Raw genomic sequence first — 57,671 nt, forward strand, 5'->3', positions numbered from 1 at the left:
AGGCACGGCGGGCATGCAAGCATCGTGGGTAGGCGGCAGAGCGCAGCACCCGCAGAGCGCAGCTATCGCGGCACAGGAGGAGCGAACACCGTGGCGTCGGACCCACAAGGCGGCCAGCGCAACACCGACAGCGACAACAACGGCACCAAGCCCAGCGACACCAAGCCCAGCGACACCAAAGCCAGCGGCACCAAGCCCAGTGGCAGCGGCACGGGCAGCAGCATGGGCCCCATCGAGGACCGCAAGCCGGCCTCCGACGAGGCACACAGCGCCTTCACGCCGCCGCTCGGCGTGCCGTACCCGCCGCTGCCCGAGGACGAGCACCCCACCTCCGAGTTCGCCCTGCCCGCGGGCCTGCGCCCGGAGCCGCCCGCCGAGCAGGAGGGCTCCGCGTTCACACCGCCGGCCGGCACCACCACGGGCCAGACCCCGCTCCCCACCCCGGCGGGCGCCACCGCCATGGGCCTGGCCTTCACCCCGCCGCACGGCATCCCCACCGTCAGCCTCACCAAGGAGGCGCCGTGGCAGGACCGGATGCGCACGATGCTGCGGATGCCGGTCGGGGAGCGGCCGGTCCCCGAGCGCCGGGAGCGCGGCGACGAGGACACCGGCCCGGCCGTCCCCCGCGTCCTCGACCTGACCCTGCGCATCGGCGAGATCCTGCTCGCCGGCGGTGAGGGCGCCGAGGACGTCGAGGCGGCGATGTTCGGCGTGGCGCACGCCTACGGGCTGGAGCGGGTCGAGCCGACCGTCACCTTCACCCTGCTGTCGATCTCGTACCAGCCGTCGCTGGTCGACGACCCGGTGACGGCCAGCCGGACGGTGCGGCGGCGCGGGGTGGACTACAACCGGCTGTCCGCGGTGTTCCGGCTGGTCGACGAGATCACCTCCGAGGGGATCACCCTGGAGGAGGCGTACCGCGGGCTGGCCGAGATCCGCCGTAACCGGCACCCGTACCCGAGCTGGGCGCTGACGGTGGCCTCCGGGCTGCTGTCCGGTGCGGCGTCGATGCTGGTCGGTGGCGGGTCGCTGGTGTTCCTGGCGGCGGCGGTGGGTTCGATGCTCGGTGACCGGCTGGCGTGGCTGGCGTCCGGGCGGGGGCTGCCGGAGTTCTACCAGTTCGTGGTGGCCGCGATGCCGCCGGCCGCGGTGGGCCTGGCCTTCGGGCTGGCGCACTCCAGCGTGCAGGCGTCCGCGGTGATCACCGGTGGGCTGTTCGCGCTGATCCCGGGGCGGGCGCTGGTCGCCGGGGTGCACGACGGGCTGACCGGCTACTACATCACCGCCGCGGCCCGGCTGCTGGAGGTCGGCTATCTGATCGTCGGCATCGTCGTCGGCGTGCTGAGCGTGCTGTACATCGGGTTGCAGGTGAATCCGGGCCTGAAGCGGCTCAATCCGGAGCAGGCGCTGGGCTCGTACAACGCGCCGCTGGTGCAGACGTTCGCGGCCATGCTGCTGGCGCTGGCGTTCTGCGTCCTGCTCCAGCAGGAACGTCACACCGTGGCGTTCGCGACGCTGAACGGCGGGGTGGCGTGGGTGGTGTACGGCGCGCTCGCCAACGTGGCGGGGATCAACCCGGTGCCGGCCACCGCGATCGCGGCCGGTCTGGTGGGCCTGTTCGGGCAGCTGCTGTCGCGGTACCGGTACGCGTCCGCGCTGCCGTACGTGACCGCCGCGATCGGCCCGCTGCTGCCCGGTAGTGCCACGTACTTCGGGCTGCTCAACTTCGCCCAGGGGCATCTGCCGCAGGGGCTGACGTCGCTGGTGCAGGCGGCCTCGCTGGCGCTGGCCATCGCGGTGGGGGTCAACCTCGGTTCCGAGGTCGCGCGGCTGTTCCTGCGGGCGCCCGGGTTGCTGGAGGCGGGCGCCGGCCGCCGCGCGGCCAAGCGGACCCGCGGGTTCTAGCGGGCGGCCCCGTCCCGCGCTCCGCCGGGAGACCCCTGGGGGGAGACACCCCCCTGGGGTGTCTCCCTGGTCAGGCCGCGGCCTTGGCCGTCAGCGCGGGCTTCGCGCCGTCGGTGAGCGCGCGCCGTGCGCTGTGGGTGAGGGCGGGCTTCTCGCTCTGCGCGAGGACGTAGAGGAGTGCCGGGTGGGTGGCGCCGAAGGCGAGCACGAAGCGGTTGAGGCCCATGAACTGCCCGATGCCGAGGTGGAAGAGCGTCATCGAGCCGAGCCATGCCTTGGCGGCGGGCTTCGGCAGCACGAAGACCAGCGGGAAGCCGACCTCCGCGGCGACCGTTCCCCAGGTGATGAGCTTGCCGAGCAGGGGGTACTTGTGGACGAGCTGGAAGATGCGCGGGTCGCCGTAGTTGTGCGTACGGATGACTCCGCTGAACGCCTCGCCGCTGAGCCACACCGGGGACACGAGCTTGACCACGCCGGACGCGACGTACGAGATGGTGGTCTCCAGGGCCAGTGCGCGCATGGCCACGTCGCGGGCCTTCTCGCCGTCCTTGAAGGTGCCGGTCGAGGCGAGGACGACGTTGATCACCTGCTGGAGCTGGTCGGCACCGTCCCCACCGAACGGGGTGTGCAGCCGTCCGGCCGCGCCCGTCACCGCCAGCACGGCGCTGCCGGCCGCGCGTACCCCGCGCTTGTGGCCCCAGACCAGCGTGGCGGCAGAAGCACCCGCCTGCACCCCGTACAGGGCGACCGCGGCCTTCTTGGAGCTGAGGGCGCGGGTCAGCCGGGGAAATCGCTTGGCGAACTTGGGGCGCATGCTTGCCAGCTGGCCGCTCAGCAATTCACCGTCTTCGAACTTACGCGTCTGGCTCAGCATTTCCAGTGCGGAGACCAGCGTACCCAGCGAAGCCACTCGGCGTGCCGTGACCTCGGGCGGAGCGTCGAGGAACATGGATGGGTGCTCCTGTTGATGTGATGCGAGTACGGTGGAATGGGAAGCGGCGGCACGGTATGCGTATCGGGCGTACCGTGCCGCCGCGTCTTTCATCAGCCGGGACTAACGGTGCCGGTCAGCACCATCTGCCGGTCGGCTCAGCCGTGTTGGTCGGCTCAGCCGTGCTGGACGTTGTGCGTGACCTGGTTGAGCGCGATGGCGGTCGCGCAGGTGACCGCGATGCCGGCGGAGACGGCCTCGGGGGTCGCCACGGTGGCCAGCGGGGTCATCATGGTCGGCGCAGCGTCGGAGCCGATACGGCCCGGCTTCACGTCCACCAGGTTGGTGTTGGCGAATTCAGCCACAACAGACATTGCGATCCTCTTTCTCTCAGAAATCTCAGAGCGAGTTCTCCAGCCGTTCGGCGGGAGGACGCGAACTCACGCGGTGCAGGGCTTCCGAGTGAGCTCGCAGCTTCCGGCCGAGGGGGTTGATCGGCTCGCTAGGCCGCCAGGGGAAAGGCGGCCGGTTCGGGGGCGGTGTCCTCGGCCAGTGGGAATTCCAGGGAGACGAAGACGGGTTCGATCTCCCGGTCCCCGGGGGCCTTGAGGAACGACTGCATCAGCATGAACTGGCTGTGCGAGGCGCCTTCGGCGTGCGGCAGATGGCGCTGGATGTAGCGGGAGAGCAGCCGGTAGCCGGACCCCAGTGTGACGAGGTGCAGCTCCGGTCCGAAGGCGACCGAGCGGCCGATGGTGTCCTGGCTCGCGTCGAACAGGGCCTTCGGGGAACGGTTCCGCGCGTTCCAGGCCAGGGCGTACCACGGCCGGTCGCGGGTGATGGTGATCTCCTCCCACTCGCCGGGCACACCGTCGATGATGTCCCGGTAGAGCAGGTGGTTGTCCTTGACTCCGGGGTTGGGCCCGAAGAAGCGCCAGTTGGGGACCGGAAGCCCCCACCGCCCGCGCCGCAGGAGGTTGTCGAAGCGGTTCTCGGGCAGCTGTCCCGCCGCCGTCGCCACCAGCCAGGCGGCGAGCGACGCCGTGACGGCGACCGTCTTCACGCGTTCCGTGTTCACCTTCACGATCACGCCAGCTCCTCTTCCCGTTCCGTGGTACGCCCGGTGGCCGGGCGGTCCTCGGCGGACTTCTGCCGCTCGGGGCCGGTGCGCCCGGAGGGCGGTTCGCCGGCGATCACCTCCGCCACCTGCCGGGCGTGATCCGGCACGGCGAGGACGGACTCGTGGTCGGAGCCGTCGATGAAGTGGTGCCGGGACCGCTTCGAGATGGCTGCCAGCCTGGCCTGGACCGCGTGGTGGGTGGCGTTGTCACCCACGTTGTTCTCCGCCGTGACGACGGTCAACGGGCAGTCCAGATCGGTGAGTTCCGGGAACGTCATGGCGTCCCGGTACTCCTGGCGGGCGGTGGCCCACGCACGGGGGTGCGTCATGAACGCCGTGTAACTCCGGTTGAGCTCCGGGCGGTACTGCTTGTTCACGTTCTTCGCCGGGCGGAAGGCCGACAGGCCCGCCCAGGCGTACACCTGCTCCATCACCAGCGACTGGCGGGCCCACCGGTCGACGTTGGTACGGCGGGAGTGGCGCAGGCTGATCACTTCGGTGGCGTCGATCATGACCACCGCGGTCACACCCTCCAGCGCGCCCGGGTGGCGCGAGGCGTAGGCCGCGACGAAGTATCCGCCCAGGGAGTGGCCCGCCAGGACCACCGGGAGGTTGGGGACGTAGGTGTCGCGCAGTTCCTGCAGCAGTGCGAAGTGCCGCGTGAGGCCGTATTGCGTGGACGGGGTGCTGAGCCCGTAACCGGGACGGTTGAACCGCACATAACCCATGTCCTCGGGAAGTGCGTCGCACACCCAGTCCCAGTATTCGTGGGGTGCACCCAGGCCGTTGTCGAGCACAACGGCGCGCCGTGCCTGCGGAGGAATGTGGACGTCGACCTCGACGAAGCTGCCGTCCGGCCTCTCGTGCAGCAGGTAGCGGCGCGCACGTTCGCGCCTACCGGTGAATCGCGTTATTGCGCCGGTCAGAAGGCTCGCGCCGGCCAGACCGGCAATGCCGACGGCGAATTGGCGCTCCAGAGACGCCACATTCCCCTCCCCCGTGATTCGAAGTGGCTGTTACCGAGAAACCTAACACGCGGTTCCCGGATAAAATAACGAGTTAATTGACCCGCTGTGCGGGATGGGTCTTCCCGCGGGGCAGCGGAACACGGACTCCGGCGGTTCTCGTGTGCTTCCGGAGTTCCATGTACAGCTCGCCTATCGTGGCCTTCAGGTTCGCGATCTCTTGGGTGAGTTCAGCTGTCCGGGAGGCATTTTCAGAAGTCTTGCCACTCTCACCGGCGAGGCCATTACGGGCCCCCTCAATAAACTGCCGGCGCCAGTTCGAGACGGACTGCTCGGAGACTCCTGCCTCTCGAGCTGCTTCGGCTGCGGTCAGTTCGCCGGTCACCACTCTCAGTACCAGAGCGAATTTCTTGTCTGCCGGCAATATCGGAGGACGTCCCACGTGCGATCCTCTTTCGTCATCCGTTTTTCTGGGTGCTGCCCTCAGTGCTTGACGTAACAGCAGATGAACATCGGGGCGCGTTCGCTGTAGGGACTTCCGTCCCAGTGCGCGAGGTGGGATTCGGGCGTGAGCCCGGCCGCTCTGGCGTAGCCGTCGATGTCCTCGGGCGTGGTGAGCCGGGTGAGTTCGGAGCCGACCCGGGTGGTCCCGTCGGCCTGGTACAGGATGTGCGAGCAGTGCCACAGACCGCCCTCCAGCAGGGTGGAGTGGGTCTGCACGCCGGTGCCGGGCTCCGGGTGGGGCAGGAAGTAGGTGGTGCGGGTGAGGCCTTCGTGCAGGGCCAGGATCGGCGGCTTGTTGTGCGTCTCGATGACGAGCCGGCCGCCGGGGGCGACGAGGTCGGCCGCGCGTTGGACGGCCTGCTGCTGGTCCTCGGGCGTGGTGAGGCACGAAAGCGTCGCGCACACGCAGTACACCAGCGCGTAGCGGGATTCCGAGGTGTAGGTGCGGATGTCGCCGTGCACCGGAGTGACGTCCCCGGCGCCGTCGTTCAGTTTGGCGCGGAGCATGTCCAGCATCTCCGGCGAGGAGTCCACGCCCGTTATGTGGCCGACCTTCCCGGAGAGCGGGAGGGCAATGCGGCCGGTGCCGACGCCGAACTCAAGGGTTCCCCCCTCGGGATCGGGATGGAGGGCCGCCAGCCCCTCGACGGCGGCGGTGGTAATGGCGTCGTCCGGGATCAGTCGGTCGTACCAACCCTCGAACTGCCGCCCGTAGCCTATGTCCTGGACCCCGTTTTCCACCCGAGCTTCCCCTCTCTTTTGCCCCCACTGTCGATGCCCGGGGAACGTCAAGAAGACGAAGAGCGAGGCAAGGCGTGACACGCCACCGATGGGCGGCCGGGCGGAAGAACCGCAGCCGTCTGCATGGTTGGTCAGACCAGCAGCTGATGCCGATCCCCTGATGACGTCTCAACGAAGTGTGGGGGGAGTAACTTTACAACGAACAATATCAGCCACGTCTGCGGGCTGGCAATCGATTATCTGGCTCAATCCCCATGCCCGCAGGGGCCGTTGGGGGTGGTTGACGATGAAACAGATGAGTGTTCCTGCATTAGTGCGCAGGGCCGAATTGGTGCTGTGTCGGTGAGAGTGACACGTCGGCTGCGTTGCGTATACCGAAGCAATGCCGGAGCGCGGAGAGCGCCGCGAAATAGCCGGACATGCCGTGCACACCGGGCCCCGGCGGGGTGGCCGAGGAACACAGGAAGACGCCGGGCAGCGGCGTGCGGTAGGGATCGAAGCGCGGGACGGGCCGGGCGATGCTCTGGTACAGCGTCATCGCGCCGGTGCCGATGTCCCCGCCCACGTAATTGGGGTTGTAGGCCTCGTACGACGCGGCGGGCACGGAGCGGTGCGCGAGGACGGTGTCCCCGAAACCCGGGGCGTAGCGCTCGATGCGGGCCCGCACCAGCTCGAACGGGTCGGTGGGATCGCCGTTCGGTACGTGCGCGTACGCCCACACCGGGCGCTTCCCGGGCAGCGCGCGTCCCGGATCGGTCGCCGCCGGGTCCACGACGAGGACGAAGGGCTCCCGGGTGCGGATCCTGCGGGCGGTCGCCGTCTCCTGCCGGACGATGTCGGCGCGGGTGCCGCCCAGATGCACCGAGCCGGCCCGGCCGACCGCGGGATCGGCCCAGGGGATCGGCTCGGAGACCAGGAAGTCGACCTTGGCCGCGCCCGGGCCGTACCGGAACCGCGCCAGGCCGCGCGCGTAGGAGCGGGGCAGCCGGTCGCCGGCGAGCGCCAGCACGCTCTTGGGGCTGGTGTCGAGCAACACGGCCCGGGCACCGCCGAGTTGGGCGAGGTCCGTCACCTCGTGCCCGGTGTGGAAGACGCCGCCGTGCGCGGTGATGTCCGCGACCAGCACCTCGGCGATGCGGACGCTGCCGCCGCGGGGCAGCGGCCAGCCCGAGCCGTGCGCGAGGTGGCCCAGCAGCACGGCCACCGCGCCGCCCGCCGGGCTCGGCAGCCGGCCGACCGCGTGGGCGGCGACCCCGGTGAGCAGGGCGGCCGCCTCCTCACCGCGGAAGTACCGCGCGCCGAGCGCGGTGCCGTGCACCGCCACCCGGGCCGCCAGCAGCAGGGCCGCCGCGGGGTCCCGCGGCAGCCGCCGTTGCCCGTTCATGATCAGGCCGACGATGCCGTCGCTGTGCTCCAGCAGGGGCGCCATCAGCCGCCGCCAGCGCGGGCCGTCGGCGCCCAGGTGCGCGCAGGTCTCGGCCAGCGACCGGTACGCCAGGGCCGCGCGGCCCCCGTCGAGCGGATGGGCGTAGGCGATCTCGGGCTGCAGCAGCTCGACGCCGCGCTCCGCCAGGCCGAACGCCCGGAAGAACGGCGAGGCGGCGGCCATGGGGTGCACGGCGGAGCAGAGGTCGTGCAGCACGCCGCTGTCGAAGAGGGGAGCGGTGCGCAGCCCGCCGCCGATGGTGTCGGCCCGCTCGTACAGCGCCACCCGCAGGCCGGCGCGGGCCAGGACCACCCCGGCCGCGAGTCCGTTGGGCCCGGTGCCCACGATGGCCACGTCGGCGCCGTTCACCACTGGTCCTCGACCCTGATCGGACGGAGCTGGATCGTCTGCTCGTTGAGGGTGGCCGGCGGCAGCCCGCCGAAGGCCAGGGAGAGGGAGAGCGTGGTCTCCGTGTCGCGGGGGGCCGTGTGGTCCGGGTACCGGGCCGGGGCCTGGGCGGGGACGCGGACGCCGGAGTCGGCGTGCAGCTGGGAGCCGGCCAGCCGCCGGTAGAGCGTGTCGCGGGCCATCAGGTCCTGGTGCCGGCCGGTGGCCCGGACCCGGCCGTCCTCCATCACCACGATCTGCTCGGCGTCGATCACCGTGGAGATCCGGTGGGCGATGGCGATGACCGCGCAGTGCCGGGAGACCCGCTGCAGTACGTCGCGGAAGTCCCGCTCGGAGTCGGAGTCCAGGTGGGAGGTGGCCTCGTCCAGCAGCATCACCGCCGGCTTCTGCAGCAACGTCCGTGCGATGCACAGGCGTTGGCGCTGACCGCCGGACAACCCCGAGCCCTGGTCGCCGAGTTCGGTGTCGAGGCCCTGCGGGAGATTGGCCACCACCTTGCTGAGGCCGGCCATCGCCACCGCCTGCTGGATGTCGTCCTCGCCGGCGTCGGGGCTGGCGTAGGTCAGGTTCTCCCGGACAGTGCCGCGCAGCGCCGCACTGTCCTGCTGGACGTAGCCGACCAGCCCGCGCAGCGAGTCGAGCGGCAGCGCCTCGATGTTGCGGCCGCCGACCAGGATGCTGCCGCCGGTCGCCGGATAGAAGCGTTCGATCAGCTGGAACAGGGTGGTCTTGCCCGCGCCGGACGGCCCGACGACGGCGGTCAGGCCGCGTGCCGGGACGCTGAGCGAGACGCCGTGCAGGACCTGCGTCCGCTCGCCCTGGTCCCCCCGCTCGTAGCCGAAGCGGACGTCGCGGAACTCGACCGCGGCCCGGCCGTGGGCCGGCAGGACCAGCGGCGCGGAAGGCCCGGCGGCCACCGTCCCGCCGCCCTCCTGGGGCAGGTCGGCCAGCTCGTCGACCTTCTGGATGGCCGCCCGGCCCTGCACGAACTGGCCCACCGCCATGAAGAACATCACCAGCGGGGACACCAGCTGGAACAGGTACATGATGAACGTGGTCAGCGCGGCCATGGTCATCTCGCCGCGGGCCACCCAGGCCATGCCGACCCCGACGACGACGGCCAGCGCGCCCTGCGTGCCGACGTTCATGGACGGCGTCAGCAGGGCGCCGTAGGCGGTGCCCCGGATGCCCGACCGGCGGGCCTTCCCGGCCAGCGTGCCGATGCGGTCGGCCTCCCGGGACTCGGCGCGGGACGCCTTGACCGTGGGCAGGGCGGAGAGTGCGCGCTGGACGGCGGTGCCGAACGCGCCGATGTCGTCGCGGTTCTCCAGTGCCACCTTGCGCAGCTTCCGGGCGAGCGCCAGCGAGAGGACGCTGGCCGCGCCGAGGCAGGCCAGCGTGATCGCCATCAGACCCGCGTCGATGCAGAACATCAGCACCACGCCGCCCAGCACCGTCACACCACTGGTGATCAACTGGGTCAGGCTCTGCGAAAGGGCGATCTTCACCAGTGAGGTATCGGTGACCGTGCGGGTGAAGATATCGCCCTGCGGCCGTTTCCCGAATGCCGTGAGATCGGCGCGCAGCAGACGTTCGGTCAGCAGCCGGCGGACGTCGAAGACGATGTTCTCCCCGGCCCGGCCGATGACGTAGGCCTGGAGCGAGGAAAGGACCGCACCGGCACAGAAAAGGGCGACGAGCTGGGTGATCGGCGCGGCCAGCGATTCGCCGCGGCCGGCCGCTTCGATCAGCCGGCCGATGGAGACCGGCTGGGTGAGTGAGGCGGCCACCCCCGCCAGGCCCAGCGCGATGCCCGCGACCAGCAGGGCCGTGTGCTGTCTGAAGACCGTGGCGACCAGGCCGGCGCCGCGTCCGGTCCTGCCCCTCTGGCTTGCGCGGCCCACGCGATGTGCCATGAGTGCTCCCCCCGCTTTGACGACGGTCGCGCCGTGCGCGACCAGTGAGAACCGCCTTGCCTATTGGGGTGCTCTCGTCAAGATGGCGAAGCTAGCATCGCCGCCCGCTGTCAAGTTATTGGTTAATTGGCCGCCCGGTGGGCGGTCCGTGGAATAGGCGGGAGATCTGCGTGGGGGCCGTAAGTTAATTTATCTGCCGCTTATTTTGGCGATGATCGCGAAGCGGCCGGCCGGCGCAGGAAAACTTTACCCATTCCTTCCCGCTTTTTACCGCAGAACGGGAATTTCCCCGGCCGCCGGCGTGTTTTCGCACCGCGGCGCGGACCCGGCACGGGGCGCGCACCGAACGGACGACGGGCGGCACCCGGATGGATGCCGCCCGTTCGCGTACGAAAATCACCGGGCGCGCATCCGCGCCCGGGCCTTCGGATCAGTGCCCGCCGTGCGCCTCGGCGCGCTTGTACGAGGCCTCGATCTCGGCCTCGGCGTCCGCACGGCCGACCCAGTTGGCGCCCTCGACGGACTTGCCCGGCTCCAGGTCCTTGTAGACCTCGAAGAAGTGCTGGATCTCCAGGCGGTCGAACTCCGACACGTGGTGGATGTCACGCAGGTGCTCCACGCGCGGGTCGGACGCCGGGACGCACAGCAGCTTGTCGTCGCCGCCGGCCTCGTCCGTCATCCGGAACATGCCGATGGCGCGGCACTTGATGAGGCAGCCGGGGAAGGTCGGCTCATCCAGGATGACCAGGGCGTCCAGCGGGTCGCCGTCCTCGCCCAGGGTGTTCTCGACAAAGCCGTAGTCCGCCGGGTAGCTGGTCGAGGTGAAGAGTCGACGGTCCAGGCGGATCCGACCGGTCTCGTGGTCCACCTCGTACTTGTTCCGCGAACCCTTCGGGATCTCGATGGTGACGTCGAACTCCACGGGTGGCTCCTCCATGATCAACACATACGTCTGGTGATTAAGTGTCCCCCACGCAGGTGTGTGGTGGCGAAAGGGGCTGGTCCGAGGTGCCGGAGACCAGGAAATGGCAGGTCAGATGGCAGTCGGCGCAGCGTTCGGCGCAGCGCACCGCGCGGACGGCGGCCGACGCGGCCGGGCGCTCGGCCCGTGCGGCGGCCGGCACCGTACGGCAGGCCTGGCAGGACACCCCGCGGCACACCCAGCAGACCTGGCGGCTGACGGCGGTCTCCGCAGCCACTGGCCTGACGGTCGCGCTCGTCGCGGTGGCGGCGGCCGGCCCGTGGGACTCCGGTCAGCGTACGGCCGAGCGCGCCGAGGCGGCGGTGGTCGACGGATCCAGTGGCGAGCATCACGCCGCGGAACCCGACCGTCCGGCGCCCAGCGCCGCGCCCGTGCTGCCCGCACTCGGCGTCCGCACCGCCGCGGGCGCCGGCCGGGGCGCGGCACCGGTACCGACCGGCGCCGGGCTCGCCGACGCCCTCGCGCCGCTGCTCAAGGACCCGGCGCTGGGCCCGCTGCGCACCGCCTCCGTGGTGGACGTCGCGGCCGGTCGCGAGGTCTTCGGGTCCGGCCAGGGCAAGACCGCCATCCCGGCCTCCACGGTCAAGCTCGCCACCGCTGTCGCCGCACTGTCCGCCCGCGGCCCGGAGCACCGCATCGACACCTCCGTCGTCACGGCCGGCAAGGACCGCATCGTCCTCGTCGGCGGCGGCGACCCCACGCTCACCGTCCGCGCCCCGCAGCCCGGCACCGCCGAGCAGCCCGCGAACCTCCGCACCCTGGCCGACGCCACCGCCCGCGCGCTCAAGCAGCGGCACCTCACCACGGTGCACCTCGGGTACGACGCCTCCGCCTACTCGGGGCCGGTCGAACACCCCATCGGCCCCAACGAGAACCTCGCCCCGGTCACGGCGCTGATGACCGACGAGGCCCGCCTCGACGACAGCGACCACGGCCCGGCGCCCCGCGACGCCGACCCCGCAGGCTCCACCGCCCGTACCTTCGCCGAGCTCCTCCACGAGCGCGGCATCACTGTCGACGGCACCCCGGACGGCACCAAGGCCCCCGCCCACGCCGAGCGGCTGGCCGCCGTCCACTCCCTCCCTCTCTCCTCCCTCGTGGAGCGGATGCTCACCTACAGCGACAACGACATCGCCGAGGCGCTGGCCCGGCAGGCCGCGCTCGGCTCCGGCCGGCCGGCCAGCTTCGCCGGCGCCGCCGAGGCCGTCCACCACGCCCTCGCCCGCCAGCATCTGCCGCTGGCCGGCGCGGTCTTCAAGGACGGCAGCGGCCTGGACCGCGACGACAAGGTGTCCGCCGCGCTGCTCTCCCGCCTCCTGCTGCAGGCCGCCGCGCCCGACCACCCGGCCCTGCGGTCCGTGGTCACCGGCCTCCCGGTGGCGGCCTTCACCGGCACCCTCAGCAACCGCTACACGGGCCAGAGCGCGGGCGCCGGCGCGGTCCGCGCCAAAACGGGCACGCTCACCGGCGTCAACACCCTCGCCGGCACGGTCGTCGACGCCGACGGCCGCCTGCTGGTCTTCTCCTTCATGACCACCGGTACGACGGATGCGCCGGGCGCGCAGCGGGCGCTGGACAACTTGGCCTCCGCGGTGGCGAATTGCGGGTGCCGCTGACTTCCCACGTACCTGTCTGCGGCGCCGCGGTTGTTGCGCTTTGCGGCGCCCCGCACGTACCCGTCTGTCCCGCCGCGGTGGTTTCTCGCCGTTGCGCCTGCGGCGGGCTGGGTTTGTGGTGGGTGCGGTGACGGGCCTGCGGGGCCGGTGTTTGGGACTGCTGTCGCTTTACGTCCCAAACACCACGTACAACCAGGACGACGACACCCACCCCCACCGGCCTTCCAACCCCCCACTCACGGGAGGGGACAGACCGGAGGACGAAGTCTGTAGGGCTGTCACCGCACCCGACAAACAAACGCCCGCCGCCAGGCGCAACGGCGAGACGCCCCGCGACGGGAAAGACAGCCACGTGCGGGGCGCCGCAAAGCGCAACGGCGACCAAGCCCCGCGGCGGGACAGACGGGTACGTACGCGGCGCCGCAAAGCGCGCAACGGCGAGCTCCGCGGCGGGACAGACGGGTACGTGGGAGGCGCCGCAAAGCGCAACGGCTACCCGGGGCCGTCGCGCCCACGTACCGTGAAGTCATGACGAGCATCGGTGGAACCGAGATGGTCGACTGGAACCTCGCGGTCGCGACCGCGACCCGGTTCGTGCGGCCGGGCCCAGAGGTCAGCCGGGACGAGGCGCGGGCGATCGTCGCCGAGCTGCGCAAGCACGCCAAGGCGTCCGAGGCGCATGTGCGGGCGTTCACGCGGCTGGCGCAGCCGGACGCGCAGGGTGAGGTGCCGCACGACACGCCCGTCCTGGTCGTGGACCGGCCAGGCTGGGTCAAGGCGAACGTCGCCGGCTTCCGGGCCGTGCTCAAACCGCTGCTCGCCAAGATGGAGGACCGTCGCTCGACGGTCCCCGGTGGCGCGGTGCTGGGCGCGGTCGGCGGCAAGGTGACCGGCGTGGAGCTGGGGATGCTGCTGTCGTTCCTGGCGTCGCGGGTGCTCGGCCAGTACGAGACGTTCGCGCCGCCCAGCCGGGACCTGCCGGCCGGCGAGCAGGGCGGCCGGCTGCTGCTGGTCGCGCCGAACATCGTCCACGTGGAGCGCGAGCTCGAAGTGGAACCGCACGACTTCCGGTTGTGGGTGTGCCTGCACGAGGAGACGCACCGCACCCAGTTCACGGCCGTGCCGTGGCTGCGCGACCACATCGAGGGCGAGATCCAGTCGTTCCTCGGGGAGACCGACATCGATCCGGGCACCCTCCTGGAGCGGCTGCGGGAGGCCGCCCAGTCGCTGGCCGGTGCCCGGCCGGAGGGCGAGGAGGAAGAGGACGGCGGCCGGTCGATCGTCGATCTCGTCCAGACGCCGGCCCAGCGCGAGATCCTGGCGCGGCTGACTGCCGTGATGTCGCTCCTGGAGGGGCACGCGGACTACGTGATGGACGGGGTGGGGCCGGACGTGGTGCCGTCGGTCGCCGAGATCCGGGAGAAGTTCCAGAAGCGGCGGGCCAGCGGTGCCGGGCGGCTCGACCAGGCGCTGCGTAAACTGCTCGGCCTGGACGCCAAGCTGCGGCAGTACCGCGACGGGGAGCGGTTCGTCCGCGCGGTCGTCGACGAGGTCGGGATGGACGGTTTCAACCGGGTCTGGACGTCGCCGAACACCCTCCCCACCAAACAGGAGATCGCCAAACCGGCGGACTGGGTCGCGCGGGTGCACCGGAAGGCGGACGGGGCACCGTAGGCGAACGTTGTGAGCTGGGCACACCGCGTGGCAGTAGAGCGCCCCTTCAATCACCCGTCCGAGGGACCGTTACCGATGGATAGGCGTGCAATGCTCGGGGAACCGCTCGCCTCTGTCACCATCTAGGCACTCTGTGTGACGAAAAGCCCTCACCGGCCGAGGCACCCCCAGCTGAACGATTGGAAACGGACATGGGTCCCCATCCAGCGGTCGCCGCGATACGCCTGGCGGTCCGCCGCGTACTCCACGACGTGCTCACCCACCACAGCGCACAGGACCGGCACGGGCCCCCGCTCGTGCTCGTCGCATGCTCCGGCGGCGCCGACTCGATGGCGCTCGCCTCCGCCCTCGCCTTCGAGGCGCCCAAGCTCGGCGTCCGGGCCGGGGGCGTGACCATCGACCACGGCCTCCAGGAAGGCTCCGATCTGCGCGCCGCCGAGGTCGCGCTGCGGCTGCGGGCCCTGCGCCTCGACCCGGTCGAGGTCGTCGCCGTCACCGTCGGCCGGGAGGGCGGTCCGGAAGCCGCCGCCCGTGACGCCCGCTACGCCGCTCTGGACGCCACCGCCGAGCGCCACGGCGCCACCGCCGTCCTGCTCGGCCACACCCGCGACGACCAGGCCGAGACGGTGCTGCTCGGCCTCGCCCGCGGCTCCGGGACCCGTTCGCTCTCCGGTATGGCCGCCACCAGTGGCACCGGCGGCCGCTACCGCCGCCCCTTCCTGGACGTCGACCGCCAGACCGCCCGCAAGGCCTGCCTGATCCAGTCGCTGCCCGTCTGGGACGACCCGCACAACTCCGACCCCGCGTACACCCGCTCCCGGCTGCGCCACGAGGGCCTGCCCGCCCTGGAGAAGGCGCTGGGCAAGGGCGTCGTCGAGGCGCTGGCCCGGACCGCCCAGCTCTCCCGTGACGACGCCGACGCCCTGGACGCCTGGGCGGCCGACGCCGAGGGCACGGTCCTCGACGACACCGGCGGCCTCGACGTCGCGGCCCTGTACGCGCTGCCCCCCGCGGTCCGCCGCCGGGTGCTGCGCCGGGCCGTGATCGGCGCCGGTTCCCCCGCCGGTTCGCTCTTCGCCCGCCACATCGAGGAAGTGGACCGGCTGATCACCGCCTGGCGGGGCCAGGGCGCCATCAACCTCCCCGGGCGGGTCGGTGTTCGGCGGCAGGGTGGCAGACTTGTCATCCGGCAGGGCTGAGCCGCAGACGCTGCCTTGCATCTGAAGCCTCACGGCTGACGTGAACACCGAACCGAGCGAGAGTGGCACGGGTGGACGACAAGGACATGGGCTCCGACCTTCAGTCGGTACTCATCAGCAAGGAAGAGATCGACGCGAAGCTGGCCGAGCTGGCGGCCAAGATCGACGCGGAGTACGCGGGCAAGGACCTGCTCATCGTCGGAGTCCTCAAGGGCGCGGTGATGGTGATGGCGGATCTGGCGCGCGCGCTGTCCACCCCTGTCACGATGGACTGGATGGCCGTGTCGTCGTACGGCGCGGGCACCCAGTCCTCCGGCGTGGTCCGCATCCTCAAGGACCTCGACACCGACATCAAGGGCAAGCACGTCCTGATCGTCGAGGACATCATCGACTCCGGCCTGACGCTGTCGTGGCTGCTGTCGAACCTCGGCTCGCGCGAGCCGGCCTCGCTGGAGGTCGTCACGCTGCTGCGCAAGCCGGAGGCGGCCAAGGTCGCCATCGAGGTGAAGTGGATCGGCTTCGACATCCCCAACGAATTCGTCGTGGGGTACGGCCTGGACTACGCCGAGAAGTACCGGAACCTTCCGTTCGTCGGCACCCTCGCGCCCGAGGTCTACGGCGGCTGAGGGCGCCCGCGCGCCCGTCCGGCCGGGGTGGCCGGACGGGTCCGGCGCAGTTGCCGCGGCCCTTCGGGAACCCTTCGCGGCCGCCCGCCGTTGGAGCAGGGAGAGCCAAATCCCCGGCTGCATGTTCTCTGTCGGCGCAGGCGCCGGGTGACAATGCTGGGGTACCGTCCGAAGGCAGTTGTTTTTCGGGCCAGTAATACACCGTACGCACGACCAGCCCTCAGAGGGCGTTGTGCCTCACTGTGGCAGGAGGGACGGGGCCGCCTACGGCTCCGTATGGATGGACGTGAAGCGATACTTCCGTGGGCCGGTCATGTGGATCGTGCTGGCCGTCCTCGCCGTGGTCGTGTTGATGCAGGTCGTCGGCTCGTCCGGCGGCTACAAGACGGTGGACACCGGTCAGGTCGTCAAGGCGATCGCTGACAACAAGGTGAAGTCCGCCGAGCTCACCACCGGCGACGAGAACAAAATCAAGGTCGAGCTGTCGGGCTCCAACAAGGTCGACGGCTCCAACAAGATCCAGGCGAGCTACATCGGCGACCAGGGCGTCGATCTGGCGAAGAACCTGCAGGCCAAGTACCAGACCGGCGAGATCAAGGACGGGTACACCGTCTCCCCGTCGAAGACGAACCCGTTCGTCAGTCTGCTGATGACGCTGCTTCCCTTCATTCTGATTCCGATCGCCTTCCTGTTCCTGATGAACCAGATGCAGGGCGGCGGCTCCCGGGTGATGAACTTCGGGAAGTCGAAGGCGAAGCTGCTCACCAAGGACACCCCCAAGACGACCTTCGCGGACGTCGCGGGGTCGGACGAGGCCGTCGAGGAGCTCCACGAGATCAAGGAGTTCCTGCAGGAACCGGCCAAGTTCCAGGCGGTCGGCGCCAAGATCCCCAAGGGCGTGCTGCTGTACGGCCCGCCCGGAACGGGCAAGACGCTGCTCGCGCGCGCCGTGGCCGGCGAGGCGGGCGTCCCGTTCTACTCGATCTCCGGCTCCGACTTCGTCGAGATGTTCGTCGGTGTCGGTGCCTCCCGGGTCCGTGACCTCTTCGAGCAGGCCAAGGCGAACGCCCCGGCGATCGTCTTCGTCGACGAGATCGACGCCGTCGGCCGGCACCGCGGTGCGGGGCTCGGCGGTGGCCACGACGAGCGTGAGCAGACCCTGAACCAGCTCCTCGTCGAGATGGACGGCTTCGACGTCAAGGGCGGCGTGATCCTGATCGCCGCGACGAACCGTCCGGACATCCTCGACCCGGCGCTGCTGCGCCCCGGCCGCTTCGACCGGCAGATTGCCGTCGACCGTCCGGACCTGCAGGGCCGTCTGGAGATCCTCAAGGTCCACCAGAAGGGCAAGCCGGTCGCCCCGGACGTCGACCTCTCGGCCGTCGCCAAGCGCACCCCCGGCTTCACCGGTGCCGATCTGTCGAACGTCCTCAACGAGGCCGCGCTGCTGACGGCCCGGAGCGACGAGAAGCTGATCAACAACCACTTCCTGGACGAGGCGATCGACCGCGTCGTGGCGGGCCCGCAGAAGCGGACCCGGATCATGTCCGAGAAGGAGAAGAAGATCACCGCGTACCACGAGGGCGGACACGCCCTGGTCGCGGCGGCCTCCCCGAACTCCGACCCGGTCCACAAGATCACGATCCTGTCCCGCGGCCGGGCCCTGGGTTACACCATGGTCCTGCCCGACGAGGACAAGTACTCCACGACCCGCAACGAGATGCTCGACCAGCTGGCGTACATGCTGGGCGGCCGCGCGGCGGAGGAGCTGGTCTTCCACGACCCGACCACCGGTGCCGCCAACGACATCGAGAAGGCCACCGCCACGGCCCGCGCGATGGTCACGCAGTACGGCATGACCGAGCGGCTCGGCGCGATCAAGTTCGGCACCGACAACTCCGAGCCCTTCCTGGGCCGTGAGATGGGTCACCAGCGCGACTACTCCGAAGAGGTCGCCGCGCTGGTCGACGAAGAGGTCAAGAAGCTGATCGAGACCGCGCACAACGAGGCGTGGGAGATCCTGGTCGAGAACCGCGACATCCTCGACAACCTCGTGCTGACGCTCCTGGAGAAGGAGACCCTCGGCAAGGAGGAGATCGCGGAGCTGTTCAAGCACGTGGTCAAGCGCCCGGCCCGCCCGGCGTGGACCGGCTCCTCGCGGCGTACGCCGTCGACCCGCCCGCCGGTGCTCTCGCCCAAGGAGCTGGCCCCGGCCAACGGCTCCGTGACGGCGGCCACCGTCTCCACGGAGAAGAAGGTGGAGAGCTCGGAGGAGCCGCACCCGGAGAGCTGACCAGGGGCTCCACGGGCCCTGGAATACATGCCGTGCCCCCCAGGTTTAGCCTGGGGGGCGCGGCATTTCCGCCGATTGACACCGCGTTCGAGCGGGCGCAGAAGGAACGAGGCACACATGACGGACCCTGTGACGCTGGACGTCGACGGCACGATCGGTACGTTCGACGAGAAGCGGGCCGAGAACGCCGTCCGTGAGTTGCTGATCGCGGTGGGCGAGGACCCGGACCGCGAGGGTCTGCTGGAGACGCCGGCTCGGGTGGCACGGGCGTACAAGGAGATCTTCGCCGGGCTGTGGCAGAAGCCGGAGGACGTGCTGACGACCACGTTCGACCTGGGCCACGACGAGATGGTGCTGGTCAAGGACATCGAGCTGGTGTCGAGCTGTGAGCACCACCTCGTGCCGTTCGTCGGTGTGGCGCACGTCGGCTACATCCCGTCCTCCGACGGCAAGATCACCGGGCTGTCGAAGCTGGCCCGCCTGGTGGACGTGTTCGCCCGGCGCCCGCAGGTGCAGGAGCGGCTGACCACGCAGATCGCGGACTCGCTGATGGAGATCCTGGAGCCGCGCGGCGTGATCGTCGTCATCGAGTGCGAGCACATGTGCATGACCATGCGCGGGGTGCGGAAGCCGGGCGCGAAGACGACGACCTCGGCCGTCCGCGGTCAGCTGCGCGATGCGGCGACCCGGGCCGAGGCGATGAGCCTGATATTGGCGCGCTGACGCCCGCGGGACGGCGACGGGGCGGCACACCGGCCGTCCCGCCGCACAAAGGCTCCTCCGAAGGGCCCGGCGCTGGGAGTCACGCCTTGAGGTGGTTGCCCAGCCATTCGAGGGCCGCGGGGATCTCGCGGCGCCAGGTGTTGAAGTTGTGGCCGCCGCTGTCGAGGATGATCGACGAGACGCGGGTGGGCGACTTCGTCTGCTCGATGAAGCGGAGCGTCTGCTTGTAGTTGGCCTCGCCCTGCTTGCTGCTGGTGACCAGGAGGTTCACCGGCGGGGCGGGCAGGTGGCGCTGACGCCACAGCAGGTTGTTCTCGCGCTCCAGCCGCATGTCGCCGGCGAAGAGGTCGCCGGTGGTGGCGTCCAGCGGGGCCTTGTAGGCGCCGGAGAGGGCCACCGCGGTGGAGTACGCGTCGGGGTGGCGCATGGTCATCTTCAGCGCGCAGTAGCCGCCGGTGGAGTCGCCGATGACGCCCCAGCTCTTCGCCTCACGCCCTATTCGGTAGTGCTCGGTGATGTCCGCGCGCAGGTCGTTGGTGAAGAAGCTCTCGGTCTGCGGGCCGTTCGGTATGTCCACGCACTCGGTGTCCCGCGGCGGCGCGACGGTCGGCCGCATCATCACCAGGACCGTCGGCCGCATCCGGTGCTCCTTGAGCAGGCCGTGCTGGGTCTGCGGGAAATGCAGCTTCTTGTAGAGGGCCTCGGCGGTGCCCGGGTAGCCGGTGAGGACCAGTGCCGCCGGGAATTTCTTCTTCGCGTATTTCTTCTGGAAGTACTGCGGGGGCAGATAGACGAACGCCGGGCTGGCGATCTTGGAATGCTCGCCGCGGATGAGCACCTTGTCGATACGGCCGGCCGACGAGGGCCGGGAGCCGTTCTGGACGCTGATGCGTTCGGTGCCCAGCATCTGCAGCTTGGTGCCGTTCGGGCCGGTCTGGTAGTTCGTCACCACGCCCGGTTCCTGCTCCTGGCCGAAGAGGTCGGCCCAGGAGGCGTAGAAGCCGAAGGAGTTGTTGGCGAACAGGCCGACCGCGGCGAAGAGGGAGAGCTGGGTCGCCAGCAAAAGCCCGACCCGGCCCAGGACGGTGCGCCAGTTCCCCTTGGACAGGCGCGGCCAGAGCCAAACGGTGAGGATGAACAGTGCTACCGCGACGAGGACGGCAAGAAGCAGCACTTTCTTGCTGGTGAGACCCATGTGGTGCTTTCTTCCGGGCGGCCGGGTCATCCGTACCGCTGATGGAACCCCGAGCCCTGAAACGCCGTCATACAGGGCGCAAAAGTCCAGATGCTGCGACTAGGCTCGCACGTCTTCTCGACCGGGGCGACGGGAAAGTGATGTCTGACAGGCTAGATGGCGAAAAGTCGGAGAAGGTTGCGTGGCGAACGCCACGCTGGCTCCGCGGCCCACGGCCCGAAGCGGTGCCCGGGCTCATCGGCACCGCCGGCGCGGCCGTCGGCCTGTTGAACCTGGTCGCCGGAGTGTTCCCGCGCTTCCGGCACAGCCGGATGCACGCCCTGGCCGAAGTGCTGCCGGGCGCGGTCAGTCCGCTGGCGGCCGCCGCCTCCATCGTCGTCGGCATCCTGCTGCTCCTTCTGGCGCACGGCCTCAAACGGCGTAAGCGGCGGGCCTGGGGAGCGGCGGTGGCGCTGCTCCCGGTGGGGATCGCCGCCCAGCTCGTGTACCGCCACTCCGTTTTCGGCGCGGTGCTCTCGACCGCGCTGCTGGGCTACCTGGTGTGGCACCGGAAGGAATTCGCGGCCCTGCCCGATCCGCGCAGCCGCTGGAAGGCGCTGGCCAACTTCGTGGTCCTGGGCGGCGCGAGCTTCGCCATCGGCATGGTGATCGTCAGCTCCCACCCGGGCAAGATCGTCGGGTCGCCGTCCTTCCTGCAGCGCGCCGAGCACGTGCTGTTCGGCCTCTTCGGCTTCGAGGGCCCGATCGGCTACACCCACCAGGTGGACTACACCGTCGGCTACTCCCTCGGCGCGCTGGGCCTGCTGACCGTCGCCACCACCGCCTACCTCGCCTTCCGCCCCGAGCACCCGGCGGCCCGGCTGACCGACGAGGACGAGCAGCAGCTGCGCGAGCTGCTGGCCCGGCACGGCGGCCGGGACTCGCTCGGCTACTTCGCGCTGCGCCGCGACAAGGGCGCGGTCTTCTCCGCGTCCGGCAAGGCCGCGGTCTGCTACCGGGTGATCTCCGGCGTGATGCTCGCCAGCGGTGACCCGATAGGCGACGTGGAGGCGTGGCCGGGCGCCATCGAGCGCTTCATGGAGGAGGCGCGGGCGCACTCGTGGACGCCGGCGGTGCACGGTTGCAGCGAGACCGGCGGCCAGGTGTGGACCCGTGAGACCGGCATGGACGCGCTGGAGCTGGGCGACGAGGCGATCGTCGACGTCGCTGACTTCACGCTGTCCGGCCGTGCGATGCGCAATGTGCGCCAGATGGTCAAGCGCATCGAGCGCAACGGGTACACCACCAAGGTGCGCAGGGTGCGTGACCTGGAACCGGAGGAACTGGAGCACGTACAGAGGGCCGCCGACGCCTGGCGTGACACCGACGAGGAGCGTGGCTTCTCCATGGCGCTGGGCCGCATCGACGCGGTCAAGGACGGCGACGCGGTGATCGCGACCGCGCATCTGGCCCCGGGGGAGGGCGAGGAGCCCGGCCCGTTCGGCGACCTGAAGGCGTTGCAGTACTTCGTGCCCTGGGGCCCGGACGGCATCTCGCTGGAGCGGATGCGGCGCGACCGCAGCGCCGACCCCGGCATGAACGAGCTGCTGATCGTCGCCGCCCTGCAAGCCGCGCCGGACCTGAAGATCAAGCAGCTCTCGCTGAACTTCGCGGTCTTCCGCTCCTACCTGGAGCGCGGCGAGAAGCTGGGCGCGGGGCCGGTGATGCGCATCACCCGCGGGACGCTGCTCTTCCTGTCCCGCTGGTACCAGATCGAGTCGCTCTACAAGTTCAACGACAAGTTCCGCCCGCGCTGGGAGCCGCGCTTCGTGGTCTTCCGCACCACCCGGGACATCCCGCGCATCGGTCTCGCCACCATGCAGGCCGAGGGCTATCTGGAGCTGCCGCGCGTACTGCGCCGCAGGAAGGCCGCGGAGCCGCGGCCGTGCGCACATACGGTGGAGCCGGTCCGGGCCGCGGACGCGGTCGAGCAGGCGGCCTGACGGACACCTGGACGGCGGCGCGGCCGGGGCCGGCCCGGGACACCCGGTGTACGGCCCCCGGCCGTACACCCCAGGCGGCGGTCGCAATCCGGCCGGTCGGCACACGGCCTACGCTGGTCCCATGAGTACCTTGCGTGGCCAGGTGGCCGGACTGCCGGACTGGGACCGCTGCGCGGTGATGGGCGTCGTGAACGTGACGCCCGATTCGTTCTCCGACGGCGGTGAGTGGTTCGACACCGAACTCGCCGTCAAACACGGCCTGGACCTGGTGGCACAGGGTGCCGACCTGGTGGACGTGGGCGGCGAGTCGACCCGTCCGGGCGCGGCGCGGGTGGACGAGGCCGAGGAGCTGCGGCGGGTCGTCCCGGTCGTACGGGAGCTGTCCGCGGCCGGCGCCGTGGTGTCCGTCGACACCATGCGCGCCTCGGTCGCCGAACAGGCGGTGCAGGCGGGGGCGCGGCTGGTCAACGACGTCAGCGGCGGTGCCGCCGACCCGGCGATGGTGCCGGTGGTGGCCGCGCACCACGTGCCGTTCGTCGTGATGCACTGGCGCGGCCAGTCCATCGACATGAACAACCGGGCCGTCTACGGCGACGTGGTCGCCGAGGTCGTCGACGAGCTCGGGCGGGCCATGGAGCGCGCGGTGGCCGGAGGCATCGACCCGGAGCGGATCGTCATCGACCCCGGTCTGGGCTTCGCCAAGCAGGCGGAGCACGACCTGGCCCTGATCGCCCGTCTGGAGCGGCTGCGGGCGCTGGGCCGGCCGCTGCTGGTGGCGGCATCGAGGAAACGGTTCCTGGGCAGGGTGCTGGCGGGGGACGACGGAGCGGCCCCGCCGCCGGCCCGGGAGCGGGACGCGGCGACGGCGGCGGTATCGGCGATGGTGGCGCGAGAGGGGGCCTGGGCGGTGCGGGTGCACGAGGTCAGGGCGAGCGCGGACGCGGTACGGGTGGCCCGTGCCGTGGAGGGCGCGGCGGCCGCGGCCGCCGGAACGGACCCGGCGGACGGTACGACGAAGCGGACGTCGAAGACGACGGGAGCGGTGTGAGCGGCTTGGGCCCACGGACGGACATCGAGCTGGTCGAGCAGGCGAACACGACCCTGTACGAGACCATCGAGCGCGGCGATCACGAGGCGCTGTCCGAGCTGTGGCTGGACGGTCAGGTGAGCGTGGTGCACCCCGGGTGGCCGGTGCTCCGCGGGCGCGGCGAGGTGCTCCGTTCGTACGCCCTGATCATGGCGAACACCGAGTACATCCAGTTCTTCCTGACCGACGTCGAGATCGACGTCGTCGGGGACACCGCTCTGGTGACCTGCACCGAGAACATCCTCAGCGGCGGGCCGGCCGAGGACGACGGGTCGGTGGGGCCGCTGATCGGCCAATTGGTCGTGGCGACGAACGTCTTCCGGCGCACGGACGACGGCTGGCGGGTGTGGTCGCACCACGGGTCGCCGGTGCTGGCGGACCGCGAGGACGACGAGGACGAGGACGACGAGGGGGAGCCGGACGCGGGCGCGGTGTGAACGGGACGTGCCGGGGACATGGCCGGTGCGTGTCGGGGGTGTGCCCGGGATCGGCCCGGTGTGTGAGCCTTGCCATGGCCGTCCGGACTTGCGCCGATGGCCCGGTTCTGTGCCGGCGTCAGCGGCGGGCGTCAGCCATATGGGCGAGGGCGCACCCGTTCGAGCCAAGTGCGGGACGGGTAGGGGTGGGGCGCGGACCAGGGGGTATGAGGCGCGCGGACGATCTCCCGGCCCGCTCGATGCGGCACGCCTAGCAGCAGGACGGGGTCTTGTCCATAGCCCCCGTGGGCGAGGACTGTCGGTGCTCGAAGGTAGATTCGATGGCGGGGCAGTGTTGCCGGATCGCTCCGGCGCCTGCCCGGAACCGACGAACAGTGGCGCCAGAGGTGCCGTGGACCAGTGGGAGTGATTCGCGTGGATCGTGTCGCGCTGCGTGGGCTGAAGGCCCGAGGCCACCACGGGGTGTTCCCGCGGGAGCGCGAAGAAGGCCAGACCTTCATCGTGGACCTGGTGCTCGGTCTGGACACCCGTCAGGCGGCCGCCTCCGACGATCTCGCGAAGACCGTGCACTACGGCGTCGTGGCCGAGGAGGTGGTGGCCGTCGTGGAGGGCGAGCCCGTCGACCTCATCGAGACCCTGGCGGAGCGCATCGCCGACCAGTGCCTCAAGCACGAGGGCGTGCAGGAAGTGGAGGTGGTGGTGCACAAGCCGGACGCGCCGATCACCGTCCCCTTCGACGACGTGACCATCACCATCACTCGGAGTCGAGTACATGAACACCAGCAGTGACCCGACCGTACAGCCGGTGCCCGCCTCCGTCGTGGAGCAGGTGGACGCCGCCGATGTGACGCTCTCCAACCCCAAGCACGCCGTGATCTCCCTCGGCAGCAACCTCGGCAACCGCCTGGAGACCCTGCAGGGTGCCGTGGACGCCCTGGAGGACACCCCGGGTCTGCGGGTCAAAGCGGTCTCCCCGGTGTACGAGACCGAGCCGTGGGGCGTCGCGCCGGGCAGCCAGCCGTCGTACTTCAACGCCGTGGTGCTGATCAAGACGACCCTGCCGCCGGACTCCCTCCTGGAGCGCGGGCACGCCATCGAGGAGGCGTTCAAGCGGGTCCGCGACGAGCGCTGGGGGCCGCGCACCATCGACGTCGACATCGTGGCCTATCAGGGCATCGTCTCCGACGACCCGCGGCTGACGCTGCCGCACCCGCGCGCCCATGAGCGGGCCTTCGTCCTGGTGCCGTGGCACGACATCGACCCGGAGGCGGAGGTTCCCGGGCGCGGTGCGGTGGCCGAGCTCCTCTCGGTGGTCGGCCGCACGGGCGTGCTGCCGCGCGCGGACCTGGAACTCCGGCTGCCGGAGTAGTCGTTGGACCCGAGGAGTCGTGGGACCGGCGCGGTCGTGGGACCGGGTGACGGCCATGGCGACGGCGGCGGTACGGCGACGAGGACGGCCGCGGTGGCGGTAAGGGGCAGGACGGTGCGAGGGGCGATCGCTCGGTGAAACAGCTACACATCAAGGTGCTCGTCGGGCTGTTCCTGGCAGCCGGGGTGCTGGCCTGGGGCGGCGCCCGGCTGTGGGACTCCTTCGGCACGCTCCCGAGCGTGCCGGTGGCCGCGCCGATCGTGCTGGCGTTCCTTGCCGCCGTGCTCGCGGGCACCGCCTTCGAGCTGCGCGGCCGGCTGCGGGCCCAGCGGGAGCGGCGGCCCGGCGCCAAGGGCGTCGATCCGCTGCTGGCCGCCCGTGCGGTGGTCTTCGGCCAGGCGAGCGCCCTGGTGGCGTCGCTGGTGGCCGGGCTGTACGGCGGTGTCGGCGTCTTCCTGCTGACCGCCGGACTCGAGGTGGACCCCCGCCGGGACCAGGCGATCTACGCCGGTCTGTCGGTGCTCGCCGGCGCGGCCGTGGTGGTCGCCGCGATCTTCCTGGAGCGGGTCTGCAAGCTGCCGGACGACGAGGGCGACGGCGGGGCCGACGCGCGGGCCTGACCCGCACAGTGACACCGGGCGGGGCCCGGCCTGCGACAGCGAGACGCTGCGCGGGCCGGGCCCCGCGGCATTGGGGGCGGGTCCGGCGGCGCGGGGGCAGGGCAGGCCTGGCGGCGTAGGGGGGCGGGCCTGGCGGCGTTGCGGGCGGGCCCGGCGCATCTGGCGCCTCGCGTACGGCCCGTGCTGCCGCCGCCTGCCGCCCGTACGCCGTCTGCCGTCGGCCGTGAACGGGGTGTTGCGGGTGGATGGCGATACCGGCCGGTGGGCGGCGGGACCGGTGCGATTGTCAGTGGTCGGGTCTAGGGTCGGTCGCAATGACATCGAAAAGATGAGCGAACGGGTTGCGCCACGGCAGAGGTGCCGCACGGTGTGCTCCGGGGTGGCGTGGTCGGGCGGGGACCGGCGGGGGAGGTGACGGAGATGAGCGGCCGGACGGGCGGGGCGAATTGCCTGGAGGCGAACGACTGGGTGTGCGGTGAGTATCTGCGCACCCGCAGCCAGGAGTTGCTGGACGCCACGGTCCAGCACCTCGGCATCACCGCCGTGTCCGTCGCCCTCGGCCTGCTGCTCGCCTTCCCGCTGGCGCTGGTGGCGCGGAGCCGGCGGGGCGCGGCGGGGCCGGTCCTGGGGCTGACGACGGTGCTGTACACGATCCCTTCGCTGGCGATGTTCGCGCTGCTCACACCGGTCTTCGGGGTCTCGGCGGCGGTGGTCGTGACGGGCCTGGTGCTGTATTCGCTGACGATCCTGGTGCGCAACATCCTCGCCGGTCTGCAGGCGGTTCCCGCCGGGGTGCGGGAGGCCGCCCGCGGCATGGGGTACGGCCCGGTGCGGCTGCTGTTCGGCGTGGAACTCCCGCTGGCGATACCCGCGTTGGTGGCCGGGCTGCGGATCGCCACGGTCTCGACGGTGGCGATGACGACCGTCGGCTCCGTCGTCGGTTACGGCGGTCTGGGCAATCTCATCGCCAGCGGAATGGCCGGTTTCTTCAAGGCCGAGGTGCTGACGGCCTCGGTGCTGTGCGTGCTGCTGGCGCTGGTCGCGGACGTCCTGCTGATGGTTCTGCAGCGGCTGCTGACACCGTGGACGCGGGCCGGGGCCCGGCCCGGGGTATGGGGCAGGGCGGCGGCGCGGGCGCGCGGCCGGACCCGTGCGGCGAAGGCGTGGGCTGAGCGATGGGAGTGATCGCGGGGGCCTGGCAGTGGCTGACGACGGCCGCCAACTGGGCGGGTGAGAAGGGCGTGACGCACCGCCTGGCCGAGCACGTCCGGCTCAGCGCGGTGTGCCTGGCCCTGGCCTGCCTGATCGCCCTGCCCGTGGCGCTCTGGCTGGGACACCTCGGCAAGGGCGGTGCGCTGGCGGTCAATCTGGCCAACATCGGGCGGGCGGTGCCGACGTACGCGGTCCTGGTGCTGCTGACGCTCAGCCCGCTGGGCCGGCACGGCGACTGGCCGACGGTCCTCGCGCTGGTGCTGTTCGCGGTGCCGCCGCTGCTGACCAACGCCTATCTCGGGATGCGGGAGGCGGACCGCGATGTGGTCGAGGCCGCGCGCGGGATGGGCATGTCCGGGCCGCAGGTGCTGTTCCGGGTCGAGATACCGCTCGCCTACCCGCTGATCATGACGGGCCTGCGGTCGGCCACGGTCCAGGTGGTGGCGACCGCGACGCTGGCGGCGCTCGCCGGCGGCGGGGGCCTGGGCCGGATCATCACCGCCGGCTTCGGCAACTACGACACCGCGCAGGTCGTCGCCGGCGCGCTGCTGGTGGCCGTCCTCGCCCTGGCCGTGGAGGGCGTCCTCGTCCTCGCCGAGCGGCTCCTCGACCCGATGCGGGGTGGCCGGCGGACCCTGCGGCCCGCCCCGGCCCGCACAGAGCTGATACCGGCGGACTGACGGGCTTACGGACTGACGGGCTGATGGGCTGATGGGCTGGCGGACTGATGGGCCGGCAGGCCGGCGGGCCGGCGGACTTACGGACTGAACTGACGGACGGGCTGAAGGGGCATCCACATGGCATCGACGAGAAGCAACACGGCACGCACGGAGTGCACGGCTCGCACGGGACACACGGTGCGCACGGCCCGCTCGGCCCGCACGGTGCGCACCGCGGTGGTCGCGGGCACGGTGCTGGCGGTGGCGGCCGGGCTGGCCGCGTGCGGCGGCCCGACCCTGGAGGAGAAGGGCGGCGGCGACGGCAAGGGCGGAACGCGCGGCGAGCTCGTCATCGGCTCGGCGGGTTTCACCGAGTCCAAGGTGCTCGCCGAGATCTATTCCCGGCTCCTGCGGGACGCCGGTTACCGCACCCGAGTTCAGACCCTCGCCAATCGTGAGCTGTATGAACCCGCCCTGGAGAAGGGCCAGATCGACGTCGTTCCCGAATATGCCTCCACGCTCGCCGAATTCCTCAACGCGAAGAAGAACGGCAGCAAGGCGAAGCCGGTCGCTTCCGCCGACATCGGCAAGACGGTCGCGGCACTGAAGAAGCTCGCCGGGCCGCGCGGACTGAAGGTGCTGCCGGCGGGCCGTGCGACGGACCAGAACGCCTTCGCGGTGAGCAAGGAATTCGCCGCGCAGCACAAGCTCTCCACCCTCTCCGACCTCGGAGAATCGAAGCAGAAGATCAAACTCGCCTCGGGTGAGGAGTGCGAGACCCGGGTGTTCTGCAAGCCGGGCCTGGAGAAGACGTACGGCATCGACATCACGGGGCTGGACCCCAAGGGAGTCGGGACGCCACAGGCCAAGCAGGCCGTCAAGGACGGCACCGATCAGCTGGTGCTCACCACGACCACGGACGCCACGCTCGACAGCTTCGGACTGGTGCTCCTCAAGGACGACAAGCGGCTGCAGAACGCCGACAATGTGCTGCCGGTGGTGAATGCCGAGAGCGCCGGGGACAAGCGGATCGAGAGCGCACTTGCGAAGCTCACCCGCACCCTGACCACCGAAGACTTGATCAACTTGAACCGCAAGGTGGATGCCGAGCGGCTCAAGCCCGCGGATGTCGCCCAGTCATATGTGGAGTCGAAGGGACTGGTCAGGAAGTAACCAGCCGGAAACGGATTTGTGGGCCGGGCCCCATAGATCCCGCACGCACGGTAAGTTTCTGGCCATGCCACGAGGACGCCACCGCCATTCCCCACCCCTCCACCGGCTGCTTCCTCCCACGACGGTCGCCGGTGTGTCCCTTGTCTGCGCCGCGGGCCCGTGGTTTGTCGGCGATGATCTGGTCCAACGCGTGCTCGCCGCGGGCGCGGCGGCCGCGGCCGTCACCGGTGCCGTCCTGCTGAGGAGCTGGGACCGCAAGGCCGGCCGACGGGTCGCCGAACTCACCCGTGCCCGGGTGCGCGACGAGTGGCGCACCGAGGAGCGGATAGCCGAGCTCGAAACCGACCTCGAGGAGTCCCGCGAGCTCCGCACCGCCCTCGACACCAAGCTGCGCGCCAAGCGCGCCGAACTGGCCCGGCTGCGCAGCGAACACGCCGAGCTGCTCCGCCGTTACGCCACCGCCGAGACCGAGCGGGCCAGCGCACTGGAGGGCCGCCGGCTGCTCGCCATCGAGGCGTCCGCCCCGGCCCGGGCACTCCCGGCCGCCGCCGGCGCCTCCCGGGCCCCCGGGTCCGCAGGAGCGGCCGTGCCCACCGCCGCTGACGCCCCGGCACCGGACCGCCGGGCACGGGTGGACCGTCAGGCGTCGGATCGTCAGGCGTCGGGCCGTCAGGCATCGGCGGACCGTGAGGCCTCGGGCCGGCCGTCGTCGGACCGGCCGGTGCCGGCCCCGACCGCGTCGGCGTACGCGCAGGCCGACCAGGCGCTCCGTCAACTGGCGCGCAACGCCGCCCGGCAGCGCGCCGCCGCCGAGCGGCCCGCGCAGCCCGCACCGGGCGGCCACACCGCACCGGGCGGCCACACCGGCCAGGACGGGGACACCAGCCGGGGGAACGGCCAGGCGGCCGCCGCACAGCGCACGGGCGGCGCCTTCCCCGCCCGTACGGCCACCGCCGCCGGACCCGCGCTCCGCCCGGTCCCGTCCGCCGCCGCGGTCGCCCCGCCCCGTCCCACCGCCTCGCGCACCGTGGGCGGCTTCGACTTCTTCGGCAACGCGACCGCGCCCGGCCCCCGTCAGCTGCCCGCGCCGCTGGAGGACGACCTGGCGGACGTCGTCGGCGACGAGGCCCTCGCCGAGCACTCGGCCCGGACGGCGGCCCGCACGGCCCTCCCCGGGGCCCGTACGGACGCGGGGGGCGCGCCGGAGGCCGGTGCCGCGCCGACCGCCGGTGAGCGGGCTGCGGGCGACGAGCAGGACGCGGCGGAGCCGCAGTCCGGGGCGCCCGCCGAGGGTGCGCGGGACGGCGTTCCGACCGCGGACGGCGAGACGACCAGCGGTGCCGGCGAGGTCATCGACCTGACCGCCCACGACGAGACCGAGCAGCTCGACCTCGGCGCCCTGCGGACCGCCATTTCCTGACCGCCGTTTTCCCACTCGGCTCGGCGGGGCTCCCGACCGCCCGCCCCCGCTCTGCATTCGGCCCCGAAGCCCGACCGGCTCCGGGGCCGAGTGGTTTTCGGGGATAAGCGGTTTCGCGGGCGCGGGAGCTGACAGACATGCCAGCGCTGTCCACAGGCTGTGGACAGCGCTGGCGCTCTGCCCGCCGACGCTCTGCCCGTCGACGCTCTGCTTCTCGGCTCTGCTTCTCGGCGTTCTTCTTGCCGTCGCCCTACTTGTCGATGTCGCCGACGACGAAGAACATCGAGCCGAGGATCGCGACCATGTCGGCGACCAGCGTCCCCGGCAGCAGCTCCACCAGCGCCTGGATGTTGTTGTACGACGCGGAGCGCAGCTTCAGGCGGTACGGCGTCTTGTCGCCCTTGGAGACGAGGTAGTAGCCGTTGATGCCGAGCGGGTTCTCGGTCCAGGCGTACGTCGCGCCCTCGGGCGCCTTCAGCACCTTCGGCAGACGCTGGTTGATCGGCCCCGGCGGCAGCTCCGCGATCCGGTCCAGGCAGACGTCGGCGAGATCCAGGGCGTTGTGGCTCTGCTCCAGCAGGCACTCGAAGCGGGCCAGGCAGTCGCCCTCCTCACGGGTGACCACCTTGAGCGTGGACGCCAGCTCCCCGTACGCCAGGTACGGCTCGTCGCGCCGCAGGTCGAAGTCGACGCCCGAGGCGCGGGCGATCGGCCCGGAAACGCCGTACGCGTGCACCGTCTCCGGGGCGAGCACCCCGACGCCCCGCGTCCGGCCGCGGAAGATCTCGTTGCCCAGGACCAGGTTGTCGAAGACGTCCATACGGGAGCGCACATCCGCCACGGCCTGCCGGGCCCGGCCCAGCCAGCCGGCCGGCAGGTCCTCCTTGAGGCCGCCGACGCGGTTGAACATGTAGTGCATCCGGCCGCCGGAGATCTCCTCCATGACGGTCTGGAGCTCCTCGCGCTCACGGAACGCGTGGAAGACGGGGGTGATACCGCCCAGTTCGAGGGGGTACGAGCCGAGGAACATCAGATGGTTCAGCACGCGGTTCAGCTCGGCCAGCAGCGTCCGCGTCCACACCGCGCGCTCGGGCACCTCCATGCCCAGCATCCGCTCGACGGCCAGCACCACACCCAGCTCGTTGGAGAACGCCGACAGCCAGTCGTGCCTGTTGGCGAGCATGATGATCTGGCGGTAGTCGCGGGCCTCGAAGAGCTTCTCGGCACCCCGGTGCATGTATCCGATCACCGGCTCGGCGTGCTGGATCCGCTCGCCGTCCAGGACGAGGCGCAACCGCAGCACACCGTGCGTGGAGGGATGCTGCGGGCCGATGTTCAGCACCATGTCGGTGCTTTCCGCCGCGCCGCCGATGCCGACCGTCGTCTCCGTCATGGGAACAGTTTCGCAGCCCGCCACCCCGGGGGACGCCCTGGGCCTGCGCCGTCCCACCCCTTGGAACGCCGGCGGGGAACGTCGGCGAGAAGCCCCGCCCTCACGGCTTGAGCAGGCCCGCGCACTCCCCGCCCACCGGCTCCACGAGCCAGCCGAAGCCGCCGAGACCCGCCGGATCGGTCAGTTCCGCCGCCGCGCCGGCCGTACCCAGGGCCCGGATGTACGCGGCCGGGTCGGTGGACGCCAGGGAGAGCGGCGGACGGCGGCCGTCCACCCCCAGGGCGCGCAGCGCCTCCCGCTGGGTCAGCAGCTCGGCCGACGGCCCCGCGCAGGCGTCCAGCGCCACATGCGCCGTGATGTCACAGCTGCCGTCCGGGACGGGGCGCACCTCGCGGCCGTCGCGGAAGCCGGTGAGGGTGCCGAAGAGCGGGCGGTCCTGGCGCGCATGCGCGTAGTCGGCGGCGACCGCGAGCCCGGCGCGCAGCGTACGGACGGCCCGCGCCCACGCCTCGTCCCGAGGGCGCCCGATCTCCGCGCGGAGCCCGGGGGAGGGCGCGGCACGGACGGTGGGAGCGGCACGGACGGTGGGAGCGGCGGACGGGGCCGGCGGCGACCACCAGCGCCGCAGCCACTCCGCGTCCGCGCCGTCGACCGGCTCGCCCAGCCGCTCCGTGCCGTCCGCACGGACCAGCACCCGGCGGGCCACCCCGTCCCCGTCCGTCTCGACGACGTCCACCGGCACGTTGTCGAGCCACTCGTTCGCGAACAGCAGCCCGGTGACCGAGCCCGGTGCCGGCAGCTCGCCCAGCCAGTCGATCCGCGGATCCAGCCCCCCGGGGCGCGCGGCCCGCTCGACGGCGTACGGGTGAAGCCGGGCGGCCACCTCGTCCGGCAGCGCGGCCAGCACCCCCGTCAGCAGCTCACCGCGGCCCGCGCCCACATCGACCAGCGCCAGCTCCTCCGGATGGCCCAGCGCGCCGTCCACCCGGCGCAGAAGGGCCGCGACGGCACCGGCGTACAGCGGGGAAACATGCACCGACGTGCGGAAATGGCCGGCCGGGCCGGGGCCACCGGGCCGGGTGTAGAAGCCGTCGTCCGCCCCGTACAGCGCCCGCTCGGTCGCGTCCCGCCAGCCGCACCACTCATTCGTCACCACCCCACGGTACGGGCGAGGCCGCCGGGTCAACCCACGGGTTGATGTGCAGGCCGTCCCCCGGTCCGACACATTTGGTGCATGGAGTCTCCACCTTGGGGAGTAGAGCTGACGTAGAGGATCGCCCCTCCGGTTGACTCGTACACCTATCCGCTCTGCCTACGCTGGGTGACGTGCAGCGCCTCTATGACTTCCTCCGCAGGCACCCGACGGGAGTGGACACCTTCTGGGCCGTCCTTCTCCTCGGGTTCACCAGCCTGTGGATCGTCGGCGACGTCAGCGGCATGCGCCAGCTCGCCGCCGCGATCTTCACGGTCGGCCTCTGCCTCGTCGTGGCGCTGCGCCGCAAGGCCCCGGTGAAGATGCTGCTGCTGACGGCCGCCATCGGCGTCGGCCAATTGATCTTCGACATCCCGCCCAATATCGGCAACTTCGCGATGTTCGTGATCACGTACACCGTCGCATCCGGCACCTCCACCGCCCGCTGGGCCGCCCGCTGCGCCCTCGCCGGCGCCCTCGTCGGCCCGGCCCTGTCCCTGGTGCGCTTCGGGGAGGGACCCGAGAACCGGCAGTTGTGGGAAAGCCTGTTCTTCACGGCGCTGCTCACCGTCCCCTTCGTGCTGGCCTGGGTCCTCGGCGACTCCGTGCGCACCCGCCGCGCCTACTGGGCCCAGCTGGAGGAGAAGGCCGCCCGGCTGGAGAAGGAGCGCGAGGCCCAGGCCCGTATCGCGGTCGCCGCCGAGCGCGCCCGGATCGCCCGCGAACTGCACGACGTCGTCGCCCACAACGTCTCCGTCATGGTCGTCCAGGCCGACGGCGCCGCCTACGTCCTCGACGCCGCGCCCGAACAGACCCGGCAGGCCCTGGAAACGATCTCCGGCACGGGCCGCCAGGCACTGGCCGAGATGCGCCGCCTGCTGGGCGTGCTGCGCACCGGCGAACAGGCCGAAGGCGGCGAATACGTCCCCCAGCCCGGCGTCGAACAGCTCACCGACCTCATCGACCAGGTCCGCGGTGCCGGACTGCCCGTCGACTTCCGGGTGGAGGGCGAGCCGCGCCCGCTGCCCAGCAGCGTCGAACTGACCGCGTACCGCATCGTCCAAGAAGCGCTCACCAACAGCCGCAAACACGGCGGGCCCGACGTCGCCGCCACCGTCCGCCTCAGCTACCGGGACGACGACCTCGAACTGCTCGTCGAGGACGACGGCCGCGGTGCGCAGCACGAGCTCTACGAATCGGGCGGGGCGGATGGCCTCGGCCACGGTTTGATCGGCATGCGGGAACGGGTCGGTATGGTCGGCGGCACCCTGATAGCCGGCCCGCGCCCGGGCGGCGGGTTCCGCGTCAGCGCCGTACTCCCCCTGAAACCGGGCCGGTGAGGCATGTGATGCGCTGAGCCGAGCAGGTCCTCCTGCGGCGGCCCGCTCGACCCACGGCCCCGCTCGACCCCCTGCACCCCTCGCGACCCACTCGACCCACCGCGCCCTGCTCGACCCGCTCCACCCGATCGCCCTGCTCCACCGATCGACCCTCTCCATCCGCTCCACCCGCTCCACCCGCCACATCCGCTCCACCCGCTCCGCCATCAGCCCACGAAGGGACCCCTGACCCATGACCATCCGCGTGATGCTCGTCGACGACCAGGTGCTGCTGCGCACCGGGTTCCGGATGGTGCTGGCCGCCCAGCCGGACATGGAGGTCGTCGCGGAGGCGGGGAACGGCGCCGAGGCGCTGGAGGTGCTGCGCTCCACCAAGGTCGATGTGATCCTCATGGACGTCCGGATGCCGCATCTGGACGGGGTCGAGGCCACCCGTCGGATCTGCGAGGGCGGCCAGAAGGAGGACGCCCCCAAGGTGCTCATCCTGACCACCTTCGACCTGGACGAGTACGCCTTCTCCGCACTGAAGGCCGGGGCCAGCGGATTCATGCTCAAGGACGTGCCGCCCGGCGAACTGCTCGCGGCGATCCGCGCGGTGCAGAGCGGCGACGCCGTCGTCGCACCGTCCACCACCCGCCGGCTCCTCGACCGCTTCACGCCCATGCTGCCTGCCACCTCCGGCGAGTCCGGTCGCCCCGAGCTGGAGCGGCTCACGGACCGCGAGCGCGAGGTGCTGCTGCTGGTCGCCCAGGGGCTGTCCAACGGCGAGATCGCGGCCCGGCTGGTGCTGTCCGAGGCGACGGTCAAGACGCACGTGGGCCGCATCCTGACGAAGCTGAGCCTCCGCGACCGGGTCCAGGCAGTGGTGCTGGCATACGAGACGGGGCTGGTGCGGGCCGGCGGAGCGGGGGCATAGGGCCGGCGGGCACGTAGGGCATCCAGTCCGGTACGTCCTCCAGCGCAGGGCGTATTGCGCTGCAGCACGCCCGTCAGCGCAGTCAGGGCAGTCAGCGCAGTACGCCCTCCAGGAAGTCGCTGCCCAGCCGGGCGACCACCTGGAGGTCCAGCTGGTGCAGCACGTAGCGCCCACGGCGCCGCGTCTGGATCAGCCCGGCCTTCTTCAACGTCGTGATGTGCCGCGACACCTCCGGTGAGGTGATGCCGTACGCGTTCGCCAGCTCCCCCGTCGTATGCGGCCCCCGCGCCAGCGTGCGGCACAGCCGCATCCGCATCGGATGCCCCAGCGCCTCCAGCCGCTGCTGGGTGAGTTCCAGCGTGGCCGGCGCCGGCAACTCCGGGCTGGCGACGGGGTACTGCAGCACCGGACGCCAGCCCGGGGCGTGACTGACCAGCAGATGCGGCCAGCCGAACGACGTCGGCAGGAACGTGACGCCGGGATCGCCGGGGCTCGCGAACGCCGTCGTACGGCCCCTGGCCAACTTGTCCACCATGATGCGGACGCCGCCGCTCCCGTCCTGCGCCTCGTCCAGCGACAGCGCGATCGAGGTCGCGGGCAACGTCTCGGCCAGGCCCTTGCGCCGCAGCAGTTCGGTCTTGTGCCGGGCATCGGCTGCCAACTGGATGCCCACCCGGCGCCAGATGTCCCCGAAGAACGCGTCCTCGCAGTCCTCCAGCAGGCGACGCAGCCAGACCCGCAGCCCGTCGGGGTCGGTGAGCATCCGGTCGGTGAAGGCCGCCTGCCGCGGACCGCGCGCGGCGGCCATCTCCCGTACCCGGGCCCGTTCTTCCGCATCGACCAGTGGGGACGGCGTGGCCCGGGTGTAGGTCGCCGAGCAGGAGATCTCGAACGCGGCGGCCACGAACCGCTCGTCGTCGATCTTGTCCAGCTCGTCCAGTTCCTCGGCCAGCGTCGATGCGGGGTGGGCCGGCAGCAGGATGTCGGAACGGGAGGACCGCCACAGGAAGTCCGCCTCGCACAGCCGGTCGGCGAGGTCGGTCTTCAGGGCCGCGTTGGTGGCGGTGACCCAGCCGTGCAGCCCGGGGTGGTGCCCCGGCTCCGACAGCGCGTGCAGCGCGGCGCCCAACTCCGCGAGGGGAGAGGGGGCGAAGACGATGCGCTCCGGGGGCAGCCCGGTGATGTCGATGACGTTGGCCATGGGCCCATCATGCGCGAGCCCACGACCTGCACGGTCGTCGATTGACGGCTCCCGTCAATCGATGTGCCGCGGGCGGACCGTCCGTTCCAGAGTGGCGGCATGAACGTGAACCAGCAGCACCTTCTCGACGCCTACCGGGCCGCCCGACGAGGCGAGACCGCCCCGCCCCTCCCCGGCACCCACACCGTGCGCACCGTGCGCGACATCCGCTGGTGGCGACGCCTCCGGAGGGCGACGCGGGGAAGCTCGGATGCGGCGCGCGGAAGCTGGGGTGTGGCGCGCGGAAGCTCGGGTGCGGCGCCGGGCACCTCGGGTGTGGGGCGGGCCTTGGGGGGCTCCCCCGGCGTTTCCCCCGCCTCCCCCCCGAACCAGCCGCGGAACAGCGCCGTCCTGCTCTCCTCCGCCTGCCGTATGACGGCCTCGTCCAGAACCTCGGAGGGGTACGGCAGCCACACCTGGAACTGATGGGTGTGCGGCACCTCCGGGTGGACCCTGAACCACGGCACGCCGGCCGCCGTCAGGCCTTCGCGCAGCGCCTGCGCGATCACCTTGGCGTGGGCGACGTACTCCGGCATCCGGGGGAGTTCGCGGTCCAGGCCCGCCAGGGCGGCCAGTGCGGCGGGCCACTGCTGGAACAGCTGGCCGCCGTAGCGGTGGCGCCAGGCACGTGCCTCTGCGACGAAGTCCTCGGAACCGGCGAGTGCGGCGCCCGATATGCCGTCCAGCGACTTGTAGTAGGAGACGTAGACGCTGTCCGCGAGCGAGGTGATCTCGGGGAGGGTGCGGCCGAGGTGCGGGCCGCACTCCCACAGCCGGGCGCCGTCGAAGTGCACCACCGCGTCCCGGTCCCGGGCGGCCGCCACCACCGCGGTCAGCTCGTCCCACTCCGGCAGCACGAAACCGGCGTCGCGCAGGGGGAGTTCCAGGGCCAGGGTTCCGAACGGCTCCTGGAGGCCGTGGATCTCCTCGGCGGTCGGCAGCCGGGGCGCGCTGGTCGGATGGACCATTCGCAGCCCGCTGACCACCGCGTACGCGTCCCGTTCGTGCATCTCCAGGTGGGAGAGCGGGTGGCCGGCGACCGTCGCGTTGCCGGTACGCCCCGCCCAGCAGCGCAGCGCCACCTGCTGGGCCATCGTGCCGGTCGGGAAGACGGCGGCGGCCTCCGTGCCGAGTGCCTCGGCGGTGCGGCGTTCCAGCTCGCCTACTATCCCGTCGTCGTTGGCGTAGACGTCGGTCATCTTGTCCAGGTCGTAGGCGGTGGGGGCGTCGGCCACCAGGCGGTCCAGCCGTTCGCGGACCGTTTCCGGCCGTGGGGCCGGCGAGAGCGACCGCTCCACCCGGCGCAGTGCGGCGATCCGCCGCGCTCGCCGGGAGCTGTCGCTCCCGGCGTCGCTCGCGCCGTGGCCGTGCTGCTCCCCCTCGCTGCCCTCGTCGCTGTCCTTCGTGATTCCTGTCATCCCCGTCATCCCCCTGGTCCTTCGTGAGCCTGTCTTCGGCCGTGAGCCTGCCCTCAGGCTGCCCGCGGTCCGCCCGTCTGCCGTTCGGCGACGGTCCCGTTTCGCCCGCGCGGTGGGTTGCCGTGCGGTGGATTGCCGTCGGGACTGATTCGCCCGTGCGGTGGGTCGCCGTCGGGACTGATCATGACGCAGCTGGGCGCAACCCGCGAGCCCTGTGGAAAACCCTGTGGATAACTCGGGTGAGAGATCCGCGTCTCACCCTCCGTACAGCTCTGAAGTCCCCCGGAAACACTCGCGTAGCATGGCGAGGAATCGTCCGGTACCCCCTGAGGACTGGAACGGAAGGCCATCGCCACGTGAACGCACATCCGCCCACCGAGGCCCAGGACCGCCCCGCCCGGCTGACCGTCGGGGTCGTCGGCGCCGGCCGGGTCGGCCCCGCCCTGGCCGCGTCGCTGCAGCTCGCCGGGCACCGCCCGGTCGCCGTGTCGGGGGTCTCCGACGCCTCCGTGCGGCGGGCGGCCGAGTTGCTGCCGGACGTCCCGCTGGTCACCCCGGCCGAGGTGCTCGCCCGCGCCGAGCTGGTTCTGCTGACCGTCCCCGACGACGCCCTCGCGGACCTGGTGAGCGGCCTCGCGGAGACCGGCGCCGTACGGCCGGGACAGCTGCTGGTGCACACCTCCGGGCGCTTCGGGACGGCGGTGCTGGACCCGGCCACCCGGGCCGGGGCGCTGCCGCTGGCGCTGCACCCCGCGATGACGTTCACCGGCACCTCCGTGGACGTCCAGCGGCTGGCCGGCTGCTCGTTCGGGGTGACCGCGCCCGAGGAGCTGCGGATGGCCGCGGAGGCGCTGGTCATCGAGATGGGCGGGGAGCCCGAATGGATCGCGGAAGCGGATCGTCCGCTCTATCACGCGGCGCTGGCCATCGGCGCGAACCACCTGGTCACCCTGGTTGCCCAGTCGCTGGAGCTGCTGCGTGACGTGGGCGTGCAGGCCCCGGACCGGATGCTGGGCCCGCTGCTCGGCGCCGCCCTCGACAACGCGCTGCGTTCCGGCGACGCCGCACTGACCGGCCCGGTGGCGCGCGGGGACGCGGGCACCGTCGCCGCCCACGTCGCCGAACTGCGCCGGCACGCCCCCCAGAACGTCGCCGGATACCTCGCCATGGCCCGGGCGACCGCGGACCGGGCGCTGGCCCACGGTCTGCTGAAGCCGGAGCTGGCCGAGGACCTCCTCGGCGTGCTCGCCGGTGCCGCCCCCGACTCCCCGCCCGCCACAGGCCCGAACGGCCCGGGCCCCGACAGCCCCGGCCAGGACGGCCTCGGTCCGAACGATCCGGGCCAGGACGGTCACGGCCCCGAGGGAGACGAGCGATGACCCTCCTCCACACCTCCGCCGCGCTCCGTGACCTGCCGCGCCGTAGTGGCGCGCGGGCCGTCGTCATGACCATGGGAGCGCTGCACGAGGGCCATGCGACCCTCGTCCGCGCCGCCCGCCGGCGGGCCGGGGCGCAGGGCCAGGTCGTCGTCACCGTCTTCGTCAATCCGCTGCAGTTCGGGGCCGGTGAGGACCTGGACCGCTATCCGCGCACCCTGGACGCGGACGTCGAGCTGGCCCTGGCGGCCGGTGCGGACGCGGTCTTCGCGCCGTCCGTCGACGAGGTCTATCCGGGCGGTGAACCGCAGGTCCGGATCACCGCCGGGCCCATGGGGACGCGCCTGGAGGGGGCCAGCAGGCCCGGGCACTTCGACGGCGTGCTGACCGTCGTCGCCAAGCTGCTCCACCTGACCGCGCCCGACCTCGCGTTCTTCGGCGAGAAGGACGCCCAGCAGCTCGCCGTCATCACCCGGATGGCCGCCGACCTCAACTTCCCCGTCGAGATCATCGGCGTCCCCACGGTGCGCGAGGAGGACGGCCTTGCCCTCTCCAGCCGCAACCGCTATCTGTCCGCCCCGGAGCGGCGCACCGCGCTGGCGCTGTCCGCGGCCCTGTTCGCGGCCCGCGACCGGCTCACCGCCGAGGAGGCGCTGCGCGCCCGGGCCGCCTGCACGGCCCACGCGGCCCAGGACCGTTCGGCGGCGCTGGCCGCCCTCGGGGAGGACCGGGCGGCCGCCGATGCGCACGCCGTCGCGTACGCCGCCGCGGTCCCCCGGCACGCGCCGTCCGTCGCCCGCGCCGCCGCCCGCGCCGTCCTGGAGGACGCCGCCCGGCTCGACCCGCCCCTGGTGCTCGACTATCTGGCGCTGGTCGACCCGTCCGACTTCACGGAGATCTCCGACGGGTACGTGGGCGAGGCGATCCTGGCGGTGGCCGCCAAGGTCGGCACCACGCGCCTCATCGACAACCTCCGCCTCACCTTCGGCACGGAGTCGCCGGCCTCCGGCGCCGCTTCCGGTTACCGCGACGACGTGACGCCCGTACACCAGGAAGCCCCGGCGCCCGCCTCCGCCGCCCGCGAGCGATCCGCGCCCGCGACCGCCGTACCGCCCACCCCACCCACCGGCCCCCTCGGAGCGACCCGATGACCGTGCCCGCCACCGGAACAGCCACCGGCCCCGTACCCGGCACCGGCATACGCCTGAAGGCCCCCGCCCCCGGCTGGGCCATCGAGGCCGACGTCGTCGTCGTGGGCTCCGGCGTGGCCGGGCTGACCGCCGCCCTGCGCTGCGCCGCGGCCGGCCGGCGGACCGTCGTGGTCACCAAGGCCCGCCTCGACGACGGCTCCACCCGTTGGGCGCAGGGCGGTATCGCCGCGGCCCTGGGCGACGGCGACACCCCCGAGCAGCACCTGGACGACACCCTCGTCGCGGGCGCCGGACTCTGCGACGAGGCGGCCGTACGCACCCTGGTGACCGAGGGCCCGGACGCCGTCCACCGGCTGATCGCGGCCGGTGCCCGCTTCGACACCACCCCGGGCGGCGACGAGATAGCGCTCACCCGGGAGGGCGGCCACCACCGGCGCCGGATAGCGCACGCCGGTGGCGACGCCACCGGGGCCGAGATCTCCCGCGCCCTGGTCGAGGCGGTCCGCGCCGCCGGACTGCGCACCATCGAGAACGCCCTGGTCCTGGACCTCCTCACGGACGAGGCGGGTCGCACCTCCGGCGTGACCCTGCACGTCATGGGGGAGGGCCAGCACGACGGCGTGGGAGCCGTGCACGCCCCGGCGGTGGTCCTCGCCACCGGGGGCATGGGGCAGGTCTTCTCGGCCACCACCAACCCGCCCGTGTCCACCGGCGACGGCGTCGCCCTCGCGCTGCGCGCCGGCGCCGAGGTGTCCGACCTCGAATTCGTGCAGTTCCATCCCACCGTCCTGTATCTGGGGCCGGATGCGGAGGGCCAGCAGCCGCTGATCTCCGAGGCCGTACGGGGCGAGGGCGCGCATCTCGTCGACGCCGACGGCACCCGTTTCATGGTCGGGCAGCACGAGCTCGCCGAACTGGCGCCGCGGGACATCGTCGCCAAGGCGATCCTGCGCCGGTCGCTCGAACAGGGCGTCGAGCACATGTATTTGGACGGCCGGCACTTCGGCGCCCCGATGTGGGAGAGCCGTTTCCCGACCATCCTCGCCGCCTGCCGCAGCCACGGCATCGACCCGGTCACCGAACCTGTACCGGTCGCCCCGGCCGCGCACTACGCCTCCGGCGGCGTCCGCACCGACCTGCACGGCCGCACCACCGTGCCCGGCCTCTACGCCTGCGGTGAGGTCGCCTGCACGGGCGTCCACGGAGCCAACCGGCTCGCCTCCAACTCCCTTCTGGAGGGCCTGGTCTTCGCCGAGCGGATCGCCGCCGACATCGCCGGGGGCGGCCCCGCGCCGCGTCCCGCGGACGGTCCCGCCCCGGTGGCCGCCGGTGCGCCGGCCGCGTCCCGGACCACCCTCCCGCTGCTGGCTCCCGAGACGCGCACGGCCGTCCAGCGGATCATGACCGCCGGCGCCGGCGTGCTGCGCAGCGCCGAGAGCCTCGCCCGCGCCGCCGCCGAACTCGACCGCATCCACCGGGAGGCCACCGAGGCGGCCGCCGCGGAGGGCGGCGCCCCGGAGGCCGCGCAGAAGGCCCCCGAGCCCGGTGTGGAGGCCTGGGAGGCCACCAACCTGCTGTGCGTCGCCCGGGTGCTGGTCGCCGCCGCCCGGCGCCGCGAGGAGACCCGCGGCTGCCATTGGCGCGAGGACCACCCCGACCGCGACGATGCCTCCTGGCGCCGGCACTTCCGCATCACCCTGGACGCGGACCGCGCGCTGACCGTCCGTACGACCGAGGACGCCGGCTTCCCGCCGGCCCTCCCGTAACCCGCCGGGCCCGCCCGCCCCAAGACCTTCACCGACCACCCCATCCCGAAGACGGAGCCCATCCCGTGAGCAGCACCCCCGACGACCTCCCCCTCCTCCAGATCGGCAGGCCCAGCGGCGGCGCCCCCACCGGTGGCTGCGGCGACGCCTGCGGCTGTGGCGGCGGTGACGACGCCTCGTACGAGCTCGACCCGCTGACCTGCGGGCTCGACCCCGACCTGGCCGCCCTCCTGGTGGCCGCCGGTCTCGACCCCGTACAGGTCGAGGACATCGCGCACCTCGCCGTCGAGGAGGACCTCGACCAGGGCGTGGACGTCACGACCGTCGCCACCGTCCCCGAGGACGCCGTCGCCACCGGCGACTTCACCGCCCGCGAGTCCGGCACGGTCGCCGGTCTGCGGATCGCCGAAGCGGTGCTGTCCATCGTGTGCACCGACGAGTTCGCGGTCGAACGGCACGTCGAGGACGGCGACCGGGTCGAGGCCGGCACCAAGCTGCTGAGCGTCACCACCCGCACCCGCGACCTGCTCACCGCCGAGCGCAGCGCGCTCAACATCCTGTGCCGGCTCTCCGGTATCGCGACCACCACCCGGGCCTGGGCGGACGTCCTCGAAGGGACGAAGGCCAAGGTCCGCGACACCCGTAAGACGACGCCGGGCCTGCGCGCCCTGGAGAAGTTCGCGGTGCGCTGCGGCGGCGGCGTCAACCACCGGATGTCGCTGTCGGACGCCGCGCTGATCAAGGACAACCACGTCATCGCGGCGGGCGGGGTGGCCGAGGCGTTCACCGCCGTACGGACCGAGTTCCCCGGTGTGCCGATCGAGGTGGAGGTCGACCGGATCGACCAGATCCCGCCGATCCTCGCCGAGGGCGCCGACCTGATCCTGCTGGACAACTTCACCCCGGAGCAGACCAAGGAGGCCGTCGAGCTGGTCGCGGGCCGCGCGATGCTGGAGTCCTCCGGCCGGCTCACCCTCGCCAACGCCCGCTCCTACGCCGAGACCGGCGTCGACTACCTGGCGGTGGGCGCGCTCACGCACTCCTCGCCGATCCTCGACATCGGCCTGGACCTGCGCGAGGAGGACGGCGGGCACGAGGGCGGCGAGGAGGCCGGCTCCCGGGACGCCGAGCCGCGTGAGGACCGCTGACCGCCATGCTGCTGACCATTGACGTGGGCAACACCCACACCGTCCTCGGGCTCTTCGACGGTGAGGAGATCGTCGAGCACTGGCGGATCTCCACCGACGCCCGCCGCACCGCCGACGAACTCGCCGTGCTGCTGCAGGGCCTGATGGGCATGCACCCGCTGCTCGGCGACGACCTGGGCGACGGCATCGAGGGCATCGCCATCTGCTCCACGGTGCCCTCCGTCCTCCACGAGCTGCGCGAGGTCACCCGCCGCTACTACGGCGACGTGCCCGCGGTCCTGGTCGAGCCGGGCGTCAAGACGGGCGTGCCGATCCTCATGGACAACCCCAAGGAGGTCGGCGCCGACCGGATCATCAACGCCCTGGCCGCGGTGGAGCTCTACGGCGGCCCCGCGGTGGTGGTCGACTTCGGCACGGCCACCACGTTCGACGCGGTCAGCGCGCGCGGCGAATACGTCGGCGGGGTCATCGCGCCGGGCATCGAGATCTCCGTGGACGCGCTGGGCGTCAAGGGCGCCCAGCTCCGCAAGATCGAACTGGCCCGGCCGCGCAGCGTGATCGGCAAGAACACCGTCGAGGCGATGCAGTCCGGCATCCTCTACGGCTTCGCCGGCCAGGTCGACGGCGTGGTCCACCGGATGGCGCGGGAGCTGGCCGACGACCCCGACGAGGTGACCGTGATCGCCACCGGCGGCCTCGCGCCCATGGTCCTCGGCGAATCCTCGGTGATCGACGCGCACGAGCCCTGGCTCACCCTCATCGGGCTGCGCCTGGTCTACGAGCGGAACGTCGCCCGGTCCTAGGGGGACGGCACGGCGCGGGGGCGCCGGCCCGCTTCCGCCGTACCGGTTCTGTCGGGTTCTGCCGCGCCACCATTCACGAATTAAGCCGGTTTTGTCGGAATCGGTCGTAAAGTCGCCACATGCCAATGCCAAACGGAACCCGCGGCGGCATGGCGTTCAGCGCCGATGAGTTGCGTGTGCTCCGTCGCGCCCTCGCCCATGCCCTGACCACGACGTCCTCCACCGCCCCGCCCGGCACCCCCGGGCCGGAGCGCGACCGGGACATCCAGGAATACCTCCGGCTGGCCGAGGCGGTCGACGAGGCGGTCCGCGAAGGCGGCCGGCTGCGCACCTTCCTGCTGGCCGACCTCGCCCGCTACCGCGACGCCCTGCCCGGCTCCGCCGCCGGCTACCTCGCGCAGCTGAAGGAGGCACTGGCCGCCGGGCACGTGCCCGGCCCCGACGACCTCGCCGCACTGCGCTCGCTGCGCACCCGCTGCGCCGGCGGGGCCGAACTCGCACGCCGCAGCGCCCTGCTGCGCCACTGCGAGCAACTGGCCGAACAATCCGTACGGGTGCGGCTCCGCGCGCTGCCTGGCGGCCGCTCAGGGGCCCGCAACGCCCGGGAGCAGGAACCCGCACGGGAGCCCGAACCCAAGCGGCCCCCGCAGCCGCAGCGCGAGCCGCGGCCCAAGAGCCCCCGCCCGGACCGGCCCATCCCCACGCCCGGCGAGGTCTTCCCGCCCCGCCGCAAGCCCGCCCCGCCCCCGGAGAGCCGCACCGCCTGAGCGCTGCGTACCCTGGCTGCGTACCCTCGGCGGCTTACGCCCTATAAGGAGGCCATACGCCATGGATTACGTCGCAGCCCTGCTCCCGCCCGTCGTGATGGCGGTGGCTTTCACCTGCCTGATCGTGACGATGATCAAGAGCCAGGGCGGTGCGAACAAGTCCAAGGAGGACGCCGCCGTGGACGCGGCGCTGGCCCGGACCGAGTCGTCGGGGGCCTCGGGATCCTCGGGGGCCCCGGTTTCCCCGGCGCAGAAGTCCACCGCGCACGGCGCCTGATCCGCCGGCCGCCGCACCGGCGGCCCGCACGCACCCACGGCCCGGGACCGAGCGTCCCGGGCCGCCTCCTTTTCCGGCTTTCCCTCCTCCAAACGCAACGAGATCAACGGGCATTCTGGACATCTCCCACTATTGTTCTTGTGTGCCGAGACGCTTGGGTGATCTGGAAGACGCGGTGATGACGCGGGTCTGGGAGTGGAACCGCCCGGTCACCGTTCGAGAAGTCCTGGAAGATCTCCAGAAGGAACGGTCGATCGCCTACACCACGGTCATGACCGTATTGGACAACCTCCATCAGAAGGGCTGGGTGCGCCGCGAAGCAGAAGGCCGCGCCTATCGATATGAGGCGGTCTCCACCCGCGCCGCCTACGCCGCCGCACTGATGAACGAAGCGTGGTCCGCCAGTGACAACCCCGCCGCCGCACTTGTGGCCTTCTTCGGCATGATGTCGCCGGAACAACGGCAGGCTCTGCGCGATGCCGTACGGATGGTGCAGGTCGACGAGCCGGCGGAAGACCCGGAAGACACCGAAGGCCCCGAAGAAGCCGCCGGACAAGGCGAACCGGCGGAACAGGCCGGCCCGGTGGAAGAAGACCGCACGCCCCCGCCACCGGAAGCGGCCGGCGAACCCGGAGCCGGCGAAGGGCATGAACCCGGGGCGAACGCCGGCGGCAAGGGGCGATAGCGTCCCGGCATGCCCGCGCATTCAAAAGGCCTCACCGTCCGCCGCGCCAGGACCGGCGATGTCCCCGCCGTACGCCGTCTCATCGACGCCTACTCCCGCGACGGGATCCTGCTCGACAAAGCCACCGTCACGCTTTACGAGGACATCCAGGAGTTCTGGGTCGCCGAGCGCGACGAAGACGCCGAGGTCGTCGGCTGCGGCGCACTGCACGTGATGTGGGAAGACCTGGCCGAAGTGCGCACCCTGGCGGTGGATCCGCAGCTCAAGGGGGCCGGCGTGGGTCATCAGGTGCTGGAGAAGCTGCTGGCCACCGCGCGCTGGCTCGGAGTGCGGCGCATTTTCTGTCTCACCTTCGAAGTCGACTTCTTCGGCAAGCACGGCTTCGTCGAGATCGGCGAGGCCCCGGTAGACGGTGATGTCTACAGCGAGCTGCTGCGTTCCTATGACGAGGGCGTTGCCGAGTTCCTCGGCCTCGAACGAGTGAAGCCCAACACCCTGGGTAACAGTCGGATGCTTCTGCACCTGTGATGAGTGTTCTATGTCCGAATCGCTCCCCTATCTCATGGCTACGGAAGCATGCGTTCCCCGGTCTGCGGGCAAGTGAACCCTACCCAAGGGTTTGTGTTTTTCCCGGAAAAGCGGTTTGCTTTCCGTCGTAATCCGCATTCGATGAAAGGGAAACCGGTGGCACAGAAGGTTCAGGTTCTTCTTGTCGACGACCTCGACGGCGGGGAGGCCCACGAGACCGTGACGTTCGCGCTCGACGGTAAGGCCTACGAGATCGACCTCTCCGACAGCAACGCCGAGAAGCTGCGTGAGTCGCTCGCCGACTTCGTGAAGGCCGGCCGTCGTACCGGTGGACGTTCCGGCGGTCGCGGCAAGGCGCGTGCGGCGGCTTCCGCCGGCAGCCAGGACACCGCGAAGATCCGTGCTTGGGCGAAGGAGAACGGCTACAACGTCAATGACCGCGGCCGTGTCCCCGCCGACATTCGCGAGGCATTCGAGAAGGCCAACGCCTGATCGCCGCACACGCGGTCCGATTGGGCATTACGAGCACGCAACAACCGGGCACGGTGGCACTCCGTCGCCGCCGCGCTCACAAGCCGTACGAGGTCGGGGACGCCTCCACCGTCCCCGATTCCTGCCCCGAACCCCGTGGCGGGCAGGGAATTCTCCGCCTCGTGCCCGGTCCGGGGAGGTCGCACCCATACCGCGGCCTCCCACGAACCGAATGCAGCAGGTGATGAGGGGTCGAAGGGGAACGCCGGTGCGGGCATCCTGCCGCCGGCCCCCCGCGCCATGAGATCCCCGGCGAGTGCGCCCCACTCCAGCCATTCCAGGATTCCGGGAAGTTCCTCGGCGCCGCCCGGCGCGATGAGAGCGAGCAATTTCGGCCGGTTACCCGGAGGGTTCGCGTCGCCTCCCGTCCGCAGCAGTGCCACCGGGCCCAGCAGTGGCCACCGCCGCAGCACCGCGCTCCCGGCATCGGCCGGCATCTCCAGCACGTCGAAGCGCACCCCGGTCAGCAGCTCCAGCGGCTCCGTAGGTGCCGTCGGCCATCCCATGCCGTCCTCGTACCGCTGACGGACGGCGGCGAGCACATCCAGGCTGTCCGTCGGACCGGAGCCGTCGAGGGGGCCGTGGGGGTTGCGGGGGCGCGGGAGCACGCGGGGCATGACCGGTGCAACTGCCCGCGACCACGGAAGTTACGCGGAGTGCGGGCCTGTATACCCACCGTGCTCGCGCAAGGGGCTTGGTGAGGCTTCCGGCGGCGCGCGGATGTTCGCCCGTAGCGGATGGAAGCGGTCCGCGCCGCATGGAGTGTCGGAGGCAGCGGGTAAGACAGTCTCAGTGGGAAGAGACGGTGTGACCGGCGCACGAAGCGCCTCGGCCCGGCTTTCGGCGGGATGCGGGCGGCGTGTCGGGGAAGGGCGCGTTCGCCACGGGCGTAGTGGCGGAGGGCGTATATGCCTGGCCTGCGGGAACATCGTCTCGCACCATCGAGTTGGAGCAGATGTCAGCTGTTCGGCAGTAAATTTCCCCGCCGGAGCGGGGGTGATCCGGACGGGTGTCGGCAGTTGGAATGAGCTGTCCCGCCCCGCGGGACTAGCATGCGGAAGGACAGGGAGGGGACCGACCCCTAACTGCCTGACCGCTCTGAGGAGCGATTAACGATGTTCGAGAGGTTCACCGACCGCGCGCGGCGGGTTGTCGTCCTGGCTCAGGAAGAAGCCCGGATGCTCAACCACAACTACATCGGCACCGAGCACATCCTCCTGGGCCTGATCCACGAGGGTGAAGGTGTCGCCGCAAAGGCCCTGGAGAGCCTCGGCATTTCGCTTGAGGCGGTCCGTCAGCAGGTGGAGGAGATCATCGGCCAGGGCCAGCAGGCCCCGTCCGGGCACATTCCCTTCACCCCCCGTGCCAAGAAGGTCCTGGAGCTGTCGCTCCGCGAGGCCCTCCAGCTCGGCCACAACTACATCGGCACCGAGCACATCCTGCTCGGCCTGATCCGCGAGGGCGAGGGCGTCGCCGCCCAGGTCCTCGTGAAGCTGGGCGCCGATCTCAACCGGGTGCGGCAGCAGGTCATCCAGCTGCTCTCCGGCTACCAGGGCAAGGAAGCCGCCACCGCCGGCGGCCCCGCCGAGGGCACGCCCTCGACCTCCCTCGTCCTGGACCAGTTCGGCCGCAACCTCACGCAGGCCGCTCGCGAGACCAAGCTCGACCCGGTCATCGGGCGCGAGAAGGAAATCGAGCGCGTCATGCAGGTGCTGTCGCGCCGCACCAAGAACAACCCGGTCCTCATCGGCGAGCCCGGCGTCGGCAAGACGGCGGTCGTCGAGGGCCTGGCCCAGGCCATCGTCAAGGGCGAGGTGCCCGAGACCCTCAAGGACAAGCACCTCTACACCCTCGACCTCGGTGCCCTGGTCGCCGGCTCCCGCTACCGCGGTGACTTCGAGGAGCGCCTGAAGAAGGTCCTCAAGGAGATCCGCACCCGCGGCGACATCATCCTGTTCATCGACGAGCTCCACACCCTCGTGGGTGCGGGCGCCGCCGAGGGCGCGATCGACGCCGCCAGCATCCTCAAGCCCATGCTGGCCCGGGGCGAGCTGCAGACCATCGGTGCCACCACGCTCGACGAGTACCGCAAGCACCTGGAGAAGGACGCGGCCCTGGAGCGCCGCTTCCAGCCCATCCAGGTCGCGGAGCCGTCGCTGCCGCACACGATCGAGATCCTCAAGGGCCTGCGGGACCGCTACGAGGCGCACCACCGCGTGTCCATCACGGACTCCGCGCTGGTCGCCGCGGCCACCCTGGCCGACCGCTACATCTCCGACCGCTTCCTGCCGGACAAGGCGATCGACCTGATCGACGAGGCCGGCTCCCGGATGCGGATCCGCCGGATGACCGCGCCGCCGGACCTGCGCGAGTTCGACGAGAAGATCGCCGACGTGCGCCGGGAGAAGGAGTCCGCGATCGACTCGCAGGACTTCGAGATGGCCGCGGGCCTGCGCGACAAGGAGAAGCAGCTCCTGGCCGCGAAGGCGAAGCGGGAGAAGGAGTGGAAGGCCGGCGACATGGACGTCGTCGCCGAGGTGGACGAGGAGCTGATCGCCGAGGTCCTGGCCACGGCCACCGGCATCCCGGTCTTCAAGCTCACCGAGGAGGAGTCCTCGCGTCTGCTCCGCATGGAGGACGAGCTCCACAAGCGCGTCATCGGCCAGAAGGACGCCATCAAGGCGCTCTCCCAGGCCATCCGGCGCACCCGTGCCGGCCTGAAGGACCCCAAGCGTCCCGGTGGCTCGTTCATCTTCGCCGGCCCGTCCGGTGTCGGTAAGACCGAGCTGTCCAAGACGCTGGCGGAGTTCCTGTTCGGCGACGAGGACGCGCTGATCTCCCTCGACATGTCGGAGTTCAGCGAGAAGCACACGGTCTCCCGGCTGTTCGGTTCGCCCCCCGGCTACGTCGGCTACGAAGAGGGCGGGCAGCTCACCGAGAAGGTGCGCCGCAAGCCGTTCTCCGTGGTGCTCTTCGACGAGGTCGAGAAGGCCCACCCGGACATCTTCAACTCGCTGCTGCAGATCCTGGAGGACGGTCGCCTGACCGACTCCCAGGGCCGGGTCGTGGACTTCAAGAACACCGTCATCATCATGACGACGAACCTCGGCACCCGGGACATCTCCAAGGGCTTCAACCTCGGCTTCGCGGCCCAGGGCGACACCAAGTCCAGCTACGAGCGGATGAAGAACAAGGTCAACGAAGAGCTCAAGCAGCACTTCCGCCCCGAGTTCCTCAACCGTGTGGACGACACCGTCGTCTTCCACCAGCTGACCGAGGAAGACATCATCCAGATCGTCGACCTCATGATCGCCAAGGTGGACGAGCGGCTGAAGGACCGCGACATGGGCATCGAGCTCAGCGGCACTGCCAAGTCGCTGCTGGCCAAGCGCGGGTACGACCCGGTGCTCGGCGCCCGTCCGCTGCGCCGCACGATCCAGCGCGAGATCGAGGACGCCCTCTCGGAGAAGATCCTCTTCAGCGAGCTGCGTCCGGGCCACATCGTGGTCGTCGACACCGAGGGTGAGGGTGACAGCGCCAAGTTCACCTTCCGCGGCGAGGAGAAGTCCGCCCTGCCGGACGCCCCGCCGATCGAGTCCGCGACCGGCGGCTCGGGTCCCAACCTGAGCAAGGACGCCTGAGCGGAAACGCCTCACCGCGCAAAGCGGCCATAGCGCCCCAACCGAATAAATCGGAGCAGGTGCACCGGAACTGCCCGGAATCGTACGAAACGATTCCGGGCAGTTCCGTTTCCGTTTGTGCACAGGGGTGCTCGGTGATCGGTGCTTGGTCTCAGTGCTCGGTATATGGCGGATACGCACGATGCAGTAGATACGGATGAGACACCCGACGCGGAAGAGCCGTTGTTCCGGTGCGCTTCCCCCAGCACTTCCGCAGCACTTCCGCGGCACTTCCGGGCACTTCCGGAACGATTAGCTCCGGTGATTACCGCCGCACCACACGAATTCCGTCCGGAACCCCGTGCACCGGCGGAATACGGTGGCCGATCCGCAGCGTGTCCAGTTTCGGAAAGGCGGACAGCCACTCCATCGAAACGCCCAGGTCGTACGCGAGCCACAGCCGGGTCAGCCCCTCCGCCGGCACGATGCCCTCGACCAGCTGGTCCGGTGTGAAGTACCCGGCGATCCGCAGGTGCGGACGCCCGCCCAGCCGACGCAGCGCCTGCAGTTCCTCCGGGCCGGACACCGGGAAATACAGCTCGGCCGGATCGAGGTGGGCGATGATCTCGCGGGCGTAGCGGGCCGTGTCGTAACGCCGCCACGCCCCGGCGAGCTGCGCCCGGATGTCGTGGTGCGCCCGGTCCCGCAGTCCCGTCAGGTAGTCGATCGCCATGTCGTCCGCGATCGAGGTGGCGGTGATCGCCAGCAGCACCGCCTCCCGGTCCGGGACGTCCGCGGGGTCCGGCAGCATCTCCAGCACGATCGGCCCGATCCAGCCCAGCGCCCGCGCCGCCGACGGCGTACCCGGGCGCACCATGTCCCGCGTGAAGCGCTGCACCCGCGCCCGGACCGCCGGATCCAGCTCCGCGGCGTGCTCCAGACAGGCCGCCGCCAGCAGCTTGCGGTGCCGGGCCTCCGCGGCCCGCACGCCCGGATGCGGGGCCAGCAGCCCGTCCAGCAGCGCCGCGCACTCGTCCGGCCGGGCCAGCGCCACCGCCATCCGGATCACGTCCTCCCACGCGTCGTGGTGCGCGTGCTCCAGCAGCAGCGTGAAATCGTGCCGCTGCACCACCGCCCGCGCGGACAGATAGTCCTGGAACGTGCGGTGCACGAAGTCGACGGTGCCGGGTGTCGGCTCCCGCAGCAGCCCGGTCCGGTTGAGCAGATGCCGGAAGACCTCCTCCGGTCCGCCCTGCCGCGCGGCGTCCGGAATGGCCGGCAGATGCTCCGCCAGCGTCGCGACCGCCGTCGCCCGGTCCATCTCCGAACGGCCGTGGATCAGCATCCAGTGGGCCAGCTTCTGCAGCAGCTGGATCTTCGGCTGCCGGGTCAGTTCCACCCCGTCGGGCGCCCCCATCGCCCGCTCCCGGTCCCGCCGCTCCAGCAGCATCGACAGCGCCGCGTCGTAGAGCTCCTTGCGCCCGTGCGGCAGATAACCGCGGCGGTCCCGGTGGAGGGCGCACAGCAGCCCGCACATCAGCGGATTGGTCGCCAGCCGCCCCAGATCGCGGGTGATCCGCACCGCGTTGAGCAGCGTCCGTTCGTAGTCGGCGAGCCGGTCGAGGTCGGCCGGGCGCTGCAGGGCCGCCGCCCGGTGCCAGCGCTGGATGAACGCGGCGACGTCCTCCCGGCTCATCGGCGCCAGCGCCACCTCCGCGAAGCCCTCGCCGGCCAGCCAGTTGCCGGGCACCGCGGACGGCCGGGAGGTGACGATCCAGACGTTGCCCGGGTAGCGGCCGGTCCACTCGCCGAGCTTGCGGCGCAGCTGCTCCCGCTCGTCCTCCGGCGCCTCGTCGACCCCGTCGACCAGCAGCAGCGCCCGCCCCTCGGCCAGCACCCGCTCCGTCCAGCCGGCCGGCGCCCGGTCCGCGTCCTGATGGCCGACGGCGTCCAGGAAGGTCTCAGGATCGGGCAGCCCCGCCCGCGCGAACCGGCGCACCGGCAGCAGGAACGGCACCCGGCCGCGCAGCTCCACCAGCGCCTCCGGCAGCTCGTCGCGGGCCGTGGCGACGGTCAGCCACTGCAGCAGCGTCGTCTTGCCGGACCCGGCCACCCCACGCACCAGCACCCGCCCGCGCCCGGCCAGCGCCCGCTCGGCGGGCAGCGGCGGATCGTCCTCCGGGGACCCCGGCTCGCACTGCAGCCCCAGATAGGCGGCGTCCAGCGGCCAGCTGTCCGGGGAGTGCGCGAGGTCGATGCCGTAGATGGTGAGGTGGTTGTGGAGGGCAGCGGTGCGCCGCGCGTACTCCTCCTCGAAGGCGGCCTCGTCCACGGCTGGTTCGTCCACGGCGGGTCCGCCGACGGCCTCGCTGCGCGCGCGATCCGGCGGTGCGGCGGTGGCCGCGGCGTACGGCCCGTGGATCAGCTCGGCGAGCGTACGGGTCTGCTCGGCCAGGGTGTGGGCCACGTACGGCGACCGCCGGGTGAAGAAGTACAGGACGTGCCGGGCCACGACGTCCACCAGCAGGCCGTACAGCCGCGCACGGTCCCCGGGGAGCCGCCGGGCGGCCTCCGGCACCCGCGCGCACAACCGCCGGGCGAACTCGGCGGGCAGCAGCCGCGCCGCGTCGACGTCGTCCATCCCGGTCTCGGCGAGTGCCCGCAGCGTACGGGCCAGCGCGGCGGCCAGGGCCGGGTCGTTGCCACCGGTCGCCTGCTCGACGAGGGACGCGGCGAGGTCGTCCAGCCCCGCCTCGCTCAGCTCGGGCTTCTCCCCGGCGAACGACACCAGCCGGGCGATCGGAACGGGCCGGCCGACCAGCTCGGTGACCGGCCCGTCGGAGCGGAACAGCTTGCGGACGAGGGGATCGACGGTGTGGGGGGCGAGACGTGCGGCGAGGCTCGTGGGATCCATGGACTTCCCGTAACTGCGGTACCGGGCAGGGTGGTTGGGCGCCTGATGTGCGGTCCGGCCGGCCTAGGCGCGGGGGCGGGGGTGAAGGGTGAGTTCGACGCTGGGCGGGAGGTCGGGGAAGGGGTCGGGGCGGAGGCCGTAGAGGCCGAGTTCGCGGAGCTCGGACAGCCCGGGCAAGGGGGGAAGGGCGATCGGGGCGTCGATCGCGCCGTAGACGTTGAGCCTGGTCAGGCAGGGGAAGGCCGGAAGGAGCGTCTCCAGAAGCACGCTCAGCCGGGCAGCGGACACCCGTGCCGGATTGACCAGTTCGAGGGTGGTGACCTGGGGGAGCCGGACGCCTGGCGGAAGGTCCAGCGACCACACCTCGTCGGACGCCAGGCCCACGGACAGCCAGCGCAGTTCCGCAAGCGAGGCTAGCTCGGCCCACTGGTCCTCGCCGAAGGCCTCCGTGAGCCGAGGGAGGTGCAGGGTGCGCAGGCTTGGCCAGGAAGTCAGGCCGGTGAACTCGGCTCCGAGGGGCGCGCCGAGCGCCAGGAAGGTCAGCGGCGCGCGGGCGGGCAGCGCCGGGATGCCGTCCGGCAGTCGGGAGTAGAGGCCCAGAGTGGTGAGGCCGGTCAGCGCGTCGAGCCCGGGCGGGGTCGGCAGATCCTGCTCCGGCGGCCCCAAGAGGTTCAGCGTACGGATGTCGAGGTCCGCGAGCGGGGCGAGGCTTTCGACCGCGGGGCACCCCCACAACGACAGCCACTCCAGATTTGGGAACTCGCGGAGGAAGCCGAGGTCGGCGATCTCCGGGTTCGAGTCGATCGTCAGGCTCCTGAGCGGCTCGTGGACCAGCTCGTCGAGGAGCTCGCGAGCGGTGAACGCGCCGCTCGCCACGACACCGCGCCGGCCCCCGAGCTCCTTGAGCGCACGCAGCTCGGCGGTGGATTCGGCGGTGACCATCACGTCCTGGTCGAGGTACCGAAGAACGTCCCGGGCATACGGCTCGGTGTCGAACGCCCGCCAGGAAGCGGCGAGTTGCACCTGGCCACGGCGCGAGCCATGGGAACGGAACCGTTTGATCACTTCGAACGCCGCATCCGACCCGACCAGCGCCGCCGTCGCCACCACCTCCTGCGCCTCGTCGTCCTCCAGCCCCTCCGGTCCCGGCAGCAGTTCCACGACCAGCGGCCCCACCGAGGCCAGCAGTCGCGATTCCTCCCGGCTGCGCGGCGGCAGGATCGCCCGCGCCCGCGCGTTCACCTCCTCCCGTACGGCCGGGTCGAGTTCCGTCGCGTGCTCCAGGCAGGCCAGGGCGAGCAGATGGACCCGCAGCCGGGTCGCCGGGTCGTCGGTGGCGTCTCCGCGGACGAGCAACTCCCGCAGCAGCTCGGCCCGTTCGCGCGGCCGGGCGTGTGCCACCGCCATCCGGATCACGTCCTCCCACTGGACGTCCTCCGCATGGGCCACCAGCAGCCCGATGTCACCGTCCTCGACGGCCGCCTTGGCGCCCAGGTAGTCCTGGAACGTGCGATGGACGAACTGCACCGAACCGGCCACCGGCTCGCGCAGCAGCCCGCTCCGCAGCAGCAGATGACGCAGCACGGCCGCCGCGTCCCCCTGGCGGGCCGCCGCCGGCACCGCAGGCAGCGCCTCGGCGACGATCCGCTCGGCCCGGTCCCGGTCCAGTTCCGTCCGGCCGTTGCGGATCAGCCAGTACGCCAGCCGCTGCAGCAGCTGGATCTGCGGCTCGTCGTTGAGTTCGATGCCCGTGGGGGCGGCCATGTCGCGTTCGCGGTCGCGGCGGGAGAGCAGCATGACCAGCGCCGCGTCGTACAGCTCCTTGCGGCCGGTGGGCAGATAGCCGCGCCGGTCGCGGTGCAGCGCGCAGATCAGCCCGCACATGAGGGGGTTGGTGGCGAGCCGGGCGAGGTCCTGCTTGGTGTGGACGGCGGCCAGCAGCGACTGCTCGTACGCGTCGAGGCGGGCGGGGTCCTCGGCGCCGCGGCGGGCCGCGTCGTGCCAGCGGCCGATGAACGCGGTGACCTCGGCGCGGCGCAGCGGCGCCAGCGTCAGCTCGTCGAAGCCGTCGGAGGCGAGCCAGTCGTCGCGCACCGCGGAGGGCCGGGTGGTGACCAGCCACAGGTTGTCCGGGAACGCGTCGAGCAGGTCGCGCAGCCAGCGCCGGGCCTGGGTGCGCTCGCGGTCCGGGATCTCGTCGAGCCCGTCGACGAGGAGCAGGCCCCGTCCGGAGGCCAGGATCCGGTCGGTCCAGCCGTCGGGCCGGGCATCGGACAGCGGGCAGCCGACGGCCGCCAGGAAGCGGTCCGGGGTGGGCAGCGGCGCACCGTCACGGGTGAGGGTGCGCAGCGGCAGGACGAACGGGATCCGGCCGTAGAGGTGGGGGAGGGGCGTCTCGCCCGGGGCCTTGGTGCAGGAGACGGCCAGCCACTGCACGAGGGTGCTCTTGCCGGAACCGGCCACACCGCGCAGCAGCACCCGGTCGCGGCCGGCCAGGGCCCTGGTCGGCGGGGAGGGGCGCCGGCGCGCCGGCCGGGTGGGTGCCGTCCTCCTCCCACGGGGCGGTGGCCTCCGGCCCGCGCCCGGCGGCCGGTGTCGCCGCGAGGCTCATGTACGCGGCGTCGAGCGGCCACCGGTCCGGGGAGTGGGTCAGGTCGATGCCGTAGATGGTGAGCCGGCTGTGTTTGCGCGCCACGTAGGTGAGATAGCTGCGCTCGAAGGCGAGGTCCGCCGCCCGCGGGGACGGATGCCGTTCGAGGAACGCGTCCATGGTGGCGATCAGGCCGTCCAGGCTGCGGGTCTGCTGGACCAGGGTGCGGGCGACGAAGGCCGACCGCTGGCTGAAGAAGTGCACGATGTGCAGGCAGGCGGTGTCGAGCAGGGCGCGGTGCAGCAGCTCGGCGTCCCGGGACAGGCCGCGGGCGGCGGACGGGGCCGCGGTCCGCAGGCGGCCGGCGAGGGCACCGGCGCCGAGGCGGACGGCCTGGACGTCGTCCATGTCGAGATCGCCGAGGGCGTGCAAGGTGTCGGCGAGCGCGTCGGCCACGGCCCGCTCCTCGTCCTCGGGAACCGGCCGTTCACCCGGGCCGCAGCCGCGTAACGCCCGCCGCACCAGCTCCGCGGCGAGTTTCTGCAGGTCCTTGCGGGTGAGGGTGCGCTGCTCGCCGGTGAAGGACACCAGGGCGGAGATCCGTACGGGGGCCGGGACGAGGCCGGCGCCCGGCCCCTCCTTGACGAAGAGCCTCCGGACGAGCGGGGCCACCGCGCCGGACGCGAGCCGGATACCCACTGCTGACGGGTCCATCGTGTGCGCCTCCCCCATGGCCGGTGGTCCGCGATCGGCGGTCCCTGATCGGTGATCCGTGATCGGCGATTCGCGACCGGTGGTCCGTGACCGTGATGTGGCCGGTGATGTCGTGGGGCCAGGCTAGCCGGGACGGTGTGGCGGCGGTCACGGAATTCGCCATCCCGGACACGCCCTCCCGGGTACCCGAACAATCCCTCCGCAATAACCGGATCGCCGCCCGCGAGTAATGCGCGTCACAGCCTTCCGGTAATCCAGGTCACATCGCCCAGGTAACCCAGGTCACAGAAAAGCCGGGCCGGTAGTGACATGACGCACAGCCGGCTTTTGGCCTACTAGCGGAATTAGAAGAAAGGGCGGGCGGGGGTGCGGGGGTTTTCCGGGGCCGGGGCGGGGTGTGGCGGGGGCGGCGGCCCGAGCGGGCCCGTCACCTGGGCAATGCGCGGGTAAAAGGCCTGATCAGCCGCAGTATCGCGGGCATCTCGGCTGTCCGGAATGCGGTGATTCGTACGGGTCATGCAAAGGGGTGAGCGGAATGCAAGAGGTTCTTTCCCGACGGCTTTCGTACGGGCCTGCCTAGTAGCAGGGGCTCTTGGCGGGGCGGCCCGGACGGGTTACCAAGGAATGGCGCTTCCGGGCCGCAGCCGGACTCGCGAAATTCCTGATCTCCAGATCCATCCGATCTCGCAGATCTCCCTGATCGAATTCCGGAAGGAAAAAACCCGCATGTCGAAGTTCGCCGCCATTCGCCATTCCAAGAACTCCGCCGGTACCCCGAAGACCGCGAAGTCCCTGCTGCGCCGCCGGGCCGCCGTGGTGGCCGCCGGTGTCGGTGTGACCGTCGCGCTCGGCGCCGGTGCCGCCTCCGCCGCCGACGGTGGTCTGCTGGGCCTCACCTCGCACGTCGGCTCGACCGTCAGCGCGCAGGCCGACGCCCAGGCCAAGGCCGCCACCGGCGCCAAGGCCGCCGCGGCCAAGGCCAAGAAGGACGCGGCCAAGAAGGCCGACGCCTGGGTCAAGCCGGTCGACAAGTACACGCTGGGCGAGCCCTTCGGCATCCCCGGCAGCCACTGGGCGCACAAGCACAGCGGCCAGGACTTCGTCGTGCCGAGCGGCACC

Annotated in this window: 47 protein-coding genes and 1 pseudogene (1 of these 48 only partly in view); 31 read left to right on the top strand and 17 right to left on the bottom strand. The window is 71.6% G+C overall.

Going from position 1 to position 57,671, the window contains the following annotated elements; all coding sequences use genetic code 11:
• Positions 1-222 precede the first annotated feature (222 nt).
• Positions 223-1,905 (top strand): threonine/serine ThrE exporter family protein, encoded by a 1,683-nt coding sequence (locus IG62_RS0113810; RefSeq protein ID WP_030801606.1) that lies wholly within the window; start codon positions 223-225, stop codon positions 1,903-1,905.
• A 70-nt stretch (positions 1,906-1,975) separates the two neighbouring features.
• Here the strand turns inward: IG62_RS0113810 and IG62_RS0113815 are convergent, their stop codons facing one another.
• The 9 genes from IG62_RS0113815 to IG62_RS0113850 form a co-directional block, all read right to left on the bottom strand.
• On the bottom strand, positions 1,976-2,854 hold the full coding sequence (locus tag IG62_RS0113815; RefSeq protein ID WP_030801608.1) for a hypothetical protein: 879 nt from the start codon (positions 2,852-2,854) through the stop codon (positions 1,976-1,978).
• Between the two features lie 158 nt (positions 2,855-3,012).
• On the bottom strand, positions 3,013-3,210 hold the full coding sequence (locus IG62_RS0113820; protein WP_107052972.1) for a linaridin family RiPP: 198 nt from the start codon (positions 3,208-3,210) through the stop codon (positions 3,013-3,015).
• Positions 3,211-3,338: 128 nt separating this feature from the next.
• Entirely contained in the window at positions 3,339-3,926 is a 588-nt protein-coding gene (locus tag IG62_RS0113825) for a hypothetical protein (protein WP_030801613.1), read from the bottom strand.
• Positions 3,923-4,942, bottom strand: coding sequence for an alpha/beta fold hydrolase (locus IG62_RS0113830; RefSeq protein ID WP_030801616.1), 1,020 nt, complete (start codon positions 4,940-4,942; stop codon positions 3,923-3,925). Before IG62_RS0113830 ends, IG62_RS0113825 begins: the two co-directional genes overlap by 4 nt.
• Before the next feature lie 73 nt (positions 4,943-5,015).
• A complete protein-coding gene (locus tag IG62_RS44610) occupies positions 5,016-5,363 on the bottom strand; it encodes a helix-turn-helix domain-containing protein (protein WP_078871990.1) in 348 nt (115 codons plus the stop codon).
• 41 nt (positions 5,364-5,404) lie between these two features.
• A complete protein-coding gene (locus IG62_RS0113835) occupies positions 5,405-6,166 on the bottom strand; it encodes a methyltransferase domain-containing protein (protein WP_030801619.1) in 762 nt (253 codons plus the stop codon).
• Between the two features lie 310 nt (positions 6,167-6,476).
• Positions 6,477-7,961, bottom strand: a complete 1,485-nt coding sequence (locus IG62_RS0113840; RefSeq protein ID WP_030801621.1) for a phytoene desaturase family protein — start codon at positions 7,959-7,961, stop codon at positions 6,477-6,479.
• Positions 7,958-9,916 (bottom strand): ABC transporter ATP-binding protein, encoded by a 1,959-nt coding sequence (locus tag IG62_RS0113845; RefSeq protein WP_078871991.1) that lies wholly within the window; start codon positions 9,914-9,916, stop codon positions 7,958-7,960. The genes IG62_RS0113840 and IG62_RS0113845 overlap by 4 nt, the downstream gene beginning before the upstream one ends.
• A gap of 430 nt (positions 9,917-10,346) precedes the next feature.
• On the bottom strand, positions 10,347-10,838 hold the full coding sequence (locus IG62_RS0113850) for an inorganic diphosphatase (RefSeq protein ID WP_030414975.1): 492 nt from the start codon (positions 10,836-10,838) through the stop codon (positions 10,347-10,349).
• An 86-nt stretch (positions 10,839-10,924) separates the two neighbouring features.
• On the opposite strand from IG62_RS0113850, the gene dacB reads away from it, so the two are divergent.
• The 6 genes from dacB (at position 10,925) to folE (ending at position 19,029) form a co-directional block, all read left to right on the top strand.
• A complete protein-coding gene (dacB, locus tag IG62_RS0113855) occupies positions 10,925-12,514 on the top strand; it encodes a D-alanyl-D-alanine carboxypeptidase/D-alanyl-D-alanine-endopeptidase (RefSeq protein ID WP_030801626.1) in 1,590 nt (529 codons plus the stop codon).
• Positions 12,515-13,042: 528 nt separating this feature from the next.
• A complete protein-coding gene (locus tag IG62_RS0113860) occupies positions 13,043-14,188 on the top strand; it encodes a zinc-dependent metalloprotease (protein ID WP_030801631.1) in 1,146 nt (381 codons plus the stop codon).
• Positions 14,189-14,379: 191 nt separating this feature from the next.
• Positions 14,380-15,387 carry a tRNA lysidine(34) synthetase TilS gene (tilS, locus tag IG62_RS0113865; protein WP_030801634.1) on the top strand — a complete coding sequence of 336 codons (1,008 nt, stop codon included), beginning with the start codon at positions 14,380-14,382 and terminating at the stop codon, positions 15,385-15,387.
• 86 nt (positions 15,388-15,473) lie between these two features.
• Entirely contained in the window at positions 15,474-16,013 is a 540-nt protein-coding gene (gene hpt, locus IG62_RS0113870) for a hypoxanthine phosphoribosyltransferase (RefSeq protein WP_030801636.1), read from the top strand.
• Between the two features lie 280 nt (positions 16,014-16,293).
• The gene (gene ftsH, locus IG62_RS0113875) at positions 16,294-18,306 is read left to right on the top strand and encodes an ATP-dependent zinc metalloprotease FtsH (protein ID WP_030801640.1); all 2,013 of its coding nucleotides are present in this window, start codon (positions 16,294-16,296) and stop codon (positions 18,304-18,306) included.
• Between the two features lie 117 nt (positions 18,307-18,423).
• Positions 18,424-19,029, top strand: a complete 606-nt coding sequence (gene folE, locus IG62_RS0113880; protein ID WP_030801642.1) for a GTP cyclohydrolase I FolE — start codon at positions 18,424-18,426, stop codon at positions 19,027-19,029.
• Between the two features lie 79 nt (positions 19,030-19,108).
• On the opposite strand, the gene IG62_RS0113885 is transcribed toward folE, so the two are convergent.
• Positions 19,109-20,224, bottom strand: coding sequence for an alpha/beta hydrolase (locus IG62_RS0113885; protein ID WP_030801644.1), 1,116 nt, complete (start codon positions 20,222-20,224; stop codon positions 19,109-19,111).
• A 140-nt stretch (positions 20,225-20,364) separates the two neighbouring features.
• Between IG62_RS0113885 and IG62_RS0113890 the strand changes: the two genes are divergently transcribed.
• The 10 genes from IG62_RS0113890 (at position 20,365) to IG62_RS0113935 (ending at position 30,183) form a co-directional block, all read left to right on the top strand.
• Positions 20,365-22,206: a phosphatidylglycerol lysyltransferase domain-containing protein gene (locus IG62_RS0113890; protein ID WP_051798038.1), complete on the top strand. Its 1,842-nt coding sequence runs from the start codon at positions 20,365-20,367 to the stop codon at positions 22,204-22,206.
• Between the two features lie 121 nt (positions 22,207-22,327).
• A complete protein-coding gene (folP, locus tag IG62_RS0113895; RefSeq protein ID WP_234326485.1) occupies positions 22,328-23,254 on the top strand; it encodes a dihydropteroate synthase in 927 nt (308 codons plus the stop codon).
• Positions 23,255-23,259: 5 nt separating this feature from the next.
• Entirely contained in the window at positions 23,260-23,730 is a 471-nt protein-coding gene (locus tag IG62_RS0113900) for a nuclear transport factor 2 family protein (RefSeq protein ID WP_037809296.1), read from the top strand.
• A gap of 414 nt (positions 23,731-24,144) precedes the next feature.
• The gene (folB, locus tag IG62_RS0113905) at positions 24,145-24,519 is read left to right on the top strand and encodes a dihydroneopterin aldolase (protein ID WP_030414985.1); all 375 of its coding nucleotides are present in this window, start codon (positions 24,145-24,147) and stop codon (positions 24,517-24,519) included.
• Positions 24,503-25,099 carry a 2-amino-4-hydroxy-6-hydroxymethyldihydropteridine diphosphokinase gene (gene folK / locus IG62_RS0113910; protein WP_030801652.1) on the top strand — a complete coding sequence of 199 codons (597 nt, stop codon included), beginning with the start codon at positions 24,503-24,505 and terminating at the stop codon, positions 25,097-25,099. The genes folB and folK overlap by 17 nt, the downstream gene beginning before the upstream one ends.
• Before the next feature lie 134 nt (positions 25,100-25,233).
• Entirely contained in the window at positions 25,234-25,719 is a 486-nt protein-coding gene (locus IG62_RS0113915) for a DUF3180 domain-containing protein (RefSeq protein WP_030801654.1), read from the top strand.
• A gap of 420 nt (positions 25,720-26,139) precedes the next feature.
• Entirely contained in the window at positions 26,140-26,904 is a 765-nt protein-coding gene (locus IG62_RS0113920; RefSeq protein WP_030801657.1) for an ABC transporter permease, read from the top strand.
• On the top strand, positions 26,895-27,611 hold the full coding sequence (locus IG62_RS0113925) for an ABC transporter permease (protein ID WP_030801660.1): 717 nt from the start codon (positions 26,895-26,897) through the stop codon (positions 27,609-27,611). The genes IG62_RS0113920 and IG62_RS0113925 overlap by 10 nt, the downstream gene beginning before the upstream one ends.
• Before the next feature lie 117 nt (positions 27,612-27,728).
• Positions 27,729-28,763: an ABC transporter substrate-binding protein gene (locus tag IG62_RS0113930; RefSeq protein WP_078871992.1), complete on the top strand. Its 1,035-nt coding sequence runs from the start codon at positions 27,729-27,731 to the stop codon at positions 28,761-28,763.
• A 190-nt stretch (positions 28,764-28,953) separates the two neighbouring features.
• Entirely contained in the window at positions 28,954-30,183 is a 1,230-nt protein-coding gene (locus IG62_RS0113935) for a hypothetical protein (protein ID WP_051798040.1), read from the top strand.
• Between the two features lie 250 nt (positions 30,184-30,433).
• Here IG62_RS0113935 and IG62_RS0113940 read toward each other — a convergent pair whose 3' ends face one another.
• Together IG62_RS0113940 and IG62_RS0113945 are read right to left on the bottom strand one after the other, a co-directional pair.
• Positions 30,434-31,576: an NADH-quinone oxidoreductase subunit D gene (locus IG62_RS0113940; RefSeq protein ID WP_030414992.1), complete on the bottom strand. Its 1,143-nt coding sequence runs from the start codon at positions 31,574-31,576 to the stop codon at positions 30,434-30,436.
• Positions 31,577-31,676: 100 nt separating this feature from the next.
• Positions 31,677-32,729, bottom strand: coding sequence for an SAM-dependent methyltransferase (locus IG62_RS0113945; protein ID WP_030801666.1), 1,053 nt, complete (start codon positions 32,727-32,729; stop codon positions 31,677-31,679).
• A 173-nt stretch (positions 32,730-32,902) separates the two neighbouring features.
• Between IG62_RS0113945 and IG62_RS0113950 the strand changes: the two genes are divergently transcribed.
• Together IG62_RS0113950 and IG62_RS0113955 are read left to right on the top strand one after the other, a co-directional pair.
• Positions 32,903-34,108, top strand: coding sequence for a sensor histidine kinase (locus tag IG62_RS0113950; RefSeq protein ID WP_030801669.1), 1,206 nt, complete (start codon positions 32,903-32,905; stop codon positions 34,106-34,108).
• Positions 34,109-34,340: 232 nt separating this feature from the next.
• Positions 34,341-35,024, top strand: coding sequence for a response regulator (locus IG62_RS0113955; RefSeq protein WP_030801671.1), 684 nt, complete (start codon positions 34,341-34,343; stop codon positions 35,022-35,024).
• Positions 35,025-35,115: 91 nt separating this feature from the next.
• Here the strand turns inward: IG62_RS0113955 and IG62_RS0113960 are convergent, their stop codons facing one another.
• Positions 35,116-36,225 carry a DUF5937 family protein gene (locus IG62_RS0113960; protein WP_030801673.1) on the bottom strand — a complete coding sequence of 370 codons (1,110 nt, stop codon included), beginning with the start codon at positions 36,223-36,225 and terminating at the stop codon, positions 35,116-35,118.
• Between the two features lie 131 nt (positions 36,226-36,356).
• Positions 36,357-37,682 (bottom strand): threonine aldolase family protein, encoded by a 1,326-nt coding sequence (locus IG62_RS0113965; RefSeq protein ID WP_234326487.1) that lies wholly within the window; start codon positions 37,680-37,682, stop codon positions 36,357-36,359.
• 356 nt (positions 37,683-38,038) lie between these two features.
• On the opposite strand from IG62_RS0113965, the gene IG62_RS0113970 reads away from it, so the two are divergent.
• The 10 genes from IG62_RS0113970 to IG62_RS0114015 all read left to right on the top strand — a co-directional run bounded on the left by IG62_RS0113970 (position 38,039) and on the right by IG62_RS0114015 (position 46,675).
• Positions 38,039-39,061 carry a Rossmann-like and DUF2520 domain-containing protein gene (locus IG62_RS0113970; protein WP_030801678.1) on the top strand — a complete coding sequence of 341 codons (1,023 nt, stop codon included), beginning with the start codon at positions 38,039-38,041 and terminating at the stop codon, positions 39,059-39,061.
• Positions 39,058-40,209, top strand: a complete 1,152-nt coding sequence (panC, locus tag IG62_RS0113975; protein WP_051798043.1) for a pantoate--beta-alanine ligase — start codon at positions 39,058-39,060, stop codon at positions 40,207-40,209. Before IG62_RS0113970 ends, panC begins: the two co-directional genes overlap by 4 nt.
• Entirely contained in the window at positions 40,206-41,975 is a 1,770-nt protein-coding gene (locus IG62_RS0113980; protein ID WP_051798044.1) for an L-aspartate oxidase, read from the top strand. Before panC ends, IG62_RS0113980 begins: the two co-directional genes overlap by 4 nt.
• 65 nt (positions 41,976-42,040) lie before the next feature.
• Positions 42,041-43,123, top strand: a complete 1,083-nt coding sequence (gene nadC / locus IG62_RS0113985) for a carboxylating nicotinate-nucleotide diphosphorylase (RefSeq protein ID WP_030801689.1) — start codon at positions 42,041-42,043, stop codon at positions 43,121-43,123.
• A 5-nt stretch (positions 43,124-43,128) separates the two neighbouring features.
• Positions 43,129-43,926 carry a type III pantothenate kinase gene (locus tag IG62_RS0113990; RefSeq protein ID WP_030416769.1) on the top strand — a complete coding sequence of 266 codons (798 nt, stop codon included), beginning with the start codon at positions 43,129-43,131 and terminating at the stop codon, positions 43,924-43,926.
• Between the two features lie 149 nt (positions 43,927-44,075).
• Positions 44,076-44,693: a hypothetical protein gene (locus IG62_RS0113995; RefSeq protein ID WP_030801692.1), complete on the top strand. Its 618-nt coding sequence runs from the start codon at positions 44,076-44,078 to the stop codon at positions 44,691-44,693.
• A gap of 61 nt (positions 44,694-44,754) precedes the next feature.
• A complete protein-coding gene (locus tag IG62_RS0114000; RefSeq protein WP_051798047.1) occupies positions 44,755-44,970 on the top strand; it encodes a hypothetical protein in 216 nt (71 codons plus the stop codon).
• A 178-nt stretch (positions 44,971-45,148) separates the two neighbouring features.
• The gene (locus IG62_RS0114005) at positions 45,149-45,655 is read left to right on the top strand and encodes a BlaI/MecI/CopY family transcriptional regulator (protein ID WP_037838295.1); all 507 of its coding nucleotides are present in this window, start codon (positions 45,149-45,151) and stop codon (positions 45,653-45,655) included.
• A 9-nt stretch (positions 45,656-45,664) separates the two neighbouring features.
• The gene (locus IG62_RS0114010; RefSeq protein ID WP_030801698.1) at positions 45,665-46,183 is read left to right on the top strand and encodes an amino-acid N-acetyltransferase; all 519 of its coding nucleotides are present in this window, start codon (positions 45,665-45,667) and stop codon (positions 46,181-46,183) included.
• 156 nt (positions 46,184-46,339) lie between these two features.
• A complete protein-coding gene (locus IG62_RS0114015; protein WP_030416764.1) occupies positions 46,340-46,675 on the top strand; it encodes a histone-like nucleoid-structuring protein Lsr2 in 336 nt (111 codons plus the stop codon).
• On the opposite strand, the gene IG62_RS48610 is transcribed toward IG62_RS0114015, so the two are convergent.
• Positions 46,606-47,331, bottom strand: coding sequence for an SCO3374 family protein (locus tag IG62_RS48610; protein ID WP_078871996.1), 726 nt, complete (start codon positions 47,329-47,331; stop codon positions 46,606-46,608). The two genes, IG62_RS0114015 and IG62_RS48610, sit on opposite strands and share 70 nt — an antisense overlap.
• A 498-nt stretch (positions 47,332-47,829) precedes the next feature.
• Here IG62_RS48610 and IG62_RS0114020 point away from each other — a divergent pair, with 498 nt between their 5' ends.
• Entirely contained in the window at positions 47,830-50,355 is a 2,526-nt protein-coding gene (locus IG62_RS0114020; protein WP_030801700.1) for an ATP-dependent Clp protease ATP-binding subunit, read from the top strand.
• A gap of 304 nt (positions 50,356-50,659) precedes the next feature.
• Here IG62_RS0114020 and IG62_RS0114025 read toward each other — a convergent pair whose 3' ends face one another.
• Together IG62_RS0114025 and IG62_RS41830 are read right to left on the bottom strand one after the other, a co-directional pair.
• On the bottom strand, positions 50,660-53,248 hold the full coding sequence (locus IG62_RS0114025) for an NACHT domain-containing protein (RefSeq protein WP_030801702.1): 2,589 nt from the start codon (positions 53,246-53,248) through the stop codon (positions 50,660-50,662).
• A gap of 63 nt (positions 53,249-53,311) precedes the next feature.
• A pseudogene (locus IG62_RS41830) lies at positions 53,312-56,552 on the bottom strand (NACHT domain-containing protein).
• A 726-nt stretch (positions 56,553-57,278) separates the two neighbouring features.
• Between IG62_RS41830 and IG62_RS0114035 the strand changes: the two are divergent.
• Positions 57,279-57,671: the 5' portion of a M23 family metallopeptidase gene (locus IG62_RS0114035; protein WP_030801705.1), read on the top strand. The gene runs 306 nt beyond the window's last position; only the first 393 of its 699 coding nucleotides appear in the window; its start codon is at positions 57,279-57,281; its stop codon lies off the right edge, out of view.

Source organism: Streptomyces sp. NRRL S-337, from assembly GCF_000720175.1.
GTDB classification, from domain to species: domain Bacteria; phylum Actinomycetota; class Actinomycetes; order Streptomycetales; family Streptomycetaceae; genus Streptomyces; species Streptomyces siderophoricus.

Coding starts and splice junctions, on each gene's coding strand:
- IG62_RS0114000 (WP_051798047.1), top strand. CDS start 44,755: ATGGATTACGTCGCAGCCCTGCTCCCGCCCGTCGTGATGGCGGTGGCT.
- IG62_RS0113995 (WP_030801692.1), top strand. CDS start 44,076: ATGGCGTTCAGCGCCGATGAGTTGCGTGTGCTCCGTCGCGCCCTCGCC.
- folP (WP_234326485.1), top strand. CDS start 22,328: ATGAGTACCTTGCGTGGCCAGGTGGCCGGACTGCCGGACTGGGACCGC.
- IG62_RS0114010 (WP_030801698.1), top strand. CDS start 45,665: ATGCCCGCGCATTCAAAAGGCCTCACCGTCCGCCGCGCCAGGACCGGC.
- IG62_RS0113810 (WP_030801606.1), top strand. CDS start 223: ATGGGCCCCATCGAGGACCGCAAGCCGGCCTCCGACGAGGCACACAGC.
- IG62_RS0113860 (WP_030801631.1), top strand. CDS start 13,043: ATGACGAGCATCGGTGGAACCGAGATGGTCGACTGGAACCTCGCGGTC.
- IG62_RS0113920 (WP_030801657.1), top strand. CDS start 26,140: ATGAGCGGCCGGACGGGCGGGGCGAATTGCCTGGAGGCGAACGACTGG.
- IG62_RS0113930 (WP_078871992.1), top strand. CDS start 27,729: ATGGCATCGACGAGAAGCAACACGGCACGCACGGAGTGCACGGCTCGC.
- IG62_RS0113990 (WP_030416769.1), top strand. CDS start 43,129: ATGCTGCTGACCATTGACGTGGGCAACACCCACACCGTCCTCGGGCTC.
- IG62_RS0113940 (WP_030414992.1), bottom strand. CDS start 31,576: ATGACGGAGACGACGGTCGGCATCGGCGGCGCGGCGGAAAGCACCGAC.
- panC (WP_051798043.1), top strand. CDS start 39,058: ATGACCCTCCTCCACACCTCCGCCGCGCTCCGTGACCTGCCGCGCCGT.
- tilS (WP_030801634.1), top strand. CDS start 14,380: ATGGGTCCCCATCCAGCGGTCGCCGCGATACGCCTGGCGGTCCGCCGC.
- folE (WP_030801642.1), top strand. CDS start 18,424: ATGACGGACCCTGTGACGCTGGACGTCGACGGCACGATCGGTACGTTC.
- IG62_RS0114005 (WP_037838295.1), top strand. CDS start 45,149: ATGACGCGGGTCTGGGAGTGGAACCGCCCGGTCACCGTTCGAGAAGTC.
- IG62_RS0113820 (WP_107052972.1), bottom strand. CDS start 3,210: ATGTCTGTTGTGGCTGAATTCGCCAACACCAACCTGGTGGACGTGAAG.
- ftsH (WP_030801640.1), top strand. CDS start 16,294: ATGGACGTGAAGCGATACTTCCGTGGGCCGGTCATGTGGATCGTGCTG.
- hpt (WP_030801636.1), top strand. CDS start 15,474: ATGGGCTCCGACCTTCAGTCGGTACTCATCAGCAAGGAAGAGATCGAC.
- folK (WP_030801652.1), top strand. CDS start 24,503: ATGAACACCAGCAGTGACCCGACCGTACAGCCGGTGCCCGCCTCCGTC.
- IG62_RS0113960 (WP_030801673.1), bottom strand. CDS start 36,225: ATGGCCAACGTCATCGACATCACCGGGCTGCCCCCGGAGCGCATCGTC.
- IG62_RS0113955 (WP_030801671.1), top strand. CDS start 34,341: ATGACCATCCGCGTGATGCTCGTCGACGACCAGGTGCTGCTGCGCACC.
- IG62_RS0113845 (WP_078871991.1), bottom strand. CDS start 9,916: ATGGCACATCGCGTGGGCCGCGCAAGCCAGAGGGGCAGGACCGGACGC.
- IG62_RS0113890 (WP_051798038.1), top strand. CDS start 20,365: ATGTCTGACAGGCTAGATGGCGAAAAGTCGGAGAAGGTTGCGTGGCGA.
- IG62_RS48610 (WP_078871996.1), bottom strand. CDS start 47,331: ATGCCCCGCGTGCTCCCGCGCCCCCGCAACCCCCACGGCCCCCTCGAC.
- IG62_RS0113925 (WP_030801660.1), top strand. CDS start 26,895: ATGGGAGTGATCGCGGGGGCCTGGCAGTGGCTGACGACGGCCGCCAAC.
- IG62_RS0113815 (WP_030801608.1), bottom strand. CDS start 2,854: ATGTTCCTCGACGCTCCGCCCGAGGTCACGGCACGCCGAGTGGCTTCG.
- IG62_RS0113980 (WP_051798044.1), top strand. CDS start 40,206: ATGACCGTGCCCGCCACCGGAACAGCCACCGGCCCCGTACCCGGCACC.
- IG62_RS0113885 (WP_030801644.1), bottom strand. CDS start 20,224: ATGGGTCTCACCAGCAAGAAAGTGCTGCTTCTTGCCGTCCTCGTCGCG.
- IG62_RS0114020 (WP_030801700.1), top strand. CDS start 47,830: ATGTTCGAGAGGTTCACCGACCGCGCGCGGCGGGTTGTCGTCCTGGCT.
- IG62_RS0113965 (WP_234326487.1), bottom strand. CDS start 37,682: ATGACAGGAATCACGAAGGACAGCGACGAGGGCAGCGAGGGGGAGCAG.
- IG62_RS0114025 (WP_030801702.1), bottom strand. CDS start 53,248: ATGGATCCCACGAGCCTCGCCGCACGTCTCGCCCCCCACACCGTCGAT.